The 57,254-nt window shown below is 71.3% G+C and carries 47 protein-coding genes and 2 pseudogenes; 26 read left to right on the top strand and 23 right to left on the bottom strand.

The annotated features are described in order from the left end of the window. The first annotated feature begins 33 nt into the window (after positions 1 to 33). A complete protein-coding gene (locus J7E97_RS23845; RefSeq protein ID WP_215030809.1) occupies positions 34 to 444 on the top strand; it encodes an organic hydroperoxide resistance protein in 411 nt (136 codons plus the stop codon). Between the two features lie 135 nt (positions 445 to 579). Here the strand turns inward: J7E97_RS23845 and J7E97_RS23840 are convergent, their stop codons facing one another. Beyond that, positions 580 to 1,344: a dienelactone hydrolase family protein gene (locus J7E97_RS23840; protein WP_215030807.1), complete on the bottom strand. Its 765-nt coding sequence runs from the start codon at positions 1,342 to 1,344 to the stop codon at positions 580 to 582. 115 nt (positions 1,345 to 1,459) lie between these two features. On the opposite strand from J7E97_RS23840, the gene J7E97_RS23835 reads away from it, so the two are divergent. Both J7E97_RS23835 and J7E97_RS23830 read left to right on the top strand, forming a co-directional pair. Further along, positions 1,460 to 1,666, top strand: a complete 207-nt coding sequence (locus J7E97_RS23835) for a hypothetical protein (RefSeq protein WP_215030805.1) — start codon at positions 1,460 to 1,462, stop codon at positions 1,664 to 1,666. 25 nt (positions 1,667 to 1,691) lie between these two features. Then, positions 1,692 to 2,312: a hypothetical protein gene (locus J7E97_RS23830; protein ID WP_215030803.1), complete on the top strand. Its 621-nt coding sequence runs from the start codon at positions 1,692 to 1,694 to the stop codon at positions 2,310 to 2,312. 19 nt (positions 2,313 to 2,331) lie between these two features. Here J7E97_RS23830 and J7E97_RS23825 read toward each other — a convergent pair whose 3' ends face one another. Beyond that, the gene (locus tag J7E97_RS23825; RefSeq protein WP_215030800.1) at positions 2,332 to 2,907 is read right to left on the bottom strand and encodes a YdeI family protein; all 576 of its coding nucleotides are present in this window, start codon (positions 2,905 to 2,907) and stop codon (positions 2,332 to 2,334) included. Between the two features lie 117 nt (positions 2,908 to 3,024). On the opposite strand from J7E97_RS23825, the gene J7E97_RS23820 reads away from it, so the two are divergent. Beyond that, a complete protein-coding gene (locus J7E97_RS23820; protein WP_251055028.1) occupies positions 3,025 to 3,375 on the top strand; it encodes a hypothetical protein in 351 nt (116 codons plus the stop codon). 148 nt (positions 3,376 to 3,523) lie between these two features. Here the strand turns inward: J7E97_RS23820 and J7E97_RS23815 are convergent, their stop codons facing one another. The 7 genes from J7E97_RS23815 to J7E97_RS23785 all read right to left on the bottom strand — a co-directional run bounded on the left by J7E97_RS23815 (position 3,524) and on the right by J7E97_RS23785 (position 12,713). Beyond that, the gene (locus J7E97_RS23815) at positions 3,524 to 3,709 is read right to left on the bottom strand and encodes a DUF6381 family protein (protein WP_215030795.1); all 186 of its coding nucleotides are present in this window, start codon (positions 3,707 to 3,709) and stop codon (positions 3,524 to 3,526) included. A 96-nt stretch (positions 3,710 to 3,805) separates the two neighbouring features. After that, positions 3,806 to 4,387: an HPP family protein gene (locus J7E97_RS23810; RefSeq protein WP_215030792.1), complete on the bottom strand. Its 582-nt coding sequence runs from the start codon at positions 4,385 to 4,387 to the stop codon at positions 3,806 to 3,808. Positions 4,388 to 4,763: 376 nt separating this feature from the next. Then, positions 4,764 to 5,504: an NPP1 family protein gene (locus tag J7E97_RS23805; RefSeq protein ID WP_215030875.1), complete on the bottom strand. Its 741-nt coding sequence runs from the start codon at positions 5,502 to 5,504 to the stop codon at positions 4,764 to 4,766. Positions 5,505 to 5,679: 175 nt separating this feature from the next. After that, the gene (locus J7E97_RS23800; protein ID WP_308346768.1) at positions 5,680 to 6,978 is read right to left on the bottom strand and encodes a serine hydrolase domain-containing protein; all 1,299 of its coding nucleotides are present in this window, start codon (positions 6,976 to 6,978) and stop codon (positions 5,680 to 5,682) included. Between the two features lie 71 nt (positions 6,979 to 7,049). Then, complete coding sequence (locus tag J7E97_RS23795; RefSeq protein ID WP_215030786.1) at positions 7,050 to 7,904, bottom strand: NlpC/P60 family protein; 855 nt, start codon at positions 7,902 to 7,904, stop codon at positions 7,050 to 7,052. Positions 7,905 to 8,241: 337 nt separating this feature from the next. Further along, the gene (locus J7E97_RS23790) at positions 8,242 to 12,186 is read right to left on the bottom strand and encodes a helix-turn-helix domain-containing protein (protein WP_215030783.1); all 3,945 of its coding nucleotides are present in this window, start codon (positions 12,184 to 12,186) and stop codon (positions 8,242 to 8,244) included. A gap of 164 nt (positions 12,187 to 12,350) precedes the next feature. Beyond that, positions 12,351 to 12,713: a hypothetical protein gene (locus J7E97_RS23785; RefSeq protein ID WP_215030780.1), complete on the bottom strand. Its 363-nt coding sequence runs from the start codon at positions 12,711 to 12,713 to the stop codon at positions 12,351 to 12,353. 281 nt (positions 12,714 to 12,994) lie between these two features. Between J7E97_RS23785 and J7E97_RS23780 the strand changes: the two genes are divergently transcribed. After that, positions 12,995 to 14,146 (top strand): AI-2E family transporter, encoded by a 1,152-nt coding sequence (locus J7E97_RS23780; protein WP_215030777.1) that lies wholly within the window; start codon positions 12,995 to 12,997, stop codon positions 14,144 to 14,146. Positions 14,147 to 14,307: 161 nt separating this feature from the next. On the opposite strand, the gene J7E97_RS23775 is transcribed toward J7E97_RS23780, so the two are convergent. Further along, the gene (locus tag J7E97_RS23775; RefSeq protein ID WP_251055027.1) at positions 14,308 to 15,210 is read right to left on the bottom strand and encodes a RimK family alpha-L-glutamate ligase; all 903 of its coding nucleotides are present in this window, start codon (positions 15,208 to 15,210) and stop codon (positions 14,308 to 14,310) included. 137 nt (positions 15,211 to 15,347) lie between these two features. Here J7E97_RS23775 and J7E97_RS23770 point away from each other — a divergent pair, with 137 nt between their 5' ends. The 3 genes from J7E97_RS23770 to J7E97_RS23760 all read left to right on the top strand — a co-directional run bounded on the left by J7E97_RS23770 (position 15,348) and on the right by J7E97_RS23760 (position 17,058). Next, positions 15,348 to 15,644 carry a hypothetical protein gene (locus tag J7E97_RS23770; protein ID WP_251055026.1) on the top strand — a complete coding sequence of 99 codons (297 nt, stop codon included), beginning with the start codon at positions 15,348 to 15,350 and terminating at the stop codon, positions 15,642 to 15,644. 185 nt (positions 15,645 to 15,829) lie between these two features. Continuing rightward, a complete protein-coding gene (locus J7E97_RS23765; RefSeq protein ID WP_215030774.1) occupies positions 15,830 to 16,726 on the top strand; it encodes a hypothetical protein in 897 nt (298 codons plus the stop codon). Positions 16,727 to 16,806: 80 nt separating this feature from the next. Beyond that, a complete protein-coding gene (locus J7E97_RS23760) occupies positions 16,807 to 17,058 on the top strand; it encodes a hypothetical protein (protein WP_215030771.1) in 252 nt (83 codons plus the stop codon). A gap of 81 nt (positions 17,059 to 17,139) precedes the next feature. On the opposite strand, the gene J7E97_RS23755 is transcribed toward J7E97_RS23760, so the two are convergent. Next, entirely contained in the window at positions 17,140 to 17,760 is a 621-nt protein-coding gene (locus J7E97_RS23755; protein WP_215030768.1) for an L-threonylcarbamoyladenylate synthase, read from the bottom strand. Between the two features lie 440 nt (positions 17,761 to 18,200). Between J7E97_RS23755 and J7E97_RS23750 the strand changes: the two genes are divergently transcribed. Continuing rightward, positions 18,201 to 20,663, top strand: coding sequence for a YfhO family protein (locus J7E97_RS23750; protein WP_215030765.1), 2,463 nt, complete (start codon positions 18,201 to 18,203; stop codon positions 20,661 to 20,663). A gap of 124 nt (positions 20,664 to 20,787) precedes the next feature. Continuing rightward, entirely contained in the window at positions 20,788 to 21,897 is a 1,110-nt protein-coding gene (locus tag J7E97_RS23745; protein WP_308346763.1) for an alpha/beta hydrolase-fold protein, read from the top strand. Here the strand turns inward: J7E97_RS23745 and J7E97_RS23740 are convergent. Both J7E97_RS23740 and J7E97_RS23735 read right to left on the bottom strand, forming a co-directional pair. Beyond that, complete coding sequence (locus J7E97_RS23740; RefSeq protein WP_215030762.1) at positions 21,872 to 23,233, bottom strand: cytochrome P450; 1,362 nt, start codon at positions 23,231 to 23,233, stop codon at positions 21,872 to 21,874. The two genes, J7E97_RS23745 and J7E97_RS23740, sit on opposite strands and share 26 nt — an antisense overlap. A 195-nt stretch (positions 23,234 to 23,428) precedes the next feature. Next, positions 23,429 to 24,112, bottom strand: coding sequence for an N-acetylmuramoyl-L-alanine amidase (locus tag J7E97_RS23735; protein ID WP_215030759.1), 684 nt, complete (start codon positions 24,110 to 24,112; stop codon positions 23,429 to 23,431). Positions 24,113 to 25,122: 1,010 nt separating this feature from the next. Here J7E97_RS23735 and J7E97_RS36180 point away from each other — a divergent pair. Further along, positions 25,123 to 26,358, top strand: coding sequence for a D-alanyl-D-alanine carboxypeptidase (locus tag J7E97_RS36180; RefSeq protein ID WP_308346761.1), 1,236 nt, complete (start codon positions 25,123 to 25,125; stop codon positions 26,356 to 26,358). Between the two features lie 2 nt (positions 26,359 to 26,360). On the opposite strand, the gene J7E97_RS23725 is transcribed toward J7E97_RS36180, so the two are convergent. Genes J7E97_RS23725 through J7E97_RS23715 form a run of 3 tightly spaced genes read right to left on the bottom strand, consistent with a single transcriptional unit; the run spans position 26,361 to position 28,215 of the window. Beyond that, entirely contained in the window at positions 26,361 to 26,702 is a 342-nt protein-coding gene (locus tag J7E97_RS23725; protein WP_215030753.1) for a hypothetical protein, read from the bottom strand. 8 nt (positions 26,703 to 26,710) lie between these two features. Next, positions 26,711 to 27,508, bottom strand: coding sequence for a DUF2993 domain-containing protein (locus tag J7E97_RS23720; protein ID WP_215030750.1), 798 nt, complete (start codon positions 27,506 to 27,508; stop codon positions 26,711 to 26,713). Further along, positions 27,505 to 28,215, bottom strand: coding sequence for a TetR/AcrR family transcriptional regulator (locus tag J7E97_RS23715; protein ID WP_215030747.1), 711 nt, complete (start codon positions 28,213 to 28,215; stop codon positions 27,505 to 27,507). The genes J7E97_RS23720 and J7E97_RS23715 overlap by 4 nt, the downstream gene beginning before the upstream one ends. Before the next feature lie 194 nt (positions 28,216 to 28,409). On the opposite strand from J7E97_RS23715, the gene J7E97_RS23710 reads away from it, so the two are divergent. The 6 genes from J7E97_RS23710 to J7E97_RS23685 all read left to right on the top strand — a co-directional run bounded on the left by J7E97_RS23710 (position 28,410) and on the right by J7E97_RS23685 (position 34,816). Further along, a complete protein-coding gene (locus J7E97_RS23710) occupies positions 28,410 to 29,126 on the top strand; it encodes a ribonuclease H (protein WP_215030744.1) in 717 nt (238 codons plus the stop codon). Between the two features lie 226 nt (positions 29,127 to 29,352). Continuing rightward, positions 29,353 to 30,501, top strand: coding sequence for a substrate-binding domain-containing protein (locus J7E97_RS23705; protein ID WP_215030741.1), 1,149 nt, complete (start codon positions 29,353 to 29,355; stop codon positions 30,499 to 30,501). A gap of 109 nt (positions 30,502 to 30,610) precedes the next feature. Further along, positions 30,611 to 31,930, top strand: a complete 1,320-nt coding sequence (locus J7E97_RS23700) for an extracellular solute-binding protein (RefSeq protein ID WP_215030738.1) — start codon at positions 30,611 to 30,613, stop codon at positions 31,928 to 31,930. A 59-nt stretch (positions 31,931 to 31,989) separates the two neighbouring features. Next, positions 31,990 to 32,913: a sugar ABC transporter permease gene (locus J7E97_RS23695; protein ID WP_308346757.1), complete on the top strand. Its 924-nt coding sequence runs from the start codon at positions 31,990 to 31,992 to the stop codon at positions 32,911 to 32,913. Continuing rightward, positions 32,910 to 33,794, top strand: coding sequence for a carbohydrate ABC transporter permease (locus J7E97_RS23690; protein WP_215030735.1), 885 nt, complete (start codon positions 32,910 to 32,912; stop codon positions 33,792 to 33,794). The genes J7E97_RS23695 and J7E97_RS23690 overlap by 4 nt, the downstream gene beginning before the upstream one ends. A gap of 44 nt (positions 33,795 to 33,838) precedes the next feature. After that, entirely contained in the window at positions 33,839 to 34,816 is a 978-nt protein-coding gene (locus J7E97_RS23685; RefSeq protein WP_215030866.1) for a hydroxyacid dehydrogenase, read from the top strand. 97 nt (positions 34,817 to 34,913) lie between these two features. Here J7E97_RS23685 and J7E97_RS23680 read toward each other — a convergent pair whose 3' ends face one another. From J7E97_RS23680 to J7E97_RS23670, 3 genes are all read right to left on the bottom strand, one after another. Beyond that, positions 34,914 to 37,277 carry a family 20 glycosylhydrolase gene (locus J7E97_RS23680; protein ID WP_215030732.1) on the bottom strand — a complete coding sequence of 788 codons (2,364 nt, stop codon included), beginning with the start codon at positions 37,275 to 37,277 and terminating at the stop codon, positions 34,914 to 34,916. A 107-nt stretch (positions 37,278 to 37,384) separates the two neighbouring features. Further along, complete coding sequence (locus tag J7E97_RS23675) at positions 37,385 to 38,290, bottom strand: helix-turn-helix domain-containing protein (protein WP_215030730.1); 906 nt, start codon at positions 38,288 to 38,290, stop codon at positions 37,385 to 37,387. 192 nt (positions 38,291 to 38,482) lie between these two features. Continuing rightward, on the bottom strand, positions 38,483 to 39,298 hold the full coding sequence (locus tag J7E97_RS23670; RefSeq protein WP_215030728.1) for a class I SAM-dependent methyltransferase: 816 nt from the start codon (positions 39,296 to 39,298) through the stop codon (positions 38,483 to 38,485). Between the two features lie 316 nt (positions 39,299 to 39,614). Between J7E97_RS23670 and J7E97_RS23665 the strand changes: the two genes are divergently transcribed. Together J7E97_RS23665 and J7E97_RS23660 are read left to right on the top strand one after the other, a co-directional pair. Then, positions 39,615 to 39,857 carry a hypothetical protein gene (locus J7E97_RS23665; protein ID WP_215030887.1) on the top strand — a complete coding sequence of 81 codons (243 nt, stop codon included), beginning with the start codon at positions 39,615 to 39,617 and terminating at the stop codon, positions 39,855 to 39,857. 338 nt (positions 39,858 to 40,195) lie between these two features. Next, the gene (locus tag J7E97_RS23660) at positions 40,196 to 40,894 is read left to right on the top strand and encodes a nucleotidyltransferase domain-containing protein (protein WP_215030724.1); all 699 of its coding nucleotides are present in this window, start codon (positions 40,196 to 40,198) and stop codon (positions 40,892 to 40,894) included. Positions 40,895 to 41,012: 118 nt separating this feature from the next. Here the strand turns inward: J7E97_RS23660 and J7E97_RS23655 are convergent, their stop codons facing one another. Beyond that, a complete protein-coding gene (locus J7E97_RS23655) occupies positions 41,013 to 41,840 on the bottom strand; it encodes an IS5 family transposase (protein WP_215030719.1) in 828 nt (275 codons plus the stop codon). 515 nt (positions 41,841 to 42,355) lie between these two features. On the opposite strand from J7E97_RS23655, the gene J7E97_RS23650 reads away from it, so the two are divergent. The 7 genes and pseudogenes from J7E97_RS23650 (at position 42,356) to J7E97_RS23620 (ending at position 55,229) form a co-directional block, all read left to right on the top strand. Then, positions 42,356 to 43,960, top strand: a complete 1,605-nt coding sequence (locus J7E97_RS23650; protein WP_215030716.1) for an FG-GAP-like repeat-containing protein — start codon at positions 42,356 to 42,358, stop codon at positions 43,958 to 43,960. Between the two features lie 342 nt (positions 43,961 to 44,302). Further along, positions 44,303 to 45,497 (top strand): annotated as a pseudogene (locus J7E97_RS23645) (IS256 family transposase). A 23-nt stretch (positions 45,498 to 45,520) separates the two neighbouring features. Further along, entirely contained in the window at positions 45,521 to 45,703 is a 183-nt protein-coding gene (locus J7E97_RS23640) for a hypothetical protein (protein WP_215030713.1), read from the top strand. Positions 45,704 to 46,138: 435 nt separating this feature from the next. Beyond that, positions 46,139 to 52,384 (top strand): DNRLRE domain-containing protein, encoded by a 6,246-nt coding sequence (locus J7E97_RS23635; RefSeq protein ID WP_215030864.1) that lies wholly within the window; start codon positions 46,139 to 46,141, stop codon positions 52,382 to 52,384. Between the two features lie 103 nt (positions 52,385 to 52,487). After that, a complete protein-coding gene (locus J7E97_RS23630) occupies positions 52,488 to 52,934 on the top strand; it encodes a hypothetical protein (protein ID WP_215030710.1) in 447 nt (148 codons plus the stop codon). A gap of 456 nt (positions 52,935 to 53,390) precedes the next feature. Next, positions 53,391 to 54,191: a maleylpyruvate isomerase family mycothiol-dependent enzyme gene (locus J7E97_RS23625; protein WP_215030707.1), complete on the top strand. Its 801-nt coding sequence runs from the start codon at positions 53,391 to 53,393 to the stop codon at positions 54,189 to 54,191. A gap of 180 nt (positions 54,192 to 54,371) precedes the next feature. After that, entirely contained in the window at positions 54,372 to 55,229 is an 858-nt protein-coding gene (locus tag J7E97_RS23620; RefSeq protein WP_215030704.1) for an IS5 family transposase, read from the top strand. Between the two features lie 16 nt (positions 55,230 to 55,245). Here the strand turns inward: J7E97_RS23620 and J7E97_RS23615 are convergent, their stop codons facing one another. The 3 genes and pseudogenes from J7E97_RS23615 to J7E97_RS23605 all read right to left on the bottom strand — a co-directional run bounded on the left by J7E97_RS23615 (position 55,246) and on the right by J7E97_RS23605 (position 57,130). Continuing rightward, on the bottom strand, positions 55,246 to 55,803 hold the full coding sequence (locus J7E97_RS23615; RefSeq protein WP_215030701.1) for a hypothetical protein: 558 nt from the start codon (positions 55,801 to 55,803) through the stop codon (positions 55,246 to 55,248). 114 nt (positions 55,804 to 55,917) lie between these two features. Continuing rightward, a pseudogene (locus J7E97_RS23610) lies at positions 55,918 to 56,441 on the bottom strand (IS5 family transposase); the annotation flags it as partial. 71 nt (positions 56,442 to 56,512) lie between these two features. Then, positions 56,513 to 57,130 (bottom strand): hypothetical protein, encoded by a 618-nt coding sequence (locus tag J7E97_RS23605; RefSeq protein WP_215030694.1) that lies wholly within the window; start codon positions 57,128 to 57,130, stop codon positions 56,513 to 56,515. Positions 57,131 to 57,254 lie beyond the last annotated feature (124 nt).

Genomic DNA, 57,254 nt, shown 5'->3' with positions numbered 1-57,254 from the left:
ACCCCGCCTCCGGCTTTGAGAGGAACCCCCGAGATGGACGCGATCTACACCGCCGTCGCCACCGCCAACGGCCGCGAAGGCCGCGCCGTCAGCTCCGACGGCCAGATCGACCTCGCGCTGGCCATGCCCCCGGCCCTCGGCGGGAACGGTCAGGGCACCAACCCCGAGCAGCTCTTCGCGGCCGGCTACGCCGCCTGCTTCGCCAGCGCCCTCGGACTCGTCGGCCGCCAGGCCAAGGTCGACACCAGCGACGTCTCGGTGACCGCGGAGGTCTCGATCGGCAAGGACGGCGCGGCCTTCGGGCTGGCCGCCGTCCTGCGCGTGGAGCTCCCCGACGCCCTGGCGGGCGAGACCGGCGCCCTGCTGGTCAAGCAGGCGCACGAGGTCTGCCCCTACTCCCGGGCCACCCGCGGCAACATGTCCGTCGAGCTCGTCGTCGAGTAGTCCCGACCGACCCGGCCCGGAGTCGGTCCGACCCGACCCTGAGCGCCGCCGGTCCGTCCGCAGTCCATCGCCCCGGGGGCGGGGAGGTGTCCGAGGGCACCTGCCCGCCCCCGGGCGCGCCCGCGTCCCGCGCCGTCAGAACGTCCGGTCGAGCAGCGCGAACAGCGCCGCCCAGTGCCGTTCGTCCGAGGCGGCGTCGTAACTGGTCGTATCGGCCAGGGTGTATCCGTGCCGCGCGCCCCCGTACACCTCGGTCCGGTGGCGGACTCCGGCCGCGGACAGGGCCTCGTCCAGCCGGTCGATCTGCTCGGCCGGCAGTGCCGGGTCCGCGTCGGCGTGGCCGAAGTACAGCTCCGCCGTCACCCGGTGCGCCAGCCGGTGCGGGCTGTCCGCCGCCTCGGTGGCCAGGAACCCGCCGTGGAAACCGGCCGCGGCCGCCACCCGCTCCGGGTACGTGCCGGCCGTGAGCAGCGCGAGCCGGGCACCCAGGCAGTACCCCGTGAGGGCGACCGGTCCCGCCGCGACCGGCGGGAAGCCCGCGAGCCAGTCCAGGTAGGCCGGTGCGTCGCGCATCACCATCTCGGGCGTCAGGGAATCGAGGACCGGGTCCACCCGCTCGAAGATCTCCGGCTGCCGGGCGAAGTCCACGAACTCCGGCAGCTCGAACACCGGCGTGCGCCCGTGGCGGTAGAAGAGATTGGGCAACAGGACGACGTAGCCGGCCGCGGCGATCCGGTCGGCCATCGACTTGATGTGCGGCCGCACCCCGAGGGCGTTCATGTACAGCAGGACCCCGGGATACGGGCCTCCGCCCTCGGGTCGGACCAGATAGGCGTCGGACGTGCCGTCGTGGGTGGCGATGTCCACGGTTGTCCGGCGTACCTCGTGTGCGGTGGTCATGGCCGTCCCCCTCTTTCGTATGGCAAGGGCGGCAGAATACCGTGATCGGCGAGTCACCCCAGAGTGTCCGGAAATCCTCCCGTGCGCCCGCCAACTACCGCCTTGCTGTGGTCGAATGCCAGTAGTGGACATCAGTGCCAGTGCCGAGGACTTCGACGCCGACCCGTATCCGTTCTCCGCGAGGCTCCGCGAAACCGGACCGGTCCACGAGGTCATCGTGTCCGCCGACACGTACGAGTCCGACGACCCCGGCGGCCGGACCCGCCATTGGCACGCGGGCAGCCTGATGCGCGGTGTGACCCGCCTCCCGGTCCGCTGGTAGCGCGGCAGGGCGCTAGGTTGACGGTATGGACGATGGGGACGGCGGGGGCGGTATCGACGACAGGGGCGGGACGGACACCTCCGCGGAAGGCGGCGACCCGGCCTGCTTCGCCCACCTCTTGTGTCCCACCTGCGGAGGCCTGGTCTCGGAGCGGCTCGCTCCCTGCTGCGCCCGGCTCGTCGGGCCGGTCCGCCACCCGTGGCTCGGGGTCCTGCGCCCGGACGCGGAAGGCCGGCTGACCGGCGGGATCGAGATCGGCGCGGCGCACCGACGGGCCGCCGCCGACGGAGACACGCACTGCGTGGTGACGATCGGTCCCGACGCGGTCGGTGACGGTGCCGGAACCGGGCCGGTCGGCCTCGACGACGCGGCGGCGCGCGTCCGCCGGGTCCTCGAGGACCTGGATGCCATCGAGGAGTTCGCCCTCGCGCAGGCGCCCGCGCACTGGCCGAGCGGTGCGGGGGCGGCGGACGCCGGACCGCCCCCGCGGGAGCGGCTGTTCCTCCGCTCCATCGACGTGATCGCACCGGACGCGACGGACGTCGCCTTCGCCTGTGAAGGACCCGGCGGCCCGGGCACGCGCGGGAGCCTGCTGGTGCGGGTGGACGCCTCCGGCCGGGCCCGTGAGGTCCGCCGGGCCCCTTGAGAGGGGCGGAGCCTCCCCGTCAGTCCGTGCCGCCCCGCGCGAGGAGGCGTACGACCCTGTCCAGGCGGGCCCTGCGGCTCTCCGGGGTCAGCGCCTGGAGGAGTGGGAGGAGCACGAGGTAGCGCCCGGTCCGGTCGAGGGCCTCGAAGGCCGCTCGGGCCACCGGATCGCCCGCCAGCGCCGCCGTGACATCGGGCGGGACCTCCGCCGTCCGCTGCGAGGCGTAGGCCGCCGCCCAGCGGCCGTCCTCCTGCGCCCGGCGCACCTCGGCGAGGCCCGGCTCGCGCATCCGCCCCAGGGCGGTGAGCTCGGCGACCTTGTCCACATTGACCTGCGACCACAGGCTCCGGGGCCTGCGCGGCACGTACTTCTGCAGGTAGTACCGCTCGTCGAGGGACCGCCGCTGCCCGGAGATCCAGCCGTAGCAGAGCCCGCTGTCGACCAGCTCGCCGGCGGACACCGACGCGATCCCCGACGTCTTCTTCGCCAGCTTGACCCATACGCCCGCGTTACGGGTGTGGTGCGCGGCCAGCCAGCTCTCGAAGGCCTCCGCGTTCGCGAAGGCGATGACCTCTACGCCGTCCAACTCGTCCATGGCGTCAGGGTAGGCGGCCGCCCCGGGGCCGAAGGGGAAATCGGCTGCGGGATAATGATCGGCGGTGTGAGCCCGGCTCGCGCCGGAAACCGAGAGCGACCCGAGATGGAGCCACCGATGGACGTACGTCACTTCGAGCGGATCACCGCGTTCATCGAGGCGCGGCTGACCCCGCTCTTCGCCGAGGAGACGGGCAGCGACAGCGGCTTCGCGATGGACGACACCTCCCGCGCCCTGCGCGCGCTGCGCAACGCGGCGCTGGAGGCATCGGTGGCCACGGGGCTCATCGAGCAGCGGGTGACGGCCGAGCCGGCCGTCCGCCGGGTCATCGACCAGGCCGTGGAGCACCACTGGGACGTGCTGCGCGGCATCGCCCGCCAGTGGGAGGACCACGCGGACTTCGCCCGCGAGTTCAAGCGCCACGCGTGGGAGCTCGACGAGGCCCCGGCGGCGGCCGCAGCCCAGTAGCCGCCGCTGAGAGCTCTTCGCTGGGCAGCCGGCCCGCCTCTTGGCCGCCCGCGAAAACGGCATGGACCGCGAGGAGCCGGTGGCCGGCCCCGCGCGGGGCCGGCCACCGGCTCGCCGTCGCCGCCCCGTCGCGGTCCGGGCGGTGCGGCTACCGCAGGTCCATGCCGGGGTCGTCGATGACGCGTTCCTGCTCGCTCTGCTCCTGGAGGCGGCGGGCCTTGTCCCGCAGCCGACGGCTCTCGTCGGGATCGGCCGACCGGGCGGCCGCCTCGTTCAGTTGTCGGGCCTTGTCGCGCAGCTGCTGCGACCGGCCGTGGGACTCGCCTGCACTCATGATCGCTCCTGGGCGCTGTGGGGGACGGCGGGCGGATTTCAGCGAACCAGCCACGCGCCGGGAGCGCATCTCGAACCCTCACCGGCAGTCATCCGGCTACCACCAGTACGCGGGGTACCTGGGGGCCTTGCGGCGCACGCGCGAGGCGGCGTACCCGGTCAGGACGATCAGCACGGTCGAGCCGAACAGCAGGGGGACGAACCGCGCGGGCGCCGGGCTCTGGAGGACCACCACGACGGCCGTGGCGCAGGCGGGCGAGTGCGGGGTGCGCGCGGCCATGACCAGCGCCAGCGTGACTCCGGCGGCCACGGCGGCGGCCCAGGCGCTGCTGCCGGCCAGCGCCAGGACCCCGTAGCCGACGGCGGCACCCAGCAGGTGCCCGATGACGACCCCGCGGGGCTGCGCCAGCGGCAGCGTGGGGGCGCTGTGGACCAGCGCGGCGCTGGCGGCCAAGGGAGGTATCAAGATCGGCTCGTGGAGCGCCGCCCCGATGGCCACGAGCGAGAGCAGGACGGTGGTCGCGGCGCTGATGCTGTGGACCGTGGCGGCGGCCGTGGGCCGGGCGGGGGCCCGCCCGGCGAACGCCCGGCGGCGGGGCGGTTCCGGGGCGCGGGCGGGGGCGGGGCCGGGGGCTGCGGGAGTGCGGGGGGCGGACGGCGGGCGGAGCGCGGTACTCATTGCGGCAGTGGTGTTTCCGGGCAGGGCGGCTGTCGGCCGGGCAGGGGCAGGGACGGGACGCATGCGGGGTGAGCGGCCGAGCCGGAGACACGGGCGAGCCGTGAAACGGTGGCGGGGCGCCGCTGCGGGGGAGTGCGCCGTGGTCGACGGCGCCTTCCGACCCCGCGCCTTCTCGGGGTACCGGGTCGGCGCGTTCGTGCGATGAGCCTATCCGGAGTCCCGGCTGCGGGCCGCCGGGGGATCCGACGGCCCGCGCCTACGGCACTCAGCGCCTACGGCACGCAACACCCACGTCACGGACGGTACGACCGTCACGGACGGTACGACCGTCACGGACGGTACGACCGTCACGGACGGTACGACGGTCTCGCCGTCGTCACGCGTTCGGGTCGAAGGGGATGCCCGCCGGCTTGGCCTTGGCGAGGTGGCCGTTGAACTGGCCGTCCTTGATCCCGAGGAGGGCGCTGCCGAAATCGGCCTGGCTCAGCTTGTCGCGCAGGCCCGCCGGGTACCCGTTCCAGCCGACGAGCGGCGGGTACTGCCAGGTCCCCTTGTGGTTCTCGGGCGGCTCGTCGTTGGAGTTCGCGGCGCGGAAGCAGTGCGTGCCGATTCCGTCCTTGTGGTAGACGATCTTCGGGTGGGTCCCGTCGAACCGTATCTGCGCGCTGGTGTGGACCTTGAAGTTGCCGTGCTCGGAGGTGGAGACGTAGGCGACCTGGTTGTTCTGGATCCACACCACGACGTGCTCCCAGTCGTGCCGGTGCCCGGCACTGCCCGGGCCGAGCGACACCTGGTCCTTCTCGAAGTAGAGCGCGTACATGACGGCGCACCAGCCGTTGTTGCACTTCGAGCGGGAGTAGCCGTTGGTGTTGTTCAGGTCGGAGAGGTCCCGGCAGCTGCCGTTGACGTCGCCGCCCAGCTTCAGGCCCGGCGCGATGGTGCCGTCCGGACCGATGGCGGGGCTGGAATAGCAGCCGTCCCGGTCGTAGTCGTAGGCGGGCTGGAAGGTCTGTTCCAGCCCGTCCGCGTTGGCGGGCAGGGCCGCGGGCGGAGCCGCGTACGCGACCGCGGGGACGGCGAGGACCAGCGCCGCGGCCCCCGCCGTGGCCGCGAGCATCCTGCGGGCCCGCCGGCCCGGCCCCCTCCGGGAACGTTTCACCGGCAGTGCGTCGGCCATCGTGTCCTCCTCATCGGTCACACGGGTCAACGCCCGTGTGGGAATGCGGAGTTCAGCTTTCCGGGCTCCCGCCCCCAAGCCAAGGGGCGGGAGCTGCCGTGTCCGGGAATCGCCGTCAGCCGTGCTCCGGGAGGTCCGCCTCCGCCGCGGCCGGGGCGAACGCGAAGCCGCGCGCGGTGGCCGGTCCGGCCGCGGGCGCCTTGCCGCAGAAGGCGGCCTCCAGGGTGCCGCCCAGGGCGGTGTTGGCCTGGCCCCGGTTGGAGGTGTTCGCCATCGAGGAGAGGGAGCGCTTGCCGTCGCGGGTGGTGAAGGCGTAGGTGTAGAAGCCCTGCACGGTGCCCGTGTGCCCGTACACCTGGGTGCCGCAGGAGAGGTCGTAGCGGCGCAGGCCCAGCCCGTAGAACCGGGTGTTCGTGGTGTCGGTCGGCGTCACCGTGAGCATGGCGTCCAGGGTGGCCGGGCGCAGCAGCCTGCCGCGGACCAGGGCGGACATGAAGGTGCTGAGATCGGCCGCGTTGGAGATCATCGCGCCGGCCGACTGTGCCCAGGAGACGGTCTGCTCGGTGGAGTCGACGAGCGGCGCGCCCTCCTCGTCCGGGTGCAGGTAACCGTTGGCGTGCAGGCCCTTGATGGCGGTACCGGGGTGGACGTACGAGGTGTTCCGCAGCCCGAGCGGCTTGATGATGCGCCGCTCGTACTCCTTGGCGACCCCCTTGCCGGTCGCCTCCTCGATCAGCATGCCCACGACGACGAAGTTCGTGTTCGAGTACTTGTACGCCGCGCCGGGCTCGGTGGTCCTCGGCTCGGCGAGCGAGAGGCCGACGAGCTCGCGGTAGGTGAACACCTTGTTCCGGACGGACTCGAAGCCGGGAACGGTCTGCTCGAACATCGTGTTCGTGTAGTCCGCCAGGCCGCTGCGGTGGGTCAGCAGGTGGCGCACCGTGATCCGGTCGTCGGGCAGCAGTCCCGGCAGGTAGCTGTTGACCGGCTTGTCCAGCTGGATCCGCCCCTCGTCGACCAGCTGGAGCAGGACGACGGTCGAGAACGTCTTGGTGACGCTGCCGATCCGGAAGCGGGCCTTGGGGTCCATGGCCGCGCCGGTGCTCCGGTCGCGGACGCCCTCCACCCGGGTCGAGACGCCGTCCGGACCGGTGAAGCGGGCCATCGCTCCGGGTGCACCGGCCGCCGTGGTGTTGCGCAGCGCCTGGGTCAGCGCCTCCAGATCGGGCGCGACCTGTCCGGGTGTGCCCGGTCCGGGGACGGGCAGGGGGCCGGACGCGGTGGCGGGCGCGGCGCCGGGGGTCGCGGTGGGAGCGGCGGCGTGTGCGGCGGTGGCCGGCAGCAGGCCGCCGCCGATCACGGCGAGCAGGGCGGCACCGGCGGCAAGGCGTCGCTGAGGGGACGGAAGGCGCACGTGGGTCCTCGATTTGTTCGGCTTGGGGATGAGTTGGGCCCGGCTGGGGCCATTTGAGAGCCTACAAACGATCAGTGACAGGTAGGCACGTCTTCCAGCCATTCCGGTCCCTGGATGTAGATGTTCGTCATCCAGGCCCCGTAGTCCGGGAGATAGGACCAGGCGTCGTTGGTGTAGCCGTCGGAGGTCACCACCTCCGCGTGCTTCTGGCACCCGACGCGGATCGTCGTCGGCCCGGGGAAGGCGTACACGCGTGCGGCCGCCGTCGACGGCTGGGCCTTGGTCCAGACTCCCGTGCCCCAGGTGCGGAAGGCGCGGCCGTCGACCGGGCCCGTGTCGACGCGGACCGCCCCGAAGTAGTCGCCGGCCAGCCGCACGTCACTGACCATCAGCTTGGTGCCCGACTGCTTGGCCTCCGCCATCTTGCCCGCGCCGAGGTAGAGGGCGATGTGGTGCAGCCGTTGCGAGCTGCCCCACACCAGCAGGTCGCCCGGCAGCAGCGGCGCGAGTCCCTGGGCGGCGGTGAAGCGTCCGGCGGCCCGGTGCGTGTAGTACTGCTGACTGGCCACGCCGTTCAGGACATCGGATCCGGCCGCCCGGGCGTAGGCGTAGCGGACGAGGCCCGAGCAGTCGAGGCCGAGCCGTTCGGGATCGTGTTCGCTGGCCGGATCCGAGGGGTCCACCTGCCCGTACGTGGCACCGGGCTGGGGGCCGTGACCGCCGCCCCACGTGTACCAGACGTCCTTTCCCACCTGCTCGCAGGCGGCGCCCACGGCCCGCTCGGCCGCGGCCGAGGCCCCCGGGGCCAGGACCCGGCAGGCACCTTCGGCGGCCGCCGGGGCGGCGGACGGCCAGAGGAGGACGGCCAGGAGGGCGAGGAGCGTGGTGAGGAGAGCGGTTCGGCGGGGACCTGATCGGCTGGGCATGACGGAAGACCTCGTTCCTGATGCGTGGTGCGTGGTACTTGGCGCTTGGTGCTCGGCGTTGAGCGCTTCGTGCTGCGCGCTCGGGCTTCGTGCTCGGGCTTCGTGCTCCGCACGTCCGCGGAGCGCGGCGGGCAGCGCGGCGGCCGAGCGCGCCGAAGCGCGCCGGTCGTACGCCACTTGGCGGGCTCCGTGTCCGGGACCAGCCTGTCGGCGGCCCCGCCGTCCCGTCCACGGCCGGACGTGTCACCACCCGAACGGGCAACGGGAAACCCCGGGGAAACCCCCCTCCGGCCGGCCGGAACCGAAGGTGCGGGAGGTGGGGGAGGCGGTCATGGCACTACGCGCACGCGCGGTCGGCGTGCTCCGGCTGGAGTGCCATGCGGCAGATGTCCGTCAGCCGCGCCGCCGGGTCCGGATTCCACAGCCGTACGGTGCCGTCGTTGCTGCTGCTCGCGAGGGTCCGGCCGTCGGGGGAGAAGACGACGCCCCACACGGCGTTCATATGACCGGACAGGGTGGCCCGGAGCCGTCGGCGGGCGACGTCCCACAGTCGCACCGTACGGTCGTTGCCGCTGGTGGCCAGAGTCCGGCCGTCGGGGGAGAAGGCGATGCCCCGCGCGGAGCCGGTGTGTCCCGTCAGCACGGTGGTGACGCGGCGCTGCCCCGCGTCCCACAGCCGGACCGTGCCGTCGTTGCCGCTGCTGGCCAGCGTCCGCCCGTCCGGGCTGAACGCGACGGCCCGTACCGCGCCCGCGTGCCCGGTGAGCACGGCCGGCGGAAGGTGCCCGGCCAGGTCCCACAGCCGTACGGTCAGATCGTCCCCGGCGCTGGCCAGCGTCCGCCCGTCGGGGGCGAAGGCGACGTCGTTGACGAAGTCCGTGTGCCCGGTGAGGGTCGTGAGGGGAGTGCGGGTGGCGGTGTCCCACAGGCGTACGGTCCCGTCGGCGCCGGCCGAGGCGAAGCTCCGCCCGTCCGGGGCGAACGCCACCGAGAACACGGTGCCGTCGTGCCCGGTGAGGGTGGCGAGGGGGGTGCGGGTGGCGGTGTCCCACAGGCGTACGGTGCCGTCGGCGCCGGCCGAGGCGAAGCTCCGCCCGTCCGGGGCGAACGCCACCGAGTACACGGTCTCGGTGTGTCCCGGGAGCGCGGCCAGGATCCGGCGGCCGGCCACGTCCCACAGGGCCACCGCGTGATCGGCGCCGGCGGCGGCCAGCAGTTTTCCGTCGGGGCTGTAGGCCGCGTGCCAGACCTCGGTGAACGGACGGGCCGTCAGCACCGGGCCCCGCAGGTCCCACAGCACGACGGACTGGTCGAAGGCGGCGGTCGCCAGCACGGCGCCCGCCGGGTCCACGGCGACGGCCAGCACGTAGTCGGTGTGCCCGGCGAGCGTCGCGGTGAGGCGGCCGCTGCGCACGTCCCACAGCCGGGTGGTGCCGTCGCCACCGCCGCTGACGACGGTGGTGCCGTCCGGGGTGTAGGCGACCGCGTTGACGTCGTCGCTGTGCCCGGTCAGCGTGGCCACCGCCTGGTGTCCGGCGACGTCCCACACCCGCACGGTCCGGTCGACGCCCCCGGTGGCCACCGTCCGCCCGTCCGGGGCGAAGGCCGCGCCCAGCACCTCTCCGGTGTGACCTTCCATCACGGCGACCGGACGCGCCCGCGCCGTGTCCCACAGGCGTACGGTCTGGTCGGCGCCGGCCGAGACGAGGGAGCGGCCGTCCGGCGCGTACGCCAGGGCGTTGACCCTTCCGACGTGCCCGGTCAGAACGGCGAACTCGCTGTGGTCGCCAGCCGGATCCCACAGCTGTACGGTCCCGTCGGCGGCCGCGACGGCGAGGGTCCGCCCGTCCGGGGCGAAGGCGATCGCCCTGGCGGCCGCCGTGCTCGGGGGCAGCAGGACCACCGGGCCGGACCCGGCGGCGGGCCAGAGCCGGACCGGGCCGTCGGCCGAACCGGCCGCCAAGGTCCGCCCGTCGGGGCTGAAGGCGACCGTACGGACCCGGCCGGGCGCGGTGAAGGCCGCGACCGTCCGGCGGTCGGCCACCCGGCGCAGCAGGACCTTCCCGTCGGACCCGGCCGTCGCGAGCAGGGCCCCGCCCGGGGCGAAGGCCACCGCGTTGACCGGCCCGCCGTGTCCGCCGAGCCGGGCCAGGAACGGCTGGGACTGGGTGCTGAGCAGGGCGCCGCGCGCCTCGCTCGTCGCCTCGGTGCGGTACGCCTCCTCCGCGAGCAGCATCGAGGCCTCCGGCTGGCCGGAGGCCAGCGAGAGCGACCGCACGGCGAGCGCCTGCGAGCGGGCGGTCCGCTCCTGGCCGAGCGCCCCGGCGCGCTGCTGGTACGCCACACCGCCCGCGCCCAGGGCCAGTACGAGCAGGACCAGGAGGGTGGCCAGCATCCGCTGTTGCAGCCGGACCTGGCGACCGGCCTGCCGCCGGCGGGCGTCCTCCGCGGCCAGGCAGGCCCGGAGGAAGGCCGTCTCCCGCGCGCCGAGCGCGCTGCCGCCGCCGTCGAGCTCCTCGGCCCAGGCACGGGCGGTGGCCAGCCGGGTGCCGCGGTAGAGGACGGACGGATCGTGGCCCTCACGCGTCCATTCGTCGGCGGCCTGGGACAGCTGCTGGTGGACCAGCAGCCCGGCCCGGTCCGCGTGGATCCAGCCGCGCAGCCGTGGCCAGGCGTGCAGCAGGGCCTCGTGGGTGATCTCGACGGTGTCGCTGTCGGTGGTGATCAGCCGGGCCCGGACGAACGCGTCGAGGGCGGCCGCGGCCCGGTCTCCGTCGGGCTGCCCTTCCAGCAGGGCGCTGCGGCGGACCCGGCGCCGGGTCGGCCCCGCCCCGTCGGCGAGGTGGACCAGCTGTACGAGGAGCCGCCGGATCGTCCGCTGCTCGGCCGGGTACAGGCGGGCGAAGACCTGTTCGGCGCTCTGCGCGACGGCGCCCTGGATGCCGCCGGCGTACTCGTACCCGGCGACGCGGAGGGTGGAGCCCTCGCGCCGCTGCCAGGTGGCCAGCAGCGCGTGGGACATCAGGGGCAGCGCGCCGCAGGGCACGTCCCCCGGACCGCTCTCCGGTCCGGCGTCCCGCCCGTCCGGCTGCCCGCCGTCCGGCGGGCCGGGCGGGGCCGGTCGGTCGGTCCGGTCCGGGTCCGCGCGTACGCCCGCATCCCGCAGGAGCAGCGGGACCAGGCCCGGTTCGAGGGTGAGCCCGGCGAGTTCGGCCGGACGCGTGATCGACTCCCGCAGCTCCGCCACGGACATCGGCGGCAGGACGAACAGGCCGTCGGTGAAGACGGCGGCCAGCTCGGGCAGCTCCAGGCAGTTCCCGGAGAAGTCGGCCCGCACCCCGAGCACGACGACGGCGGGGTCGTACCCGGTCAGGGCGGGCCGGGAGCGGGCCACGGCGCAGAGGACCCGGACGAAGGCGCGGCGCTCGTCCTCGTCGGCGCAGAGCGTGAACAGCTCTTCGAACTGGTCGACGAGCAACACGGGCCGCACCGTCGGGACATGACGACCGCCGCCCCCCTCCGGCGCCAGGGCGCCGGGCCGGACCGACAGCCCGTGGACGGCTTCGAGCAGCAGCTCCGGCCGGGCGCTCAACTCCTCGGGGGTACGGCCGATGTCGCCGCCCAGGGCCTTGGCGGTGGCGTCGGCCAGCTCGCGCAGCGGGTGCGCGGTGGGCGTGAACCTGATCACCGGCCAGCCGTCGGCGCCCGCGACCGGGAAGCCTCCGCGTGCGAGGGCCGGCACCAGACCCGCGCTGAGCAGGGAGGACTTGCCGGCCCCCGACCGGGCGGCGAGCAGCAGGGGCCCGTGGCCGAGGCGTTCGTGGACCCGCTCGACGAGGGCGGCCGTGGCCCGCTCCCGGCCGAAGAACCACCCCGCCTCCTGCGGGGTGAACGAGGCCAGGCCGCGGTAGGGGCACTCGCCGTCCGACCGGGAACCGTGCGACGGGTCGCCGGGCCGGGCCGCGGAGCGGGGCCCGGGCGGTGGTTCGGGCTCCGCGTTCTCCGGCACCAGCCGCAGGAGTTCGCCCTCGGCGCCGAGGGCCCGGTCGCAGCTGCGCGCCACGTCGGCGGTGACCGGCTTCGAGCCGGTCTCGATCTTGCTCAGGTAGCCCTTGCTGTAGTGCGTGCGGCGGGCCAGGTCGGAGAGCGACAGCCCGCGCTGCACCCGAAGCCGCCTCAACTGGGCGGGAAAGCGCGGCAAGGCGCCGTCGGCAGTGTCGTCTGACGTGTGCGGCCGGCCGGTGGCGCGTCCGCGGTCCGGATCCCCCAAGACGTCCCCCATGGCAAAGCGCGCCCAGGCAGTGAGAGGCAGATGCCCAGGTTAGCGCGGGGGTGGGGCGGCCGACCGGCCATTCGTGCGGTGTTGCGGCCAAACGAGGACGTTCCGGAGCGGGCCGGGCGGCCCACGCCGGAACGTCCTTGCGAACGGGCGAACGCGCGCGCCCGCTAGCGGTTGAGGGTGATCGAGTTGATGGGTCCGAGGTCGGCGTAGACGCCGGTGCCCTGGGCGATGGGGTTGCCGCAGCCGACCCCGTTGGAGCCGGTGCACAGGCGGGCCGTGGCGCCGCCGTACTGGTTGTTGAGCACCCAGTGGTTGCCGTACTGGTTGCTCAGGTTGTGGGCCCCGTAGTTGTAGAAGACGTGGGTCGGCTTCACCGCGGGGTTCTGGTTCTGCGGGTAGATGCAGACCGCTCCGTCCGGGCAGCCCGCCCACGGCTCGGCCGGCTGTGCGCCTGCGGCGCCGCTGAGTGCCACGACGGCGGCCGTGGCGGTGGCGAACGCGGCGGCGCCGCGGATCATCTTGCGCATGATGTCCCCTTGTGGGTCGTGCTCCGTGCTGACGTGCTGACGACTTGAGCCTGTCCCGGGCGGACCCGGAGGTCGACGGGTTTCCCGTTGCCGGTCGCCCGCCCGCCCCGGGAAACCCGCCGTGACCAGCGGGGCGGTCGCGGCGCGGGCAACGGCCCGCCCGGCTCCTTCGGCCCAGCGCCGATGAGGCCTTCGGACGAACGCGCTGCGCGGCGCGCGGAGCGGCCGCCGCCGGGGTGATAGCCCGTGGTGACCCACACACCTCGAAGGGGCGGCCGCAGATGACCAGGCGACTCGTGACGCGGCCGGCCCGGCGCCCGCCCGGCGCGCCCGGCCCACCCGGCCCGCGCCGCGGCCGCTGGCCCGGCGTGGACCCGCCGGTGTCCCCGCTCCTGCGGACGGCCGCCGCGTACGCCTGGCGGCTCCTGGTCGTGGGCGCGGTGGCGTACGCGGTCTTCGCGGCCCTGGGAAGGTTCCACGAGATCGCGCTGGCCCTCTTCCTCGGCCTGGTGACGGCCGCGATGCTGCGCCCGGCCGCCGACCGGCTGGCCCGGATCGTGCCCAGGCCGCTCGCGGTGGCCCTCGCGCTGGTCGTCAGTGCGGTCCTGGTGCTCGGCGCCCTCGCGCTGGTGGGCGAGTCGGTGGCGAACGAGTGGCCCTCGCTGGTGCGGGAGTTCAGGGTGGGGCTGGACCGGATCCAGGCCTGGCTCAGCGGACCGCCGCTGCGGCTGGACTCCCACGTGCTGAGCGATGCCCAGTCCAAGATCGGCACGTACCTCTCCAGCCACCGCTCGACCCTGCTGAGCACGGCGGTCAGCGGGGCGGGGCGCATCGTGGCGGTGCTCACCGTCACGGCCCTCGGGCTGTTCTGCTCGGTCTTCTTCATCCACTCGGGCGACCGGCAGTGGGACTGGTTCTGCGAGCAGCTGCCGCAGGGCGTACGGGAGCGGGTGGGCCGCGCCGGGAAGGCGGCCTGGCGGACCTTCACGGGGTACACGCACGGCATCGTGCTCGTGGCCGCGACCAACGCGATCCTGGTGGGCATCGCGCTGTTCGCCCTCGGTGTCCCGCTGGCCGTCCCGCTCGCGCTGCTGGAGTTCTTCGCCGCGTTCGTCCCGCTCATCGGCTCCCCGGTCGCCCTCGGCGTGGCCGCCGTGGTCGCCCTCGCCGCTCAGGGGCCGCTCGTGGCCGCTCTGGTGGTCGCGCTCATCGTGGTCATCGGCCAGATCGAAGGGCACCTGCTGCATCCCCTGGTGATGAGCTGGGCCGTACGCCTGCACCCCATGGTGGTGGCCCTGTCGGTGGTCGCGGGAGCCATCGCCGCCGGGATCGTGGGGGCGGTGGTGGCGGTGCCCCTGGTCTCGGTGGCCTGGTCGGTCCGCCAATCCCTGCGTCCGCCCGCCCGCGGCGAGGTACGAGGGCGGCCGCGCTGACGTACCGCCGGCAGGGGTCGGACACCGCCGACGGGGGCGGACACCGTCGACCGGGGCCGGACCCCGTCGGCACGGACCTGACAGTGCCGCCACGGACCGGACACCGTCGGCCCGCGCCGGACACCGCCCGCCCGAGCCGACGTGCCGCCGCGGACGCTCCCTCAGAGGCGGCCGACGGCGTCGGCGAAGCGGCGCGGTCCGCCCTCGGTCCGCGTGAGGAAGAGGTTCGGCTCGATGAGCTCCAGTTCCATCACCACCGGCGAGCCGTCCGTGTCCAGCGCGAGATCGACCCGCGCGTACAGCAGGGGAGCGTCCGGGGCGCCGCAGGCCCCGGACACGGCGGACAGTGCCGCCCGGGCCACGGCGAGCTCGGCCGCGCCGGGGACGTGTTCCACCAGGTCCGGGTGCGGTGTACGGCTGTTGTCGACCCGGCCGGTGTCGGTGAGCACGGGCCCCTTGCGCACGGAATGGCTGAACTCGCCGCCCAGGAACACCAGCGCCCGCTCGCCCTCGACGATGCGCTCCATGTACGGCTGGACCATCGCCGTCTGTCCGCCGTCCTGGAGGCCCCGTACGTGGGCCTCGGCCGCGGGCCGCTGCTCCTGCGTGTACCGGGCGCTGTCGCGGGCCCCGGCGGACACCGTCGGCTTGACGACGAAGCCGCCGCTCGAAGGCAGGACGACCGGGTCGCCGGGGGCGACGAACCGCGTCGGCACCGTGGGCACACCGTGCGCCACGAGCTCCGCCAAGTACCTCTTGTCGTGGTTCCAGCGCACCACCTCGGCCGGGTTGTGCAGCGCCGTCACCGAGGCGATCCGGTCGGCCCAGGCGAGGAACTCGGCCGGTCGGCGGGTGTAGCCCCAGGTCGACCGTATGACCACGGCGTCCGCGGTGGACCACGGATGCTCCGGATCGTCCCAGTCGGCCGCCACCGCGTCCGTCCCGCGCTCCCGCAGCGCCGCGACCAGCGCCGGCAGCTCCGCGTCCCTCGACCGGCCCTGCCGATCGGTGGCCAGCACCACCCGACGCCGCCGCGCTGCCGGCCCGCTTCCGGTTCCCGCCATGTGCCCGTCCTCCCGTAGCCCTCCGATCCGCAGAGCCTACGGTGCCCCGGCCGGCAGCCGGGGTCGGGCAGACGGGGCCGGGCAGACGGGGCCGGGCGTCAGCCCCGGGGGTCGACGACCGCCTCGACGTGGTCCGCGTGGGGGAGTACCACGACCCGGCCCGCGAGTCCTTCTTCGCCCCCTTCATGGGCAGCGCCCAGCGTCTCGCCGGCGGCAACACCCTCGTCACCGACTCGCCTTCGGGCCGGCTCTTCGAGGTGACCCCCGACGGCTACCTGTGCTGGGAGTACGTCGTCCCCTACTTCGGCGCCTACCAGGAGTCCGAAGTGCGCGGCCTGTTCCCGTCCGAGCCCAACGCCGTCTTCCGTGCCTACCGTTACACCGCCGAGGAGCTGCCCTGGCTGACCGCGGGGGCCTCGGGGGCCGCGCGCTGACCACCACCGGCAGGAAGCCCCCGCCGGCGGGTCGCGTCGACGAGCGGCTGCCGGTGCGCCGGCCGGCCCCGCTGTCCGCACAGCCCGGCCCGGCCGTGATGACCGTGCCGGTCTAGCGCCGGTGGTCCGCGGCTACCGCTGCGGCCCGAAGGCGGGTACAACTGCTGTGCGAAGAGGGGGCTGGGATGCGGCGGGGAATACTCGAGTGGTTCCTGGGCGCGGCCGACGGGGAGATACGGGCACTGGAAGAAGTGCCCGGCATCGACGCGGAGCGGCTGCGCGAGCTGTGGTGCGCGGAACCGGAGCTGATGCTCCGCCTCGACCGCCTCTACGCGGCTTCGCAGCGCGCCTTCGAACGCCGTACGCGGGCCGCTGTCGCCGAGGACCTGCTGCGCGCCCTGCGGGCCGTGGCCCAGGGTGCGGACGTGGGCCGGCTGGACACGGCGGTGGCCCTCGCCGAGGCCAGGCTCGAGGAGGACACGGCCACCGCCGGTGCGCGCGGCCTGAACGTCGGACTGACCTGCGGGATCGTGGTCAGCCCCGTGGTGCTGCTGGTCGTCCTCGCGCTGGGGGCGTGGGTGCCGGGACTCTTCGGCATCGACTTCGGCTGCCAGGAGCGACAGGCCCTCCTCCACGCGATGGTGTGCTTCGCGGGCGGCGCGATGGGCGCGGTGTTCAGCGTCATCATGCGCCTGCGCGATCCGGCGAACCTGATCCGCGCCCGCTCCGGGCGCGGCAATCCGGGCTCCGACCCGGCCTCCGACCCGGTCCAGTTGGCGCAGAGCCTGCGGCAAGAGGGCTGGTACCGCGTGGTGGTGGGATGGTTCCTGGCCACCGCCCTGTTCCTGCTCATCAGCGGCGGCATCCTCACGGTCATCACTCCACCGCTCTCCGCGGCCGAACTGTGCGGCCCCGGCCCGCTCTCCGCCGCCGGACACGAGGCCGTGGTCAAGGCCTGGTTCTTCTGGGGCGCCATCGGTTTCCTGGCCGGCCTCAACGAACGCTGGGCCCGCGGCCTGCTGCGCCACCCCTCGGCCGCACGCGACGAGCCGGGACCGCAGGACGGAGCGCGGCGCCCGTAGTCCTCTCGTCCCGGCCTCCAGGGGCTCACCGACGGCGGCGCCGGACGGCGTGATCCCGAGGGGCCGGTTAGCGTCGGGGGATGAGCAGCGAACCACAGAACTTCGAGATCCTGCTGGTGCCCGAGCACGTGGTGGAGGGGTCCCGGCAGGACGCCGTCCGGTCCGCCGTCGTCGCGCCGACCGGCGGGAACGGCGCCTCCGGTTACCCCCGCTACTCGGGGGAGGGGATGGTGGCCGACATCGATCCGGCCACCCGGACGGTCGAAGCGCTCCTGGTGGACGGAGCCGAGCTCGACTACGGCCTCAAGCCCATCGTGTACGGGCCTTCCTGACGGCCGGACCGACCGAGCGCCTGCGTACGTACATGCATACGTGCGTGCCTGCCTCCGCGTGCGTGCCTGCCCGTCCGCCCGTTACTCGAAGCGGGCGGTGTCCCCGGCGCCCCGGCGGACGATTTCCGCCTCGCCGCTGGAGAAGTCGATGACGGTGGTCGGCATCGTCCCGCATTCACCGGAGTCGACCACCATGTCCACGACGTGGTCGAGCCGGTCCTTGATCTCCCAGCCCTGGGTCATCGGCTCGGTCTCGTCCGGCAGGAGCAGCGTGCTGGACAGCAGCGGCTCGCCGAGTTCGGCCAGCAGGGCCTGCGCCACGACGTGGTCGGGGATGCGGACCCCGACCGTCTTCTTCTTGGGGTGCTGCAGCTGGCGCGGAACCTCCTTCGTCGCCGGGAGGATGAAGGTGTAGCTGCCGGGGGTGGACGCCTTGATCGCGCGGAAGACGTCGTTGTCGATGATCACGAACTGGCCCAGCTGTGCGAAGTTCTCGCACACCAGCGTGAAGTGGTGGCGGTCGTCGAGCCGCCGGATCGACCGGATGCGGTCGACGCCCTCACGGTTGCCCATCTTGCAGCCCAGCGCGTAGCAGGAGTCCGTCGGGTACGCGACGAGTCCGCCGGAACGGATGCTGTCGGCGATGCTGCCGATGGTGCGGGGCTGGGGGTTGTCGGGGTGTACGTCGAAGTACTTAGCCATCCGCCGAGCCTACGGGATCCGGGGGTTCCGGCCCTCTTTCCGGCCCTGCTTCCACCCCTCCTTCCGCCCCTCTTCCGGCACGCGGATGTGCCGGGGCGCACACCGGCGGGAGGCTGGGGACCGACCGTGCGATAAGCGGCGGCGTCGGTGTGCGATTATCTCCTTTATGTGCGCATTTGTTCTGTATGTGCTCGTGATGGCGATCATATTCTTTGGGGTCGGTGCGTAATTCTTTTGGCTCGGTACATAGGGTGCGATCAATAGGCGGCCTGCCCGTGGCCGATAAATCGCGCACAAGGGTTTGCCAGATGACCGCCACGTCGATTCCTCCTGTCGAAAGTCCCGTCCTCGCACGGCGGCGCAGAGGGGCTGAAGGCCAGGTCGGCGGGGTAAAGCGGAATATACAATTCCTTTCCGCTCTCGTCGCCGCATTCATATCGATGGCCGCCTACGCCACCGGTCTCGCCGTTCGCGGAACGTATCCCTTCGGATCGATCCCGCGCGCCGACAACGACCTGCGCCACCAATACGTACCGTTCCACACCCACCTCTGGGACCTCCAGCACGGAAAGGCCCAGGGCGACCTGCTCTTCAACTGGCAGAGCGGCTACGGCGTCGGTTTCCTCGGCGACTTCTTCACTTATCTGACCAACCCGTTCTCCTGGCTGACCGGCGCCCTGCCCCGCCACCACGCCGAGTTCTCCGTCTACCTCGTCAGCCTTCTCAGCATCGGCCTCGCCGCCGCCCTGATGACCGTCTACCTGGGCCGGCTGCGCCCCGGCTCGCCGTGGCTGCGCGCCCTGCTCTCCGTCGGCTACGCGGTGTGCGGCTGGGGAGTCACCGAGGGCGCCGTCGTCCCGATGTGGACCTGGGGCCTGGTCGCGATACCGATGCTGGGCCTCGCCGCCGACTGGTGCCTGACCGGCCGCCGCTGGGTCCTCGGCAGCCTCCTCGTGGCCCTGTGCTGGTTCGCCAACTTCTACACCGCCGCCATGGCCACCCTCGCCACCGCGCTCGTCCTCCTCGTACGGCTCCTGCTCGCCGACACCGACCAGCGCACCCGGGGCCGCGCCCTGTGGCGGGCCGCCACCATGACCGCCACCGGGCTGCTGCTCGCCGCGCCCGCCGTCCTGGTGTGCGCGCTGGCCAACCAGCGGGCCCAGCCCACCGAGCTCTACGTCCTCAGCGTGCGCACCGACCCACTGGCGTACCTCTCGATGCTCATACCGGGCACGCACCCCCGTCCGCCCGCCCCCAACATCTACGCCGGGGTGCTCGTCCTCCTCCTCGTGCTGACCCTGCCCTTCCAGTCGAAGGTCCGCGTCCGCGAACGCGCCGCCTGGTTCGGGCTCCTGCTGCTCACCGCGATCTCCTTCGTCGTCACCCCCACCGCCAGGCTCTGGCAGGGCGGGGCCCTCCCGCACGGCGCGCCCTTCCGCGAGTCCTTCGTCCTCAGCGGCATGCTCGCGATGGCCGCATGGATCTGCCTCGCCCACATGCCCCGACCCCGGGCCCTGCTCGGCGGAGCCGCCCTGCTGGTCCTGCTCGTCGCGGCCACCTACGACCAGCCGCCCGTCAACCGGTACGCCCTCATCGGAGTCCTGGCCGCCGGCGCCACCACCCTCGTCCTGCTGCTGTTCTACGCGCGCGGGCTGCGCCGCCCCGCCCGCATCGGCGTCATGGTGCTGCTGGCCGTCTCGGTCTTCGCGAGCACCGCCCACGCCGTCTACGGCAACGCCGTCGTCGACGACCCCCGTCGGCGCGGCCCCGCCCGCCCCCAGACCATGACCGCGCTGGGCACCGACGCCCACCAAGCCCTGCGGGAACGCGAGAACTGGCCCGCCACCCGCGCCGACGCGGGCCCCGACGTGTTCGTCACCGACAACGACGCGATGCTCGTCGGCGGCCAGGGCGGCGCCTACTACAGCAGCTACGTGAGCGTGGAGACCGCGCGCGGACTGCGCGGCCTGGGTCTCGGCCAGGCCATGGGCGGCCGCCACCTGTGGCCCGCACCCGACCCCGTCCTGCGCGCCCTCCTCGGCATCGGCACCGTCCTGGAGCCGGTCGGCGAGGACGCGGTCACCGCCCGTTCCCAGCCCGCCCCGCCACTGGTCACCGTCCGCGCGCCCGGCAGCGACCACGCCTACGGCGCCCCCGAGGGCTCGGTCTGGGCCCGCCGTCAGGCCGCCCTCGGCGCCCGGGTCTACACCGTGCCCGCGCTCTCCCACGCCGGCGGGCCCCCCGCGCCCGCGTCCGGGCGCGGATTCGCACTGCCCCGGGCCGCGGGCGAGGGCGCCGAGCACTGGACCGCGTTCACAGCCCGCTGCGCCCCCGGCGAGCGGGCGTTCCTGTACGCGCCGGACCTGAACGCGACCGCGCAGGCCGAGGGCACGGCCCGCCGCGAGAGCTTCTACGGAAAGCCGCCCGCCGTCAGCGCACCGCTCAAGGAGCTGGGCGCCGCCGGGACCGACGGCCGGTTCACCTTCTCCGTCCACACCCCGCAGGACGGCCAGATCCTCCCGCCCGACGTACTCGGATGCCTGGACCAGGCCGCCTTCGACGCGGCCGTGGCCCGCCTGAAGGCCACCGGAGCCACCGGGGTCACGGCCGGCGGCCACACCCTGGAGGCCCGGCTCCCCGAGGGCTCGACCGGCACGGCCGTCATCGCCACCACCGCGTCCCCCGGCTGGACCTGCTCGGTGGACGGCGGCCCGGCCCGCGCCCCGGTCTCGTACCAGGGCCTGCTCGGCGTCCCGCTGGGCAGTGGCGGCGCCGACCGGCTGTCCTGCTCGTACCTCCCCGAGGGGCTGAGCGCCGGCCTCGCCGGCACCGCAGCGGGCGCCCTGCTCATCGGAGGCGTCCTCGTGCGCCCCCGGTGGCGCGGCCGGACCGCGGGGCCGTGATCATCAGATGCTCCTGTGAGGCAACGGATCGGTTCGCGCGGCGGTCTAGCTTGATGTGCACCTGGAAGCGGTGCGCCGCCGAAGCCCGTTCCCAGCGGAACCGTCCCAGAAGGCCTCCCGTCTCGTGAGTCTGACCAGCAACACGCTCTTCGTGGTCGTCCTGTTCGCCACGGCACTGATGTTCGCGGCCGCCGTACGGTGGTGGCCGCGCTTCGCGAGAGCGGGGTGGCGCCGGGTCCTCGGGCGGATGGGCCTGGTCCTCGCCGTGCAGGTGCTCGTGCTGTCCGCCGTCGGTCTCGCGGCGAACCGCAGCTTCCTGATCTACGGTTCCTGGACGGAACTGGTCGGGCGGGAGAAGGCGGCCACCGTCAGCGCGCAGGACGGGCCCGGCACTTCGTCCGTGCGGGTGACCGGCCGGCAGAAGCCGGACGTGCCCGGCAGCGGGACGAAGCAGGTGGTCGGCGAGATCGAGAAGGTCCTGATCGAGGGCGAGCGGTCCAAGATCGCGACCCCGGCCTACGTGTACCTGCCGCCGGAGTACTTCCAGAAGGGCAACGAGCACCGGGTCTTCCCCGCCGCCGTCGTCCTCACCGGCTACCCCGGTACGGCGGAGAACCTGCTGAAGCCGCTGCCCTACCCGAGGACCGCGTGGACGCTGGCCAGGGAGAAGAAGGCGAATCCGATGATCCTGGTGCTGATGCGGCCCACGGTCTCCCCGCCGCGCAACACCCAGTGCATCGACATACCGGGCGGACCGCAGACCGAGACGTTCTTCGGGACCGACCTCCCCAAGGCCCTTTCGGGCGCCTACCGGATCGGCGCCTCGCCCCGGTACCTCGCAATGATGGGCGATTCCACCGGTGGCTACTGCGCCCTGAAGATCGCACTGGAGCACCCGGAGACCTACTCGGCCGGCGTGGGTCTGTCCGCGGACTACGAGCCCGAAAGCTACGGCGCGGGCGACCTCTTCCACGGCAACACGGACGAGCAGAAGCGTTCCGACCTGCTGTGGAGCCTGGACCACCTGCCCCAGGGGAACACTTCGTTCCTCGTCACCACCTCGCTCCAGGGCGAGGACAATTACCAGGCGACGCAGAAGTTCATCCAGAAGGTGAAGGCCCCCGCCCAGGTCTCGTCGATCACCCTCGACCACGGCGGGCACAGCTTCAACACGTGGAAGCGCGAGATCCCGCCGTCGCTGGAATGGCTCAGCCGCCGCCTCGCCGACCGCTGAGCGTGGCCGGAGTCGGTCCGTCGGGGCGGACCGTGATGCTGTACGCGGCCTTGTCCGGGACCGAGTGGAAGTCCGGCGCGTAGGCGGGCAGCAGGTGCTCGAGCAGTACGGTCGACTCGCGCAGGGCGAACTGCAGCCCGAGGCAGGCGCGCGGCCCGAGGCCGAAGGGCACGTACCCGCCCGACACGGCCGGACGCCCGCCCGGAGCGGTGAAGCGCCGGGGATCGAACCGCTCCGGTTCCGGCCACAGTTCGGGAGCGCGGTGCGCCAGGTACGGGCAGACGACCACATCGGTGCCCGCCGCGATGGCGTAGCCGCCCAGGACGTCGTCCTCGACGGCGTGGCGGGGCAGGATCCACGCGGACGGGTACAGCCGCAACGTCTCGTTGACCAGGGCCTGGATGGCCTCCCGGCGCTCCGGTGAGCCGTCGCCGCCCGCCGCCAGGGCCTCCTCGCGGGCCTCCGGATGGCGGTCCAGGAGCAGGTACAGCCAGGTCAGCGTGGTGGCGGTGGTCTCGTGCCCCGCGACCAGCAGCGTGACGAGCTCGTCGCGGATCAGCCGGTCGGTGTACTCGGGCCGCTCCGCCGAAGCCTCCACCAGCAGGTGCAAGAGCCCCGGCCCGTCCGGACCGACCGCGCCGCGGCGCGCGGTGGCGATGGCGTGCCCGGCGACGGCGTCGATGCGGGCCAGCTCGGCGCCCACGGCTTCGCCGGCGTCGGCCGAATCGGCCGGCAGCGTCGGCATCGCGGCCACCACGGCCGCTACGGCGGCCAGTTCGCGCTCGGTGTCCTCGTCGAGGGGATACCCGGTCAGGGAGCGCCAGATGGTGTCCAGGGCGAAGCGCCGCATCTCCTCGCCGACGTCCAGGACCTGCCCGCTGCGGGCGTACGCGGCCCAGCGCCCGGCGGTGGTCCGCGCCGCCTCGGTGATGCGCTGCTCGTAGCGGCGCATCCCGGTCCCCGTGAACTGGGACTGCAGGACGCGCCGTTGCCGCTTCCAGGCCTCGCCGGTGGCCGCGAGCACCCCGTCGCCGATCAGCAGGCGGGCGCGGTGCGAGCGCTTGACGTACCGCTGCGGATGCTGGGCCAGCACGTGCTGGATCGCCTGCGGCCCGGTGACCAGCACCGTCGGCCGCGCCCCCGCCTCCGACCCGCCCGCCGACCGGTCCCCGAGCCGGAACGCTCCGACGCCGCCGAGCCGTCCGCACACCTGGGCCAGCAGCTCGATCAGCTCGCCGCCCCCCGCGTGCCACCGCTCCACGACGGCGGGATCCAGTTCGGGCACCGGTGGTGCCGGCGAGCGGTGCCGGGTGCCGGTGCCGGATTCGACGGTCATGGGTGTTCCCTCGTTCGTCCGCTGGGGGTTCTGCTCTCTCACCGGATCGGCGGCAGCACGGACTGTACGGGAAGGGGCGTGGCCTTCGGCCCACTTTCGGCCGCCCGGCAGGCGAGGTAGAAGACGCCGCCGACGGCGGCTCCGGCGGCTCTGGAGGCTCCGGCGGCTCCGGCGGCGATTCGTTGCGATCGGGCGTTATCCGGCGAGCGGGAGCCCCTCCTTCACCCGGCGGATGATCTCGGTGCGCTGGCCGGCCCGGAGGGTGCCGGGGCACGCGTGGGCGCCCCACGAGGCGCCGCCCATGGAGTGGGTGCCCAGGCCCGGTTGGTCGGGGGCGTCGCTGATCGAGGCCGGCCAGCCGTGGGCGGCGGCGCCCCACGCGTAGATGCGGGAGACGGCGTCGACCTGCGCTTCGGTGAGCTTCCGGGTGCCGAAGCCCGAGGTTTCGACCGAGGCCCACGACCCGTTGCCGTCCACTTGCGCCCAGGCGCGGTCGAGGACGGAGACGTACTGCTCCGTCTCTCCGCTCTGCGAGACCCAGAAGTGGGAGGAGGCCTTGATCCCGGGCTCGTTGAACCGCTCGTACAGTGAACCCTCGCCCTCCTGGACGTGGAGGACGAGCCCGCGTTGGGCGTCGCGGTCACCGACGACGAAATTGCGCTCCAGCGGTCTTCTGATCACGCCGGGCATCCAGCCGGAGGCCGGGGAGGGGGAGGTACGGGTCGCTCCGGACGGGTTGCGGTCCTCGTCCGGCGGATCGGGCTCGCCGGACCTGGCGACCAGCAGTGGGCCGGCGCTCATGGCGAGGAGCAGCGCTCCGCCGCCGGCCAGCAGGCGTCGCCTGCCGGGTGCCGTGGGGTCGGGGCTCCTGTGTTTCATGAACGGTGTCCGACTTCCTGGAGGCGCCTCGCGTGGGGGAGAAGTGAGTCTTCGGGTTCCTCATGACGGAGCCGTGATGGCCGGATGATCGTTTGATGACGGTGGGCGACCGGAAGGCTGTGACGAATTGGTCATCTTGTGCGCATGATCCGCGCATATGGGGCGCGGAAACTGGCGCCCGAGTGATCGAGAACGGCATGAGCAAGGCGGTGTACGGGATGACGGCGGTACCGGTGAAGGGCGACGGACCCCACGGAGCGGCGGCTGAGGACGAGGACGCACCGGGGACGGCGCATGCCGTCGAGGTGGCGGACGCGCCCGAGGGCGCGGAGGCTCCGGAGCCCGCGCCGGACCCGGTGGAGGTCGTGCGCGTCCCCGAGCAGGCACCGGATCCGGAGCTTGAGCCGGGACGGGCGCCGGGGTCGGCGTCGGGGCCGGGGTCGGAGTCGGGCTCGGAGCGGCAGTCTGAGTCGGCGTCAGAGTCGGTACTGGAGCCTGTGCCTGATCCGGAGCCTGATCCGGAGCCTGTGCCGGAGTCGGAGCCTGGTCTGGGGCCGGAGTCCGTGTCTGATCCGGTACCGGAGTCGGAGCTTGATCCGGAACCAGAACCAGAACCGGAACCGGAACCGGAGTCGGAGTCGGAGTCGGAGCCTGAGCCTGAGCCGGAACCGGAGCCTTCGTCTGAGCCGGGACTCGAGCCGGCTTCGGAGTCGGCGCCGGAGCCGGACGGGGAGAGGACGAGTACGTTCATCCCGCTCAAAGCCCTGGACGGCGTCCCGCAGGAGTCCGCTCTGGTCTCCTGGTTCGGAACCGCTCCCGCTCCCGCTGCTGCGCCCGCGCCCGTCACGGGTCCCGTCACGGCTCCCGCACCCGCTCCCGTCGCCTCGGCCGATCCGGCCGCGCTGCCGGCGCCCGCTCCGGAGGGGACCGCCGAGCAGCCGCTGCCTCCGCTCGATCTGCTCGCCCGGCTCACCAACTCCCCTCCTCCGCCCGAGACGCCGGCCCGGAGCGTGGCCCGCCGGTTCAAGATCTGGGTGCCGCTCTTCCTCGTACTGGCCGGCGTACTCGTCGTCGTACAGGCGCTGCGGCCGCTGCCCGCCGTCGTCCTGGCCGGCGGGGGCGCCCCGACCTCCGTCACCCTCGACGGTCATTTCGAGGTGCCCTGGCCGGAGAAGGGGCAGGCCGCCGTATGGGTGGCGGGCGCGGGCGACGTCGGGACGTTCGGAGAGCAGAAGCCCGTGCCGACGGCCAGCGTGGCGAAGGTGATGACCGCGTACGTGGTCCTCAAGGGCCACCCGCTGAAGAAGGACGAGGCGGGTCCGCCGATCGCGGTCGACGCCAAGGCCGTTGCCGACGGCACCTCGGACAACGAGTCGCGCGTCGAGGGGCTGACGGCCGGCACGCGGTTCACGCAGCAGGACATGCTGAAGATGCTGATGATCCCCTCGGCCAACAACATCGCCCGCCTCCTGGCGCGTTGGGACACGGGAAGCGATTCCGAGACCGAGTTCGTGGAGAAGATGAACGTGGAGGCCAAGGCGCTCGGCATGACCTCCACCACCTACACCGACCCAAGCGGGCTCGACGCCAAGACCGTGAGCACGGCTGTCGACCAGCTGAAGCTGGCGGAAGCGGTCATGCGGTTCGACGCTTTCCGGGCGATCGTCCAGCTACCCAGCGCCACGATCCCGGGCCTCCCGACGGGGATCATCAACAACAACGACCTGCTCCTGTCCCCCCTCAGCATCAAGGGCATCAAGACCGGCTCCAGTACGCCGGCCGGCGGCGCGCTGATGTGGGCGGCCTACAAAACGGTGGGCGACAAGACCCCGTTGATCCTCGGCACCATGCTCGACCAGCACGTGACCGGGGCCGATCCGAACGGCGGCAACAGCCTGATCCTCGTCAAGGACAACAGCAAGAAGGTCATCGAGGCGGTCCGCGCGGCGCTGACCAAGGCCGGAGCCGTCAAGAAGGGCCAGGTCCTCGGCTACGTCGACGACGGGCTCGGGACCCGCACCCCGGTGGTGGCCGCCCAGGACGCGACCGTCGTCGCCGTGCCGGGACAGAAGCTCGAACTCACCGTGGAAACCGGCGAGAAGGGCCTCCCGCGCGAGGCGCGGGCCGGCACCGAGATCGGTGTGCTGACGGTCGGCACGGGACCCGGTGCGACGAAGGTCCCCGTGGCGCTCCAAACGGACCTGTCCGAACCCTCCTTCGCCGCGAAGCTGCTGCGCCTTCCCTGAGGCTAGGCTCTGTCGGGTTGATCACATGACCGCCTCGCCCCGGCGGTGGCCATCCGCGCACCGTGGGCGAACGGTCGTATACCTCGTCGATGAGCGCGGCTCCAGGTCGCGGGGTCGAGCTCGGGATCGTACGGGGTCAGCAGCAGCTCGACGCGGGGCGCGGAATGGACCCAGGCGGCTCGGTGCTGTGGCCCGGAGCAGCCGCCAGCCGCCAGCCGCCAGCCGCCAGCCCGCTCGCTGTCCGCCGTGGCTGCTTCGCCCGCGGCTTCCTTGATGACCTTGACCTGGTAGATGGCCTTGCGGGTGAGGGCGGTGGCCGTGCCGCCTCCGTCGTGGAAGGACACCGAGTCGGCTACACCGTGGCGCAGCTCTTTCCGTCCGTGTCCGCCGCGGACGAAGAGGCGGAGGAGGAGACGGACGAGGACGGGGACGAGGACGAGGACGGGGCGACGGAAGCATCCAGGCTGAGGCCGGCAGTGGTCGGGCGGGAGCCGGTGAGCCGGACCCCGGCGGGCAGGTCGCCGACTTCCACGGTCCGCGGTGCGAGCCGCTCGGCCAGGTCGGCGGCGCCCGGCAGCCCGCTCAGGGAGGTGATGGGCAGCTCGCGGCCCAGTACGGTCACCGTCGTCGGTGTGATCGTGAGGCTGTTCGCCGTGGTGCTGGTGCTCGCGCGGACGGTGACGGGGAGACCGAGGCGGCCCACGGTTCCGGTGAAGGTGAGTCCCTTCGCGTCGCCGCCCACCTTCAGGTCGGCGGTGGTGGAGTCCTCGCCGCCGGTCTGCGCGGAGTCGGCCAGGCGTTTCTGCAGCGAGCTGTAGGGGATGGTCGCCGTCGCCCGGCCGCCGCCCACCGCTCCGTCGCGGGTGACGTCGTGGAGGTCGGCCTCGACGCTCATCTCGGTGTCGGCCCGGTGCACGCCCTGCGCCGCGAGGTGGAGGGAGCCCACTTCACCCGTCAGCGCGCGAAGTCCGGCGAAGGTGCCGGTGAGCTCGGCGCTGACGGGTCCGCTGGCATCGAGGCGGCAGCCGGCCGCCCGTGCGATGCGGTCCTGGGCGGAGCGTGCGACCACGACGTCGGTTATGCAGACCGCCGCGGCGAGCGCAGTGGCGATGCCGGCGGTGACGAGAACGGGGGTGCGGCGGAGCTTCATTGCGGGGTGGATCCGATCTGCTTCAGCATCCCGAAGGCCTCGCGCAGGAGGTGGGACGGAGGGGCATCGGTGACGGTGCCGTTCTCGTGGCGCCGGCGCTGGGTGCGCAGGACGGCGCGTACGGCGGACAGGGCGGCGCCCGCGATCACCCCTGCGCGCAGGTCGGCGTCGGGAGTGCCGGCGGGGAGCCGGTCCAGGACGATGAGGGTGAGCCGGTCCTCGAAATCGGCGAAGAGCTGTACGAGTTGGGCGGCCACCGCGTTCTCGCCGCCCGTCACGGAAATGGAGTGGGTCAGGGCGGTGAGGCTGGAGGAGGCGAACGGGGCCGCGGCGGAGATCAGGGCGATGCAGACCGCATCGAGCGGATCCTCCTCCATGGCGCGCCGGGCCAGTTCGGCTTCCACGTACCCGAAGACGTCGAGGCTGTCGGGCAGCAGGAGGGCCTCCTTGCTCTCGAAGTAGCGGAAGAAGGTCCGCTCCGACACGTTCGCGCAGGCGGCGATGTCCGCGACCGTGGTGCCCGCGAAGCCGTGCTCGGCGAAGAGGGCGGCGGCCCCCTCGCGCAGCAGCTTGCGGGTCCGCTCCTTCTTGCGTTCGCGCAGGCCGGGCTCCGAGCCGGAGTCGACGCGGGAGTCGACACCGGGGCGGGATGTGACGCCGTCGCGGACGTCGACGTCGGCGCCGACGTCGGCCGGATCTTGACTCATGGGCGGAGCCTAGCAATGGCGTCACCCCTGTCAATTGTCGGGCCTGCCATTTTCTGCCCTGCCCTGCCCGCCTGCCCGCCTGCCCGCCTGCCCGCCCGCTCGCCTGGATCCACATCCGGTCCCGGACTCGCGCTCGCACCGGTAGGCGGACGGCTCGTGCGCGGGTAGGCGCGGCGGTGAGGCATGATCGGGGAATGTCTGATCGCATCATCGCCGCCTGTGACGGCGCGGCCAAGGGAAACCCGGGGCCGGCCGCATGGGCCTGGGTCATCGCCGACACGCACGGGCACCCCGAGCGCTGGGAGGCCGGGCCGCTCGGCCGCGCCACCAACAACGTGGGTGAACTCACCGCCCTGCAACGGCTGCTGGAAGCGGTGGCGCCGGGGACGGCCGTACAGGTACGGATGGACTCGCAGTACGCCATGAAGGCCGTGACCCAGTGGCTGCCCGCCTGGAAGCGCAACGGCTGGAAGACCGCGGCAGGCAAGCCGGTGGCGAACCGGGAGCTGGTCGAGAGCATCGACGCGCTGCTGACCGACCGGGACGTGGAGTTCCGTTACGTCCCCGCGCACCGAGAGGACGGCGACCACCTGAACGCGATCGCCGACCAGGCGGCCAGCGACGCGGCCGTCAGCCAGGAACCGGCCGGCACCGCGCTGGGCCACGAGGCCATGCCCGTACCGGCGCCCGCGCGCAGCACGTCGACGCGCTGGACCTCGCCGGGTACCGGGACCGCCGCCGCGAGCGCCGCGACCGCCGGGAAGGCGAGGGCCGCACGCGGCGGCGTGGTCATCAAGGCGAAGTTCCCCGGCACCTGCCCGTGCGGCAAGCCGTACGCCGCCGGAGAGAAGATCACCAAGCTCGGTTCCCGCTGGGGACATCCGGACTGCGGCGCCGCCGACGCCGGATGACCGGAACCTACCTCTGGCCGTGACCTTCAGCCCTTTCCAGGGCTGAAGGAGCGGCGCGTGCATTGAGGGGCACCGCCTGCACGGAGGCGTGGACGCATGAAGGCGAACAGCCCGATGCGTGGCAGTCATAACCTGTGCAATGCTTTCGTTCGAAAGGAAACGCAAGTTTTGGCTTTCGCGCGCTACGCTGACCTCGACCAGGGACGCAGTCGAGGGGAGCTCCACCGTGCACGCTGAGGAACGACAGCAGGCGATCCTGCGCCGGGTCCGAGAAGCGGGGTCGATGCGCGTCACGGAGTTCGCGGCGGAGCTCGGAGTTTCCGTGGTGACGGTCCGCAAGGACGTCGAAGTCCTCGCGGAGCGAGGGCTTCTGGCCCGGGTGCACGGCGGTGCGATGCTGCCCGAGGACTGGGCCGAGACCGCGCCCGTCACCCCGTCGGCCGCCGACAGCGGCAGCACCGGCACCGGCTCGGCCGCCGTCGTACCCGCGCGCGCGTCCGCCGCCAGGGCGGCCGGCGGACGGCCGCTGACGCTCGGACTGATCGTGCCCTCCTCCGCCTACTACTACCCCGAGGTGATCAAGGGGGCCCGGGAAGCGGCCGACGTCCTGGGCGTACGGCTCACCCTCGCCGTGTCGACGTACGACGTGGACACGGAGAAGGCGCAGGCGGCGCGCATGGTCGCGGACGGCGTCGACGGCCTGCTGCTCGCCCCCTCCGGCGTCGGCGCCGAGGGGAGCCCCGGCGGCCCGTGGTACGAGGAGCTGGGTGTGCCCGTCGTCCTGGTCGAGCGGCGTCCCGAGCAGCAGGCGTCCGCCTGTGAGCACGTCGGTACGGACCACGGCTACGGAGCCCGGCTGGCCGTCCGGCACCTGCTGGACGCCGGGCGGCGCCGGATCGCCCTGGTGATGCGCGGTGGCACCCCCACCGCGCCCTGGATCAAGAAGGGTTACGACGCGGCCATGGCCGAGGCCGGTCCCACGGGGTCCGGCGCCGCGCTCTTCCTCGACCTCGCCGAGTACGACGCCGGCGAGGCCGCGTACGAGCAGGCGATGGCCGAGTTCATCGAGGGGGTACGGGCCGGTCGCGTCGACGCCGCGCTGGTCCATCCCGACCACGAGGCCGTGGTGTTGTTGCAGCGGCTGCGGAGCGCCTCGCTGTCCGTGCCGGGCGATGTCGCCCTGGTCTCGTACGACGACGAGGTGGCTTCCCTCGCGGATCTGCCGCTGAGCGCGGTGGCACCCTCGAAGCACGAAGTCGGGGTCACTGGCGTGGAGTTGCTCGTGCGCCGACTGCGGGAACCGGGCCGGCCCCGGCGTCGGATCGACATCCTGCCCGAGCTGCGGGTGCGTGCGTCCAGCGCAACCCGACCGTGACTTCGCTTTCCTTTCTTAAATCTTGTTTTCCTATTGACTCGCTTCTGCTCTGGCCGAATCATGTGCATCACCTCGCCGCATCGACGGCTCGCATCTGAGGAGCAGAGTAGTGAAGCTCACTTCCCGTACCTCCCGCGTCGCCCTCGCCACCGTCTCGCTGGCCCTCCTCGCCACCGCCACAGGCTGCGGCGGCGGTGAGGACGCGGGCGCCGCCGCCAAGTCCGAAACCCCCAAGGAGCCGGTCAACCTGACCTATTGGGGCTGGACCGGTGGTGCCCAGCAGGTGGTGGACGCGTTCAACGCGTCCCACCCGAACATCAAGGTCACCTTCTCGGCCATCACCGGCGGACCGGACGGGTACGCCAAGATCAGCAATGCGATCAAGGCCGGCAACGCACCCGACGTCGCGGGCATCGAGTACCCGACCCTCCCGGAGTTCGTCAGCCAGGGATTCTTGGCCGACATCAGCTCCCAGGCCGGCGCCACGGTGAAGGCGAAGTTCCCCCAGGGAGTCCAGGAGCGGGTGACCCTCGGCGGCAAGACCTGGGCCGTGCCGTACGACGCGACGCCGAACCTCCTCTACTACCGCAAGGACCTCTTCAAGAACGCGGGCGTCGAAGTCCCCAAGACCTGGGACGAGTACAAGGCGGCCGCCGAGAAGATCAAGGCCGCGGACAAGAACGTGCGCATCGGCGGCTGGGGGAACGACGACGCGCCGCTGCTGGCCGCCCTCTCCTGGCAGGCCGGCGCCAAGTGGTACGGCACCGAGGGCGACGCCTGGAAGGTCAGCATCAACGACGCCCCCTCGCAGAAGGTCGCCTCGTACTGGCAGGACCTGGTCAAGGACGACATGGTGCTGAACCTGAAGATCAACGGTCCGGAGTTCGCCAAGGCCAAGGCGGACGGGGCCATGGCCAGCTTCATCGGCGCCTCGTGGAGCGCGGGCGGCACGATGACCTCCCTCGCCAAGGACTCGGGAAAGTGGGGCGTGGCCCCACTGCCGAACTGGGGCACCCCGGCCACCGGAATGTTCGGCGGCACCAGCTACGCCGTCACCAAGGGCAGCAAGCACGTCAAGGAGGCGGCCGAGTTCGCCGCGTGGGCGGCCACCAGCCCCGAAGGCGTCAAGGCCCGGATCGGCAGCCTGAAGGCGCCCAGCAGCAGTCTGCCCGCCAACCCCGAGCTGCGCACGATCGCCGCCGCGGCCTTCGACGACAAGGGCTTCTTCGGCGGCGACGACGTCTACAAGATCGCCGGTGAGCAGGTCGACACCATCGTCCCGGGCTGGGTCTGGGGCCCGGTGCAGACCGCGACCAACACCGCGATCCAGGACGCCGGGGGCAAGGGAACCCTCGCGGACGCGCTCGCGGCCGGCCAGAAGGCGGCCGAGGAAGCCATCAAGGGACGCGGCCTCAACGTCGCGAAGTAGACGCTCCTCCCCATCCCTCCTCCTTCCGCCCTTCCGGACCACACCAAGAAGGAGCACCGGTGGCAGCACCACTCGCTCGTACCGCGCGCGTCTGCGCGCACAGGCCAGGCCAGGGCAGGGCGGTGGCCACCTTCCTCCTTCCGTTCTTCCTGCTCTTCATCGCCGTCCTCGTCCTGCCCATCGGCTACGCGGTCTGGATGAGCTTCTTCTCGGAGCGCTCCTCGGGCCTGGGCTTCGGCGGCACCGAACGGTTCTTCAGCGGGCTCGGGAACTACGCGAAGGCGCTGACCGATCCCGGTTTCACGTCCTCCTTCCTGCACGTGGCCGCGTACTGCGCCCTCTACATCCCCGTGATGACCGGCACCGCACTCGCCCTGGCGCTGCTCGTCGACTCGGCGGCGGCCAGGGCCAAGCGCCTCGTACAGTTCGCCGTCTTCATGCCGCACGCCGTGCCCGGACTGATCGCGGCGGTCATCTGGATCTACCTGTACACCCCCGGCCTGAGCCCGGTCCTGGAGTGGATCGAGGCGGCGGGCGGCAGCTGGGACTTCTTCTCCGCGGGAAGCGTCCTGCCCTCCCTGGTGAACGTCGCGGCCTGGCAGTGGATCGGCTACAACATGATCATTTTCTACGCCGCGCTCCAGGCCGTGCCCCGCGAGGTCATCGAGGCCGGCGTCATGGACGGCGCGGGAGGCCTGCGCATCGCCCTGCGGATCAAGCTTCCGATGATCCGCTCCGCGGTTTCCCTCACCCTCCTGTTCACGTGCGTCGGCGTCGTCCAGATCTTCAGCGAACCGATGCTCCTCGCCCAGCGGGCGGGCTCGATGGGCTCCGACTGGTCTCCGATGATGTTCATCTACAAGGCGGCCTTCGAGCGCCACGACTACGGTCTCGCCTCCTCCGCCTCGCTCCTCATGGCCCTCGTCGCGGGCACCCTCTCCTACGTCGTCACCCGGATCGGAAAGCGAGGTGGCTCGGCATGAGCGCACGGACGACCCCCGCCACGCCGGCCCGGCGGCGCCGGAGCAGTGGGGCCGTGGCCTCGAAGGCCGTGGTCAATGCCGTGCTGTTGGTCGCGGTCCTCTACACCCTCATGCCGCTGACCTGGCTGCTGATCGCGGCCACCAAGAACCAGGCCGACCTCTTCGGGACCGCCGGCTTCAGCTTCGGGGAGTTCCACCTCCTCGACAACCTCGAAGCGGTGTTCACCTACGACGACGGCATCTTCGGACGCTGGCTGCTCAACAGCCTGCTCTACTCGGTCCTCGGATCGCTCGCCTCCTCGCTCATCAGCGTCGCGGCCGGCTACTGCTTCGACAAGTACGAGTTCCGCGGCAAGGGCCCGCTCTTCGGCCTCATCCTGATCGGCACCCTCGTACCGAGCGTCGTCATCACCCTCCCGCAGTACCTCCTCGCCTCCGAGATCGGACTCGTCAACACCTACTGGTCCGTTCTCGTCCCGTGCCTCGTGAACCCCTTCGGCGTCTACCTGGCCCGGGTCTTTTCAGAGGGCTACGTCCCGGGCGAGGTCCTGGAAGCCGCGCGCATCGACGGAGCGGGCGAACTGCGGATCTTCCGCTCGATCTCGCTGCCCATGCTGATGCCCGGATTCATCACCCTCTTCCTCTTCTCCTTCACCGCCAGTTGGAACAACTTCTTCGGCCCGCTGGTCATGCTCAACGACCACCACCTGTACCCGGCGGTCCTCGGCATCTACAACTGGAACCAACTGGTCGTCCAGAACCCGGAGTTGTACGCACTCGCGATCACCGGATCCCTGGTGACCGTGATCCCCCTCGCCATCGCGTTCATCGGCCTGCAGCGCTTCTGGCGCGCCGGACTCACCGCGGGAGCCGTCAAGTGAACCGCAAGCCCCACAAGCCCCACAAGCCCCACACCGTCCTCGCCATGGACCGGAACACGAAGGACGCCCTCCTCGACGGGCCCGCCCTGGCCCGGCTGGGTGCCGTGGCCCGGCTCGATCCCGCCCTCCTGGTCACCGACTTCGCCGCCGCCGACCCCGCCCCGCTGCGCGACGCGGAGGTCCTGCTCACCGGCTGGGGCTGCCCGCCGCTCACCGAGGAGGCGCTCGCCCTCCTGCCCGCGCTGCGCGCGGTCGTCCACACCGCCGGTAGCGTGAAGGGGCTGATGACCGAGGCCGCCTGGCGGCGCGGGCTCCACGTCACCAGCGCGGCCGAGGCCAACGCCCGGCCCGTCGCCGAGTACACGGTGGCCGCGATCGTCTTCGCCAACAAACGGGTGCTCGCCACCTCCCGGGCCTACCGCGAGGCCCGCAGCCAGCTCGACCCGCTCGTGCTGTACCCCGGCATCGGCAACTACCGCCGGACCATCGGCGTCATCGGCGCCTCGCGCATCGGCCGCCGCGTCATCGCGCTCCTGCGCTCCTACGAGGCTCACGTGCTGGTCCACGACCCGTACCTGGCCCCGGAGGAAGCGAGGGCCCTGGGGGTGGAACCGGTCCCCCTGGACGAGCTGATGGGCCGCAGCGACGTGGTCACCGTCCACGCGCCGCAAACCCCCGAGACCCGTCACCTCCTCGACGGGGCGCGCCTCGCGCTCATGCGCGACGGCGCCACCCTCGTCAACACCGCCCGGGGGTCCCTCGTCGACACGCGGGCACTCACCGCGGAACTGGTCTCCGGCCGACTGCACGCCGTACTCGACGTCACCGAGCCCGACGTGCTGCCTCCGGACTCGCCGCTCTACGAGCTGCCGAACGTCCTGCTCACCCCGCACATCGCCGGGTCCCTCGGCAACGAGCTGGGACGGCTCTCGGCCAGCGCCGCCGAGGAGCTGGAACGTTACGCCCGCGGACTCCCCTTCGCCCACGCCGTCCACCGCGGGACCCTGGCCCGCTCGGCCTGAGCACACCGCCACCGGCCGGCCTCACCCCACCGGACGAGGAGGAAGCGGCCGGCCCCGGAGGTCCGGGGCCGACCGCTCCTGTGCGTGGTGCCCGCCGTCAGCCGATCTGCCAGCGCTGGTAGACCGAAGCGCTGCCCGGCTGTTGGCTGGCCAGGGCGCCGTCCGCGCCGGAGGCGGTGGTCAGCCGCAGCGAGCTCTTCTTGTTGGTCACCGCGTACTCGCCCGCGCCGAGCGCCGTGATCAGCCAGCGCTGGCTGTCGGCGGCGCCGCAGGTGGCCTGGACCACGGCCGCGCCGGCGGCGGTGGAGCCGCCCGCGACGTCCGCGCAGAGGCCGGAGGAGCCGTTGACCATGGTGTAGCCGCCGTCGCCGTTGAGGTTCAGCTTCCATTGCTGGTTGGGTCCGCCGTGCGGGGTCCACGTGATCAGCTGGGTCCCGGAGGAGGTGGAGCTCGCCGGGTCGTCGAGCGCCTTCCCGGCTGCCGTGAGCGTACGGGTCCCGCTCAACTGGCCTCCGTACACCTCGAATTCGTACAGTGAGTAGCCGTAGGTGGTGCCCCGCTGGGTGGCGTTCACGCGGATGTAGCGGCCGGACCCGGACAGCCCGGTCAGGTCCTGGACCCCGCCCGCGCCGGTCGTCGTGGAGTAGGCGGTGCGCCAGGTGGTCCTGTCGTCCGAGAGCTGGATCTGGAAGGCCTTGCCGTACGCGGCCTCCCAGCGCAGGACCACCCGGTTGACGGCTTGGCCGGACCCGAGGTCGACCTCCAGCCACTGCGGGTCGGCGTAGGCGCTCGACCAGCGGGTGCCGGGGTCCCCGTCGGTCGCCAGCGGGGCGGGGAAGGCGGCGGTCTCGGTACTGGAGGCGGTGGTGGGGCGGTTGAGGGCGAGATTGCCCGGCTGCGAGGTGCCGGGCCAGGCGGGGTGGTGGCCGATCGCGGCCACGATCGGGGTGAACGCGGCGTAGGTGGCCACCGGCTTCGGCGAACCCCAGGTCTGCTGGGCGAGCGCGCGCAGCGGGTACATGATGCCGGCGGCGACCTGGGTCTCCGTCTCCGCGTTCGGGCTGTCACACCACACGTGGATCAGCGACCCGGGGTTCTTCGCCCCGTCCGCGAGGACGTTGCCGCCCTCGAAGGTGTCCGGTGTCCAGCTCTCGTACATCCACTTGGTGTCGGGCTTCGCGCCCCCGAGCACGTAATAGGTCGGCGTCCAGGACGCGTTGGCGACCTTGTGACCGGCCGCGACCAGCTGTTGCGGGGTGAGACCGTAGCGGTACCAGTACTCGACGAGGATGGCCGCGTTCGGAGTGACGGTGCCGTCGCCGGCCTTGATGCCGTCGTTCCACATCCGGGTGGTCTTGCCGGCGGCCCGGACCAGCGCGTCCGCCCAGTTCACGTACCCGTAGTAGGTGTCCTTGGCGGTGGCGTTCGCGCCGTAGTGGGCGCGGGCGTAACTGAGCAGCTGCGGATACCTGTTGTAGTCCGTGACGTACTCGTCCGCGCCGATGTGCCAGTACGCCGCCGGGAACAGCGGCAGGTACTCGGTGATCAGGTCCTTGATCAGTGTGTACGAGGCGGGCAGCGAGAGGTCGATGAACTCGGCGCTCGCCGTGCCCGAACCGTCCTTGAGCCTGAGCTCGGGGTGGGCGGCCAGGATCTGGTTCATGTGCCCCGGGGTGTCGATCTCCGGCACGATCGTGACGTGGTACTTCTGCCCCAGCGCGACCAGGTCGGCGATGTCCTGCTTGGAATAGTGGTCGGCGGAGACGATCTCGGGGTGGGTCGCGCTCTCCAGGCGGAAGCCGAAGGTGTCCGAGACGTGGAAGTGGAAGTAGTTGAGCTTGAGGTACGCCAGTTCCTTGATGTGCTGTTTGACCCAGTCGACGGTGAAGAACTTCCGGCCCTGGTCGATCATGAGCCCGCGCTCTGGCTTCGTCGGCCAGTCCACCGCCGTACCGGCCGCCACCGAGGCGGACTGGTGCAGCAGTTGCAGCACGGTACGGGTGCCGTAGAACGCTCCGGTGTCGGTTGCCGCCTGGATGGCGACGCTCTGTCCCACGGTCATCCGGTAGCCCTCGGCGGGCAGCGAACCGTCGCCGAGGCTCAGGCCGATGTCGCCGGGGGAGGCGGTCCCCGTGACGACGGCCACGGAACGCCCGGCCAGCGTGCCCAGGTCTTCCGCCAGCGTGGCCGCCTCGTCTGAGAGCTGGGCCGTGTAGGCGGGATCCACGACGATCCGGCTGGTGCTCGTGAAGCCGTACGTGCCGCTGCCGGCCGTCCACTGGCGCAGCGCGGGCACGGTCTGCGGCGCCCCGGCGGCAGCGACCGGGTCGAAGGCCGGGACGGAGGCAGGGACGGAGGCAAGGGCGGCGGCGGGGGCCGAAGCCGAAGCGGTGGTGGCACCGGGTAGGGAGAGCGCGGCAACCGCTAAGGCGGAGGCGGTCAGGAATCTGAGCAGGCGCATGGCCAGTCCCCAGGTGTGGTGGGTGTCGGGGAGTGCATGGGTGTGTCTCCCCCCGGCCGTGACTGCCGGAGGGAGTGGCCAAAGTGCAGCGCAGGAGCCTGTCTATGTCAAGAGATGCTTGAAACTCCGTCCGAGCGAGCATCATTGAGCAGTTGCTGGTCGGAATCGGCCACCAGACCCGACAGCAGCCGCAACGCCGCATCGGACGGCGAATCCTCGGGAGCGCTGAAGAGCAGCATCCGGTGGCCGGTTCCGTCGGCCACGTGAAGGTTCTCGAACTCCAGGGTCAGTGGACCCACGGCCGGATGGTGCAGAGACTTCGTCCCCACGGTGCAGTCCCGTACCGGGTGCTGGGACCAGAGCGCCGCAAAATCGGGGCTCTGCAGCATCAGCGAGCCGATCAGCTCGGCGAGCGCGCGGTCCTCGGGATTGCGGCCGGCGACCAGCCGCAGGGCGGCCAGGGCGACGCGCGCCTCGCCCTTCCAGTCGGTGTACAGCTCCCGGGTGTGCGGGTCGAGGAACAGCATGCGCGTCAGATTGGGGCGGGCGGCCGGATCGTCCGGGCTCGCCGGGTCGAGGTGCCCGGCGAGCAGTGCGTGGCCCAGCGGATTCCACACGAGCACGTCGTTGCGCCCGTCCAGTGCGACGGCAGGGATCTGTGGCATCGCCGCGATCAACCGGCGCGTCGTGGGGCGCGCGTGCTCCGGACGCGGGGACCGGGCCCGCTTGGCCTTGGGCGGCCGGGCGAGATCGCGTAGGTGCGCGTGCTCGTCCGGACTCAGGCGCAGGGCGCGGGCGAGTGCGTCGAGGACGCTGTCCGAGGCGTTCGTACTCTGCCCCTGCTCCAGGTGCGTGTAGTACGTGATGCTCACGCCGGCGAGCAGCGCGAGCTCCTCGCGGCGCAGCCCGGGCACGCGCCTACGGGAGCCGGGCGCCGCCAGTCCGACGTCCTCCGGCTGGAGCCGGGCGCGGCGGTTGCGAAGGAATTCGCCCAGGCCAGTGGGTGTGTCCATGGGTTCCAGTGTGCCGGGCGGGCCCGGGAAACGGGCCGGACGAGGGTGGCCCTGGCAGTGCTAGTCTCCCCGGCACCACCACAGCCAGGGCTGGGGTAACTCCCGTCGTCCGGGCCGGAGTCGCCATCCGGAAGCCGGCGGACCGCAGGGTGGACCACAGCGCGGACCGCAGCGGGTGGGGTCGGGGTCCGCTCAGAGCGCGAGCGCCGTGGTGATCACCAGCGGTGGCCTCGCCCGCTCCGCCGCCCAGCTGCGGGCGGCGGCGAACTCCGCGTCGACGAGGCCGAGCGCCTCGTCCACGGTCGGCCGGATCTGTACGACGTCGCGGAATCCGGCGCGCGCCAGCAGCGGCGGGTAGACGTACACGGGCCAGGCGTGGTTGGGCATCTCCTGCCAGGTGCCGTCCGTGCGCCGCAGCCGTACGACCAACTCCTCGCCCGGACCGTACCGTTCGCCCGGATCACCGATGCGCAGCGAGGCGTACTCGATACCGCCGCAGGCGGGGTCGGTGGCCAGCAGGACGAACGGGGCCCCCGGACGCAGCAGTCGGCGGATCTCCCGGAACACCGCGAGGACCGCCTCCTGCGTCGGGAGCGACGCCAGTACGTGATTGCACATCACCGCGTCGGCGCTGCCGTCCGCCAGACAGGGGGTGCGGCCGTCCGCGACCAGGTGGTACTCGGCCACCGCGGTCCCGGAGCGGCGGGCCAGCTCCAGCATCTCGGGGGAGGCGTCCACGCCCAGGACCCGCGATCCGAGCAGCCGGGCCGCGTGGTCGGCGACCTTGCCCGGCCCGCATCCGTAGTCCACCAGGACGTGACGGCTGTCGATCCGCCCGGCCAGGATCCGGAAGACGAAGGGGTACCCGAGGAGCCAGTCGGTGGCCGCCTCCACGGCGGCGAAGGCCTGCGCGCCCTCCGGCCCGGACCACGCGACGCGCTCCTCCTCGCCGTCACGGCCCTCGCCGCTCGCTCCGCCGTGTCCGGTTCCCGCTGACGAGTCGCTCACCGCTCCACTATCGGGCCCCGCCGGTCCGGGCGGCTCAGTACGACACGGCGGCAATGTAGGGATACGGTGCCCGGCCAACGGCGCGGCGTGGCCCCGTCCGAGGGCGGCCGCGAACGCGGACGCGACGCGAGAGGCGTGGGGAACGACGGACCTCGCCGAGGTGGTCGAGGTGGTCGACGCGCTGCGGGAGCCGGCGCGGGAGCGGCCCGGCGTGCCCTGGTCGAGTACGGTTCCGGCGGGTGGACGGCGGACGGCTCCGAGTGCTGGAAGAGCTACCACAAAGGCGACCCCTGAAGCGGCCCGCTGCTACCCGGCCATGGCCGACGGCTCCGGCTTCAGCATGAGCGGGGCGCCGCTGGTGAAAGCCGGCTGCGCGGGTTGGAAGCGGCTCTGGTCCACTTTCTGTGGAGGCTCACGGAAAGTGATGTTGTCGGGTGATCAGCGGCAGGAACTGATCGACTTGCTAGGGGTGATGGCCGAAGCGGATTCTGACCCGGCCCGACGGGAGTTCCTGGAGGGGTTCCCGGAAGGGTTCGGGCTCGTCGAGGACGGGTCCTGAGTGGGCTTTCAGGAGGGTCCGGCAGCGAGGTGATCAGCCGCAGGAGAGTGTTGCGGCTGACCGGCGCTCCGAAGACACGGGCCATCCGGGCACCGGCACGGCTGGCCAAGGCGAGGCCGATGGACGCGAGGGCTGGGCGCAGCCGCTCGGTCCGCCATCCATACCGGCGGGTGAGGCCTGGTACCTGCTCGGCAAAGTCCGCCGAGGGCAGGAATTCTCGGTGCAGGGAAACCGGCGGACCTTCAGAGACAACACCACACGTTGGCCGGTAGTCGGAAGATCACGAGGAAACCGCAGGTACGAACCGCGGGACCGACGCCGGCGCATACGCTGCGATCATGGATGACCCCGTGCTCACCGCCCGCGAACTGGTTCGGGACCGATTTCCCGCCGCCCGGGCGGCCTTCCTCGCCGGCAGCGTGCTGACCGATCGCCGGACGCCCACATCTGATCTGGACGTCGTGGTCCTCTTGGACGGGCCGCCCGCCCCCAGCCGGGAGAACCTGGTGTACCGCGGCTGGCCGGTGGAGCTGTTCGTGCAAACGGAGGCCGTCTGGCACGGCTTCGCCGACCAGGAGACCGCAAAGCGGAGTTCCCCGCTGCTCGCCATGTGTGCTGACGGCCTGCTCCTGGTAGACGCGGATGGGCTGGGTGCTTCGCTTCAGGACGAGGCGCGAAGGCGTTGGGCCGTGGGCCCCCCGCCGCTGTCGGTCCGTGAGCGTGACTACCAGCGGTACGTCCTGACCGACTTGCTTGATGACCTGCGTGGCTGCGCGGACCTTGCAGAGCGGGTGTACTTGGTCTCGCACATGCTGCAGCGCGCCTCGGAGCTGGTCCTGCTGGTCGGCGGGCACTGGCTCGGTGGAGGCAAGTGGTTGTCGCGGCGGCTGGCTGCGGCCGACCCCCGGGTGCACCGCGCGTTGTCCGAAGCCGCCGCGCAGGCGATCGCCGGGGACGTGAAGGTCTTCGCCGCGGTCGTGGCAGAGGTGCTAGACCTGGCTGGCGGCCCGCTGTGGGACGGGTATGCCATCCGATGAGTCGATCGGGCGGGGATCACACCACCCAGGAGTACGGACTGCGATCAGCCTTTGTTGCGAGCACTTAGAGGGCGTTTCATCCCGTTGTTTGATCCCGGATTGCCGGGTTGAGTGCGATTCACAGACTGCGCCATGTGGGGGTGGATTCGGCGGTGATTCTGCGGGTCATGAGGTTGATCATCGCGAGGTGGATCATGGCTTCGGAGCGGTGGGAGTGGGCTTCGTAGTCGCGGGCCAGGCGGCGGTGGTTCATGAGCCAGCCGACGGTCCAGCGACGGGGCAGGACGGTGAATCCCCTGGTGGTGGGGTCGCGGCGGACGATGTGCATGTCGATGCCGAGGGTCGCGGCATGCTCGACGAGGTGCTGGCGGTAGCCGCCGTCGACCCAGGTCTTGCGGACGGTGGGATGCTCGGCGGCAATCCGGTCGATGAGGGTCTGGCCGGCGATCGAGTCCTGCACACTCGCCGCGGTGACCACGACCGCCAGGAGGAGTCCGACGGTGTCGATGACGATGCTTCTTTTACGTCCGACGATCTTTTTGCCCGCGTCGATGCCCTGTTCGCAGGCGGGGACGTTGGTGGAGGTCTTGATGCTCTGGGAGTCGATGACGCAGGCGGTCGGTTCCTCCTCCCGGCCCTCCTGCCTGCGGACTTGGCGGCGCAGGAGGGTGTTGAGCTGGTCGAAGACGCCTTCTTCCTGCCAGCGGGCGAAGTACGCGTAGACGGTGTTCCAGTGCGGGTAGTCGTGTGGCAGGTAGCGCCAGGGAATGCCGGTCCGGTTCACGTACAGGACGGCGTCGAGCAGGCTCCGCAGGTCGTGGTCCGGTGGCCGTCCGATGTCCAGGCCACGGCCGCGGCGCTCGGACCGCCAGGCGGTCAGGACCGGCTCGACCAGCTCCCAACGCGCATCGGACAGATCGCTCGGGTATCGGCGGCGTTCAGGCATGGTTCCGGGCTACCCAACCGGCACAGGCGCGCGGACCGGCGCCCGAAGCACACAGGGGGAAACCCGGCGCCCTGGGATGAAACAGGAGGAGGAGGCCCAAGACACCCGCCGGGACACCACTCCCACACCTTGCATCACATCTGCCTCAACAGCCCCGGTCCACCGCAGGAGCAGACCATCACAGAAACCACTAAATCTGTTGTAAACGCCCTCTTATGGTGGAGGTCCCGCGTCGCCGGGCCACCGAGGTCGGGCCAGCCGAGGCGCCGGGCGCGGGTGCCGCCACGCGGGCGCGCCCACCAGCGCGCCGGTGATGACGAGGGCCAGGAAGTGTCCGCCTCGCTCCGCTCAGCGGCGCGTGTCGTATGGTGGCCCGGTTTTGTGATCTCCATTCCAAAGGCTGGTCGATGAGAAGAATGCGCCTGGCGCGTATGATGTCCGGACTGACATTGGTGGCAGGACTGTTTGTGGGGGCAGTATCCCCGGCGGCTGCCGCCGGCGGTGCGGAAAACCCCGTGAGTGTGGTCTCGTACAACGTCTGCGGTGGATGGCAGGACTGCCAGAGTCCGCTGGCTTCTACTCCCGGGAAGACCCCGCAGGAGCGGGCCGGCGACTGGGCGGATGACGCGATCACCCGGGCCCGGCTCGCCGGTACCGACTTGATCATGCTTCAGGAGATGTGCAAGGGCCAGTACGACGCCCTGCTGCCGAAGCTCGCGGGCTACGCGGGGTACTTCTCGAGTAAGAAGACGTACGGCGGCTGCGGCGCGTGGGGGTCTGACGAGTCCCTGGGTCAGGTCGTCCTCTTCCGAGGGGCCACCTCCGGTCAGATCAATGGCAGTTCGGTCGAGGTGACGGCCGAGGACACCCGGCTTGCGGTATGCGCCAAGGGCCCGCTCGCCGGTCGGCACGCGTTCGCCTGCAGTGTGCACCTCTCTCAGAGCACAGCCTCCGGCGACATGCACGAGCTGATGGACCACATCCAGGCTCAGGCCGGCGGGGCGTCGGTGATCGTGGCGGGGGACTTCAACCACAGGCCCGCGGACATCAATCCGGCACTCGCGGCCGGTGTGCGCGTCAGCGGCACGCTCGCCGAGGCGGACGCGACGCTCAACCAGCCGACCACCGGGTGGGATTCCCAGAGCCAACCGCCGCGGTACACGAAGAAGTTCGACCACGCCTTCTTCAGCACCGAAGACTTCCACTCCCCGTCCGCGGCCGTCGAGGACCCGCAGCTGACCAAGGTGAAGGATCACGCGTTGCTGCGCGCCTTCGCCGTCCCGCGCAAGCCCGTTCCCGGCGACCTCACCGGCGACGGGCGGCCTGACCTGCTCGCGGTGCGCAAGGACGGTGCACTGCGCCTGTACCCGGGTGCCGAAGGCGGCAGGTTCGGCTCCGCCCAGGTGCTCGCCACCGGCGGCTTCCTCGGGGCGGTGGTGAGCCACCGGGGCGACTGGACCGGAGACGGCCGCGAGGATGTCCTGGCCCGCATCGGCACCGAGCTGTACGTGTACCCGAATGCCGGAGGCGGCACCCTCGGCTCACCGGTGACCATCCCCAACCGCGAGAACCAGTGGGGCACCGTCAAGCCCCGCGCCGTCGGTGACTACGACGGCGACGGCCGCCCGGACATCGTCGTCCAGGGCGCCTCGGGCCTGTGGCTGCACCGTGGCGGAGATCCGGCGACCGGCCCGTCGCTTCCCTACAGCGCGGTACGGATCGGCGGCGCGGAGTGGGCGTACGACGGCAACCTCGACATCCTCGCCCCCGGCGACACCGGCAAGGCCGTCGGCGAGCCCGATGGCGTGAAGCGGGCGGACCTGTGGGTCCGTGACCGGATCTCCGGCGAGGTACGGGAGTACCGCAGCAACGGCACCGCGGAGCTGACGACTCCACGCACCCTCGCCGGCGACACATGGACCGCGGCGCAGCGCCCGGTGGCCGTCTCGCTCGGCGACGGCGACGGCGACGGCCTGGCCGATCTGTGGATCACCACGCGATACGACGCGCAGACCGCTACGGGCGGGGACCTGTACTTCCGCCCCGCCACCATCGACAACTGGGGCACGCCCCTGGAGGTCGGCACCGGAGGCTGGTCCTACATCGAGTCCCTCTCCTGACAGCCCGGCTGCGCGAAGGCCTCCAGTCTGCCCGGTGCGACATTCGAGCGCCCCTGACGCGGACAACCAACCAGAGCACGGTCGACCGGAACCGCGCTCTGGCCTGCCTCGGGGCGAGCCGCGGCCGTCTGGGAAGACGTGTGACAAGTACCCTCTGGCTACCTCAAACCAAGGGCCTGGGATGGTGTCCCGTGGAGTGGTGTAGCTGATCTTGGCTGGGATGTGCGCCGTCCTGGTGCTCCCGCGTGCATCGGCTGTGGGTGAATGCTCCCTGAGAATGGGGCAGGCCACCGTGCAAATGTCCTTGGTGAACGGGCAGTTCAACCCAAGGAGCGCACGGCCTTGTCCCAGCATGACCTACTTCGCCTGCTTGAGTCACTACGTTCAACGGATGGTCTTGAACTTGTCCGCGAAGTCGCCGAACGGCTGCTCCAGGAACTGATCGAGGCCGAGGCCACCGACCGGATCGGTGCAGAGTGGGGCGAGCGGACCGACACCCGCACCACCTGGCGCAACGGTCACCGGGAGAAGACCGTGACCACGCAGGCCGGCGATCTGGAACTCGCCATCCCCAAGCTGAGGGCCGGGAGCTCCAGTCTGCTGGAACGCCGGCGCCGCATCGGCCAGGCCCTTTACGCGGTCGTCATGGAGGCCTACGTCCACGGGGTCTCGACCCGCTCGGTCGACGACCTGGTCAAAGCCCTCGGCTCGGACACAGAGCGAGGTCTCCCGGATCTGCGCCGGCCTCGACGAACAGCTCGACGCGTTCAGGGCCCGGCCCCTTGATCACACGCGGTTTCCGTACGTCTTCCTCGATGGCACCTACGTCAAGACCCGCGTCGACCATCAGATCGTCTCCCAGGCCGTCGTCATCGCCACCGGCGTCACCGAAGACGGCGGCCGTGAAGTCCTCGGTGTCATGGTCGGCGACAGCGAGACCGAGGTCTTCTGGACCGAGTTCCTTCGCTCGCTGCGCGAACGCGGCCTGTCAGGTGTCCGCCTGGTGATCTCCGACAGCCACAGCGGCCTGGTCAAAGCGATCCGCAAGGTCGTGATCGGGGCCGGCTGGCAGCGGTGCCGCGTTCACTTCGTGCGCAACGTCTTCTCCGTCATACCGAAGGGGTCCGCGGAGATGGTCGCCGCGACGATCCGCACGGTCTTCGCCCAGCCCACCGCCGATGCGGTCAGAACCCAGCTCGACATCGTCGCGCACATGCTCGGCCGCCAGTTCCCCAAGGTCAAAGAGATGCTGCTGGGGGCGAAGGAGGACCTGACCGCGTTCGCTGACTTCCCCAGCCAGCACTGGAAGAAGATCCAGTCGACCAACCCGCTCGAACGTCTGAACCGGGAGATCAAGCGACGCTCCGACGTCGTCCAGGTCTTCCCGAACACCGCCGCCGTCACCCGCCTGACCACAGCCGTCCTCGTCGAACTCCACGACGAGTGGATCGCCTTCCCCCGCCGCTACCTCTCCATCGACAGCATGGACAGCCTCTATCCAGACGACACCACCTGCCTGCCCGGCACAACCGAATGATCAGTTACGCCACGCCAAGGGACATGACCGCACTCGCCGACCCGCACAACACCATCACCGTCCGCGCCCGGCCGGTACTCCTCGATCCCGAGATCCCATACCTCGGCATCAGTGATCGGCTCAGTCGCCGCGCCTGGTCCACCTCCCATGCGCAGTGCGAGTTCCTGCGCAGGAAGAGCCAGGCCAACAGGGCGCCAGAACCGTGACTCCTACACCGTCATGTGCACGAGCCTCAGTGATCCCTGACCAACCCCGGACCGGACCAGCAGATGGCGTACCAAAAAGGACTAAAAGCCATCTTAGGGGTGAGGTCTCCTACTAGAACCTGCAACCCCGGTTATTTTTATGAGACTTGCTTTCCTCCCGGTTTAATTACGGAATCTCGGCACCTAACGCCCCATCAAGATCGAGTAACGGTCCGGAGTCTCAGGGTCCGTTTCGTCCATCCTGGTCCCCATCTCGTCCTTTCGAGCCGGGATAGCTTCCCCATGGCCCGCGAAGAAGCGGGTGGAATCAACGGCAAGAGAAATTCCCATGGGGGGAATATGAAGAACACAGGCACTGGTGTGCCGCGAGACCCGCGCCTGGGCGCGCCGAGAAGGTCACGGCACCGAACGACGGCCACCGGTTTGGCCCTGGTCATGTCGGTGACGGCCCTGTACGGCGCCGAGAGTGCGCTCGCGGTCCCGGCAGTGAAGACCGCGGGCTCCGCACAGGGCGCAGCTCCCGACTCCGCGGCCGACATCGCCTCGGCCCGTGTCGCCGCGCGTCTTTCGGGCAAGCGCGTCGAGGCGCTGTCGGAGCGCTCGGAGACCTCGACGACCTGGGCGAACAAGGACGGCTCGCTGACCACCGAGGTGGCGGCCGGTCCGATCCGGTTCAAGGACCCGGCCACGGGCCAGTGGCGTGACGTGGACGTCGACCTGGCCTTGGCCGCCGACGGTTCGGTGGCCTCGAAGGCGCACCCGCACGGGCTCAAGCTGGCCGGGAAGACCGGAGCGAAGGCCTCCTCCCTGAAGGCTGCCCAGGCCATCCCAGGCACCGACCTGGTGACCCTGGGATCCGGTGACGAGGCGATCACCCTCCAGTGGCGCGGCGGCCTCCCCGCCCCCAAACTCGACGGCACCCGTGCCACCTACACCGACGCCGTCCCGGGCGCGGACGTGGTCGTCGAGGCGACCCGTACCGGCTTCGAGCAGTTCGTCGAGGTCAAGGCCAAGCCCGAGGCCGGCTTCGGTTACACGCTTCCGCTGAAGGCCAAGGGTCTGAAGGTGGAGCAGCAGGCTGACGGCAGTGTGCTGTTCACCGACAAAAAGTCGAAGAAGACCGCGTCGATGCCCGCCCCGGTCATGTGGGACTCGAACACCGACCCCGTCTCCGGCGAGCACACCCGCCGTGCGAAGGTCGCCCTGAAGGTCGTCAAGACCAAGGACGGCGTCGACCTCGTCATCACTCCGGACGCAGGCTTCCTCGCCGATCCGGCGACGAAGTACCCCGTCACCGTGGACCCGTCCACGTCCTCACTGGGCAGCATCTTCGACACCTACGTGCAGCAGGGCGAGACGGTCGACTGGTCCAACGACACGGAGCTCGACTTCGGCAATCCGGGTACGAAGAACGGCGACGGCACATTCCGTACCGCCCGGTCCTTCATCACCTGGAACACCGCCGCCGTCGCGGACGCCCTGATCTCGGACGCCAAGCTCAGCCTGTGGAACTTCCACGCGGGGAACACCGACTGCACGGCCCAGCCCTGGGAGGTGTGGACCGCCAACGGGCCGACCACCGCGTCCCGCTGGACCAACCAGCCGGCGATGGTCACCAAGATGGCCACCTCCACCGAGACCAAGGGCAACCCGTCCTGCACCTCGGCTCCCGACGGCTGGGTCAACGCCGACGTCACCAGCCTGGTCCAGCACTGGGCCAACAACAAGTGGACGTTCTCCAGCATGGGCCTGCGGGCCACCGACGAAACCAACACCAAGCAGTGGAAGCGGGTCAACTCCGCCAACGCCGCGAGCAACGTGCCCAAGCTGACGGTCACCTACAACTACCGTCCCAAGACGGGCACCCAGCAGGAGGCCGGCCCGCCGTTCTTCTCCTACGGCGGCGCCTACACGGTCAACACGCTGACGCCGACCCTGCGCGACACCTTCGTCGACTCCAACGGTGACAAGGTCAACGGCACCTTCCAGATCTTCGACGCCGCCACCGACACCCAGGTCGGCAACGTCCTCGTCTCCCCGTACGTCCCCTCCGGCCAGCCCGCCTCCGTCGCCGTCCCGGCAGGCGTGCTGGCGAACGGCAAGACGTACAAGTTCCGTACGAACCCCTACGACGGCGCCCACTACAACCTGGCGTGGTCGGCGTGGAAGACTTTCACCGTCGACACCACCGCCCCCGCCCCCGCCTCCGTGGCCTCCACGGACTTCCCCCGGGACGCCTGGTCGGGCACCCCCGGCGCGGACGGCAGCCTCACCGGCGGGTTCACCTTGACGCCGCCGGCCTCCGACGTCCGTGACGTCCAGTACTCACTGGACGGAGCGGCCTGGACCACCGTCGCCGCCACCAGCGCCGTCACCCAGCAGCTGACCTTCGGCGCCGGCCAGCACACCCTGAAGGTCCGGACCCGGGACAAGGCGGGCAACCTGTCCGCCGAGACCGCGTACCCCTTCGCCGCGGGTACCGGTGCCGCTCTGCTCTCTCCCGCCGGCGGAGACCGGGCCGCGCGCCGTACCGTTCTCTCCTCCGAGGGCAAAGACACCTACACGGGCGTCACCTACCAGTTCCGGCGCGGTGAGACCGAAGCGTGGCAGAACGTGCCCATCGCCGACGTCCGTAAGGCCTCCGACGGCTCTGCCGTGGCCTCCTGGCCGCTGGCCGCCCCGCAGGGCCGCCCCGCGGACCTGACCTGGAACGTCACCGACAGCCTGAGCACGGACGGTCCCATCGAGGTCCGCTCGGTCTTCAACGTCGGCGCCCAGACCGCGAACTCCCCGGTGGGCACCCTGACCGTGGACCGCGCCGCCGGCACCGCCCCGACCCAGACCCTGGGCCCGGGCGTGCTGAACATGCTGACCGGCGACTACGTCATCTCGGGTACCGATGCCAGTGCCTTCGGCATGTCGGTGTCCCGTACGGTCGCGTCCCGCGGCCGTGACCAGGCCGTCCAGCAGACCGTGCCGATCTTCGGCAAGGAGTGGCTGTCCGGTACGAGCCTGGGTGAGAGCAGCGCCTGGCTGCACGTCCGCAAGACGTCCGACACCTCGCTCTCGATGGTGTCGGTCGGCGGACTGGAGGTCGGCTTCACCGCTGTGGCGGGGGGTGGCTGGAAGCCCGAGCCGGGCTCCGAGAACCTGGCGCTGACCGGTTCCTTCACCGGGTCCTTCACCCTGAAGGACAATGCCGGACACACCACCGAGTTCACCAAGCAGGACCCCGCGCAGCCGGTCTGGGTGGCCACGTCCACCGAGCAGGAGGGCCTGTCGGGCACCGAGTCCACGGTGGTGGCCGAAATGGTCACCGTGGACGGCAAGAAGCTGCCGCGCCCGAAGCTGCTCGTCGCTTCCACCTCCGCCGTCCCGCTGGCTACCTGTGCGACGACCCCGTCCACCAAGGGCTGCCGGGTGGTCGAGTTCGTCTACGCCGCCGCCACCACGGCCACGACCCTCGCGTTCGGCGAGTTCGCCGGCCAGGTCAAGGAGATCCGTCTGTGGTCCACCGAGCCCGGTGCGGCCTCGGGGACCTCCAAGCCCGTTTCGACGTACCGCTACGACAGCTCCGGCCGGCTCCGCCAGCAGTGGAATCCGAACCTGGCGCAGTCCACCCAGGCCGAGTACGCCTACGACTCCGTGGGCCGGGTGACGACACTGCGCGCCCAGTCGGAGCTCCCGTACACCTTCACCTACGGCAAGGCGGGCAACACCGCTGCCGCCGGTGAGGGCATGCTGCTGAAGATGTCCCGGTCGGGACTGAAGCAGGGCACCCTGGACGTACAGGAGGGCACGTCGGCCACGAGCATCGTCTACGACGTGCCGCTGACCGGCGCGAAGGCCCCGTACCAGCTGGGTTCCGCCGACGTGGCGGCCTGGGGCCAGCAGCAGCAGGCCACCGACGCCACCGCCATCTTCCCGGCCGACAGCGTTCCGGCGAAAAACGAGGGTTCCCTGCTCGCCGCGGCGGACTACGCGCGGGCCGCGGTGATGTACACCGATGCCTCGGGCCGTGAGATCAACGCGGCCGCGCCCGGCGGCCGCATCACCACCAAGGAGTACGACCGGCACGGCAACGCGGTGCGCAGCCTGTCGGCCGCCAACCGCGAGCTGGCCCTCGGGGTAAGCGCGTCCGACCAGGCCGGCCTCGCCGACCTGGGCATACAGAACCTGCCGTCCGGCGAGCGGGCCGAGCTGCTGTCGGCACGCACCGTCTACAACGACAGCGGCACCCGCGGCATGGAGGCACTCGCCCCGCTCCGCCGGGTCACGCTCACGCGGCAGCTGTCCTCCGGCAGCACCGTCCTCGCAGCGGCCGGCGATTCGATCGTGGCGCGGAACTGGACGAGGAACACCTACGACACGGGCCGTCCCACGGACGGCACGGCTACCGTCGAGGACCAGATCACCCGGGTCGAGGTCGGTGCGCAGCCGCTCACCCTGCCGTCCGTGATGGCCGAGCCGCGCGTCACCGAGCACACCTACGACTGGGTCAAGGGCCTGAAGACCAAGACGGTCCAGGACCCAGGCGGTGTCGCACTCGTCGAGACCACCGAGTACGACGGCCAGGGACGGGCGGTCAGCGAGACGCTTCCGGGCGGTGGCGGTCAGGCCGCGACCACTCAGACGACGACGTACTGGTCGGCGACCGGTACGGGCGAGTGCAACGGGCGGCCCGAGTGGGCCGACAAGCCGTGCGTCACGCGTCCCGCCGGTCAGATCATCGGCGGCGGCAGCAACCCGAACGAGCGTCCGGCGGTCTCCGCCGAGTACGACTTCTGGGGCAACACCACCAAGGCCACCGAGACCATCGGCGGACAGACCCGGGTGACCCAGAAGACGTACGACGCCGCGAGCCGGCAGACCAGTGTGAAGGTGACCGGTGGCCTCGGCGCGGCGGTGCCGGAAACGCTGACGGAGTTCGACCCGGTGACCGGGCGCGAGGTGAAGAGCGTGTCCCCCACCGCGGGCACGATCACCACCGCCTTCGACCAGCTGGGCCGGGTCGTGTCGTACACGGACGCGGACGGCGGTGTCACCAAGAGCGAGTACGACCTGCTTGACCGGCCGGTCAAGCACAGCGACTCGGTTCCGTCCACCGTGACCTACACCTACGACCACGCGGTCGAACCGCGCGGTGTGGCCACCGGCAGCACCGACTCGGTGGCCGGCACGTTCAAGGTCGTGTACGACGCGGACGGCGCCATCGTGTCCGAGACGCTGCCGGGCGGCTACACGCTCAAGCAGCGACGTGACCCGGCCGGCGCCGTGGTCCTGCGCGAGTACACCCGTACCAGCGACGGCGTGGCCGTCCTGTCCGACAGCGTGACCCGCTCGATCCACGGGCAGGTGCTGGAACACTCGGGCCAGTCCACGCAGGACTACGGCTACGACGGCATCGGCCGCCTGACCTCGGTCCAGGACGACACGGCGAAGGGCTGCACCACCCGTAACTACACGTTCGACACCCGCAGCAACCGGACCGGGGACACCACCGCGGCGGGCGCCGCCGGTGCACCCTGCCCGACGTCGGGGGGCACCACCGTCACCCACACCTACGACAGCGCCGACCGTCTGACCGACAGCGGCTACACCTACGACACCTACGGCCGGACCACGGCCAAGCCGGGCACCACCATCGGCTACTACGCCAACGACCTCGTACAGCAGCAGACCACCGGTGGCCAGCGCCAGACCTGGTCACTCGACGCAGGCATGCGCTTCCGCTCCTGGACGGTGGACCGCGACAACGCGGGAACCTGGACGCGGACCGCGTCCAAGACCAACCACTACTCGGCGAGCGGCGACAGCCCGAGCTGGATCGTGGAGGACTCCGCCACCGGCGCGCTCACCCGCATGGTGAGCTCCGCCGCAGGGGACTTCGCCGCGACCACCACCGCCTCGGGTGAGACGGTGCTCCAGCTGACCAACATCCACGGTGACATCGCCCTCCAGCTCCCGCTGGACACCTCGAAGGCACCGCTGGCGCTCGACAGCGACGAATACGGCAATCCCCGCGCGGAGCAGCCGGACACCCGCTACGACTGGCTGGGCAGCTCGCAACGCTCCACCGAGAACGTCGGCGGACTGACCCTGATGGGCGTACGCCTGTACGACCCGACCACCGGCCGCTTCCTGTCCAGGGACGCGGACCCCGAGGGCGGCGCCAACGCATACGCCTACTGCTCCGGCGACCCGGTCAACTGCCGGGACACCACCGGACTGCTCAACTACAGCTTCACCTTCTACCTGGGACAGGGGAAGGCAACGCCGCAGGGCGTCTTCAGCTACTGGATGAACTACTTCGGCAAGATCTTCCCGATCTCCGGCCGGGCCAGCCGGGTCTCGTACTACTGGCAGTTCATGCCGCTGCGGGACAGCATCATGGGCGTCGGCAGCATCAACTTCAACGTCCGCGTGGGCTACATAGGCTCCACCTACCTGCTCCTCTGGGCCGCGCCTGGCAGCGTCGCCTACGGACGCAACTCGTACATCGAGTTCTGGATCAGCCGTAAGCCGTACTGGCGCCAGTACGGCTACCTCTACCTGAACGTCCACGGCCACACGGAAGGCAACACCTGGGCCGACAGGTGGATCCCCGGCTTCATGTACAAGAACGGCGCCTACAACACCTGGGGCCGCCTGGCCCAGAACCTGCGCCGCATCCTCTGGTAACCGCGGCATCTGATTGACCGGGCGGGGGTGGTACGCACTCACTGCGTGCCGCCCTCGCCCACCAACATCTCCTCACCCCCGACAGCGCAAGGCTGGGTACCTCATGAAGCTCGTAGGCAAAGCCACACCGGACCGGATCAAGAAAGCCGCCGTGCTCGCCTGGCGCGAACCACTGTCCCGCGTGTATGTGGTGCTGCTGGCGGTGTGCGCGTTGTGGGCCATGGTCGGCGGTGCCGGACTCGGTGAACACGGGTGGCTGGTCCGAGCCGTCGCGGTGGTGCTGACCATGCCCTGGTTCCTCCTCGTGCACCTGTTCCTCCTGATCACCCAGGTCAATTCCTGGCTGCTCGGGTACGACTTCTACTCCGCCTCACCCGGCTGGCTCTTCGAGCCGCTCTGGGTGCTGTACTGCGCCACCACCGGACTGCTCACCGCCCGTCTCCTGGCCCGCTGGTCGCGCGCGGCGCGGCGGGCCGGCACCGCGCCCTGGGTGGTTCCGGCGGTCGTTTTCACCTTCTTCGCCGCGGTGTTCGCCGTCTGGCACGCCTGAGCCGTGATGAGGATGGATACCTCCGAGGCAGTGCCCCACCGGGCCTGTCGCCCAGTGGCGCCAGCGACGCGGCCCGGCGGCGCTGGTCACCGGCCCACGTCCCGAGCTTGAGTGGCTGTTGTCGTTCCGAACTTGAGGAGTGCTGGTCGAACGGGAGTCACCTGAACTCCCGACCCGACCGGTCTTCCCCCGCTGTCGTGACCTCCGCGTCCATCACATCGAGCGGCAGCATGACCGCGCACACCGGGTGGACGTCACGTCGCGGAGGTGCCTGGCCACACGGCGAGGCCAGAGCACCCACAGGCACGACGCCTGGCGTACCGCCACCACCGGCCCTCGCAGCAGTGCGCAGCTTGTCACCCGAGCGGTGGGAGGCGAGGACGTCCGCAATGGCCAACCGGCGGCGACTGTGAAAATCGCTGTCCGGTCACCGGAGCACGGTGATAGACATCGGGCGTGGAAAAGAATCTTGAGTTCCCTGACCTGTTGCGACTGATCGATGAACGGTCGACCGCCTTCCGCGCCGTGGTCGCCGCCGCGCCCGGTCTCGACGCACAGGTGCCGACCTGCCCTGGGTGGACGCTGTTCGATCTGGTGAAGCACCTGGGTGGGGGAGACCGTTTCTGGGCCGCCATCGTCGGCGCGGGGCCCGCCGACGCGCCCCCGGCAGAGGCCGTCGCCGCGCGCGCCGCGCTGGAAGTGCCGCAGGAGCGTGAGGCCCTGCTGGCCTGGCTGGACGCGTCGACGCAGCTTCTGCTGGGCGCCCTGCGCGCGGCGGGACCGGAGAGCGGTTGCTGGACGTGGTGGCCCGCGTCGCAGTCACCGCAGACCGCCGGCGGCACCGCCCGGCACCGGGTCCAGGAGACCGCGGTGCATACCTACGACGCCCAGCTCGCCGGGGGCGCCCCGCAGCCGCTGCCGGTCGAGCTGGCACTCGACGGTGTGGAGGAGTTCCTGTTCACCGTCTGCGCAACGCCGAGTGCCTGGCCGCACAAGCCCACGGCCTTCGACTTCCACGCCGCCGAGGGCCGCTCCTGGCGCCTCACCGTCGACGGCGACGGCGCACGCACCACCCGCATCCCCGCGCCCACCGCCGCGACCGGCGAGGACTCGGACGCAGCCGGCGCCTGCGTCCACGGCACGGCCAGTGAGCTGGTCCTCTACCTGTACGACCGGATCCAGGCCGACTCCTTGCACGTTGACGGAGACGCAGGGCTGCTCGACCTGCTCCGCGCCTGGGAGCCGGAGGAGAAGTAGGACGTAGCGGGGGCGGTTGTGCCGCGCCTCGAGCCGGTAAGCAGCTGTTGTCGTTCCAATCTTGAGGGGTGGGTGTCGAACGGGAGTCTCGATCGGGTGATCGCGGCTGGTCGCGGGTATGAAGGCAGGGCCTCTTGGTAGCTCGGGGTTGCGAAGCCGACCGAGATCCAGGAGACCCTGTTGCCGCAGTTGTACGTGATCGTGCCGGTGGAGTTCAGCTCGGCTTCTCCGTCGTGTGATTGTGTCGCTCACCGGTTCGGGAATGCGGCCGATCACCCGGAGCGTGTTCGGCGGTATCCGTCGGACACGACGGACGCGGAGTGGTCGGCGGTCCGGCCGCTGCTGCCGGTGCCGGGCTGGATGCGGGGCCGGGGCGGGCAGCCGGAGGCGTACTGCCACCGGGCCATGCTGGACGCGATCCGCTATCTCGTGGACAACGGGATGAAGTGGCGGGCGATGCCCGGCGGCTTCCCGCCGTGGGACCGGGTCTACGCGTTCTTCCGCCGCTGGCGCGACCACGCGCTGGTCAAGGAGTTCCACGACCGGCTGCGCGACCGGGTCCGCGAGAGAGCAGGGCGGGATGCGGAGCCGAGCGCGGGTGTGATCGACTCGCAGTCGGTCAAGGCGGACGCGGTCGTCGGCGCTGACAGCCGCGGCTTCGACGGCGGGAAGCTGATCAACGGGCGCAAACGGCACGTCGTGGTCGACACCCTGGGTCTGCTGCTGGGCGTGATGGTCACGAGCGCGGGCATCGGTGACCGAGCCGCCGCGAAGGCGCTACTCGAGCGGGTGGCCGACGCGCACCACCGGCTGGAACTCGTCTGGGCCGACGGCGGCTACACCGGCAGCCTCGCCGAGCATTGCCTGGCCGCGTTCGCGCTGGTCCTGGCGATCGTCAAGCGCAGCGACGACACGCGTGGGTTCGTGGTGCTGCCCAAACGGTGGATCGTCGAGCGGCTTTTCGCCCACTTGATGCGAAGTCGCCGCCTGGTGCGCGACTTCGAACGCCGCACCACCACCGCCGAGGCGATGATCTAGTGGTCGATGACCATGGTCATGACCCGCCGTCTGACCCGCTCACGCCCCGCGCGAGCGTGAACCGGCCCGGTGCCGGCTCGGCCAGCCAGCCCCTCGCGACCAGGCGTTTCGCCTTCGACCGCAGAGCCTCCACCTTGGCCGGCACCACGTCCATGCCGAACAGGACGGTCATCTCCTGGCAGGTCAGCGGGCCCTGGCCGAGACGGACCCGGTCCGCGAGCGCGGCCAGGATGCGCTGATAGTCCGCCGACAGTGCCGTCCGAACCAGCCCTTCTCGCCATACCGGAACCTGCGACTTCGCCTTCGCCGCCACGGGCGGTGACGCCTGCACCCCGGCTTCCGCCCCGGCACTGCCCGGTCGTCCGGCGGCCGCCGCGTCGGCTGAATCGCCGCCCGGCGCGGACAGCACCGCACCCACACGCTCGCGGGCAATCGTCCACTCCAGCCACTCCAGCCACTCCTGCTCGGCCGCCGTGAGCTCGGCCTGGATGTGGTCGGCTTCCTCGCGCAGCCCGTCCACACGACGACGGGCGGCAAGCTCGTGCTGTTCCAGCAGTCCGACAACCGACGGCATCCGCGACCTCCACGAGAGCGACGAAACGACGATCCATCACTCCCACACAAGCGCCACCCCTACCCCTGACCAGCGGAAACGCAGTCACCAGACTCGGAAAGACAACAGCCTCAAAGAGAGCGGGCGGCAGCGGCCGTCCGCGCTCAGGTGAAGCTTGGTGGTGAACCCGCCGCGCGAGCGGCCCAGGCCCTCACCTCCCGCACCACCTCCACCAGGCGGGCGTGCAGGCTCTGCCACGCGGTTTCGTCCTGGTGTTCTGGGACTTCGTCCCCCTTTGAGGCTAGTGCCGACGGCGGGTCGGTGCGGGCGCCGGCGGCGTGCTGATGTGCCCGCACGATGGTGGAGTCCACCGAGACGTTCCAGTCGATCTCACCTGCCGCGTCGGCCTCGGCCTGGACCTGCTGAAGCAGCCGTCCCCATGTTCCGCCGGCCGACCACAGCCGGTGGCGTTCATAGACCGTCTTCCACGGCCCAAACCGTTCGGGCAGGTCACGCCACTGCACCCCGGTCCGCACCCGGTGAAGAATCCCGTTGATCACCTGCCGGTGATCACGCCACCGGCCGCAACGCCCGTTACTGACTGGCAGGAACGGCCGCAACCGTTCCCACTCCGCATCACTCAGTTCAACCCGCCCCATGTCCACCTGAAACGATGCGTGGCCGGAGCAGTCACGTGATCGACCTGGAGTGGCTGGGGCCGATCAGGGGATCACTCCTGCGGCGGGCCGATGACCGACTGACCGATCTGCTCTGCCAGCCAGGAAGCGTGCCGTTCCTCGGACCCGTCGCGATTCCCACGGCGTACGTGGACGAGCACAGTGTGGTCATCGGAGGGCTCGTCGAGTCCTATGGTTCGGCAGTTGAACAGCAAAGAGACCCGAGCGTTGTTGGCTTCGCCGTGGATGTCACGGTCAGGTACATCGGGCCAGATCAAGCTGGACCACCAGATCTCGCCGATGTTCGGTCCCACCAAGGCAGCGAAGTCCTCCTCGACGCTGCCCACGGGCCGGTATTCCATCGACGCCCAGAGCGGCAGGTGCGAGGAGAGGAAGTCCCGATCGGTGGAAAGCTCGGGCGCGTGGACTCCGCCGTGCAAACCCGTCGGGTCGGAAGGATCCCGCGCCCAGTCCTCGACATCCTCTTTCCGGAACCAGGCATCCGGCAGCGCCTCGCGTATCCGCAACACTTCCGGGACGGTGCACAGCTCGACGTCCACTGACACCTCCGCGTACTGCCGGTCGCCCACTGCCACAAGCTGACGCGCCACGTGCAGCGCCAGGGCCGGGTCGGTTGTGCGGAAGATCGGGTACGCGATGGGGTTGGACATGCGAGCACCTTGCCACAGCCGACAGTGGACGAAGATCTATTTCCTGTGGGGCCCAAATCAGGATTGCTCTCGCCGAACGGTCACGTGATCGCCCGGACAGGTCCTAGGGAGCGTATTTGGTTGT

The sequence above is a fragment of the Streptomyces sp. ISL-66 genome, assembly GCF_018614135.1.
In the GTDB taxonomy this organism is placed as follows: domain Bacteria; phylum Actinomycetota; class Actinomycetes; order Streptomycetales; family Streptomycetaceae; genus Streptomyces.
Note: the sequence above shows the minus strand (reverse complement) of the source record. Positions and strands in the feature narration are given on the sequence as shown.

Excerpts from the sequence above, each read along its gene's own strand:
- J7E97_RS23845 (WP_215030809.1), top strand. The coding sequence starts at position 34 with ATGGACGCGATCTACACCGCCGTCGCCACCGCCAACGGCCGCGAAGGC.
- J7E97_RS23840 (WP_215030807.1), bottom strand. The coding sequence starts at position 1,344 with ATGACCACCGCACACGAGGTACGCCGGACAACCGTGGACATCGCCACC.
- J7E97_RS23835 (WP_215030805.1), top strand. The coding sequence starts at position 1,460 with ATGCCAGTAGTGGACATCAGTGCCAGTGCCGAGGACTTCGACGCCGAC.
- J7E97_RS23830 (WP_215030803.1), top strand. The coding sequence starts at position 1,692 with ATGGACGATGGGGACGGCGGGGGCGGTATCGACGACAGGGGCGGGACG.
- J7E97_RS23825 (WP_215030800.1), bottom strand. The coding sequence starts at position 2,907 with ATGGACGAGTTGGACGGCGTAGAGGTCATCGCCTTCGCGAACGCGGAG.
- J7E97_RS23820 (WP_251055028.1), top strand. The coding sequence starts at position 3,025 with ATGGACGTACGTCACTTCGAGCGGATCACCGCGTTCATCGAGGCGCGG.
- J7E97_RS23815 (WP_215030795.1), bottom strand. The coding sequence starts at position 3,709 with ATGAGTGCAGGCGAGTCCCACGGCCGGTCGCAGCAGCTGCGCGACAAG.
- J7E97_RS23810 (WP_215030792.1), bottom strand. The coding sequence starts at position 4,387 with ATGAGTACCGCGCTCCGCCCGCCGTCCGCCCCCCGCACTCCCGCAGCC.
- J7E97_RS23805 (WP_215030875.1), bottom strand. The coding sequence starts at position 5,504 with ATGCTCGCGGCCACGGCGGGGGCCGCGGCGCTGGTCCTCGCCGTCCCC.
- J7E97_RS23795 (WP_215030786.1), bottom strand. The coding sequence starts at position 7,904 with ATGCCCAGCCGATCAGGTCCCCGCCGAACCGCTCTCCTCACCACGCTC.
- J7E97_RS23790 (WP_215030783.1), bottom strand. The coding sequence starts at position 12,186 with ATGGGGGACGTCTTGGGGGATCCGGACCGCGGACGCGCCACCGGCCGG.
- J7E97_RS23785 (WP_215030780.1), bottom strand. The coding sequence starts at position 12,713 with ATGCGCAAGATGATCCGCGGCGCCGCCGCGTTCGCCACCGCCACGGCC.
- J7E97_RS23780 (WP_215030777.1), top strand. The coding sequence starts at position 12,995 with ATGACCAGGCGACTCGTGACGCGGCCGGCCCGGCGCCCGCCCGGCGCG.
- J7E97_RS23775 (WP_251055027.1), bottom strand. The coding sequence starts at position 15,210 with ATGGCGGGAACCGGAAGCGGGCCGGCAGCGCGGCGGCGTCGGGTGGTG.
- J7E97_RS23765 (WP_215030774.1), top strand. The coding sequence starts at position 15,830 with ATGCGGCGGGGAATACTCGAGTGGTTCCTGGGCGCGGCCGACGGGGAG.
- J7E97_RS23760 (WP_215030771.1), top strand. The coding sequence starts at position 16,807 with ATGAGCAGCGAACCACAGAACTTCGAGATCCTGCTGGTGCCCGAGCAC.
- J7E97_RS23755 (WP_215030768.1), bottom strand. The coding sequence starts at position 17,760 with ATGGCTAAGTACTTCGACGTACACCCCGACAACCCCCAGCCCCGCACC.
- J7E97_RS23750 (WP_215030765.1), top strand. The coding sequence starts at position 18,201 with ATGGCCGCCTACGCCACCGGTCTCGCCGTTCGCGGAACGTATCCCTTC.
- J7E97_RS23740 (WP_215030762.1), bottom strand. The coding sequence starts at position 23,233 with ATGACCGTCGAATCCGGCACCGGCACCCGGCACCGCTCGCCGGCACCA.
- J7E97_RS23735 (WP_215030759.1), bottom strand. The coding sequence starts at position 24,112 with ATGAAACACAGGAGCCCCGACCCCACGGCACCCGGCAGGCGACGCCTG.
- J7E97_RS23720 (WP_215030750.1), bottom strand. The coding sequence starts at position 27,508 with ATGAAGCTCCGCCGCACCCCCGTTCTCGTCACCGCCGGCATCGCCACT.
- J7E97_RS23715 (WP_215030747.1), bottom strand. The coding sequence starts at position 28,215 with ATGAGTCAAGATCCGGCCGACGTCGGCGCCGACGTCGACGTCCGCGAC.
- J7E97_RS23710 (WP_215030744.1), top strand. The coding sequence starts at position 28,410 with ATGTCTGATCGCATCATCGCCGCCTGTGACGGCGCGGCCAAGGGAAAC.
- J7E97_RS23690 (WP_215030735.1), top strand. The coding sequence starts at position 32,910 with ATGAGCGCACGGACGACCCCCGCCACGCCGGCCCGGCGGCGCCGGAGC.
- J7E97_RS23685 (WP_215030866.1), top strand. The coding sequence starts at position 33,839 with ATGGACCGGAACACGAAGGACGCCCTCCTCGACGGGCCCGCCCTGGCC.
- J7E97_RS23680 (WP_215030732.1), bottom strand. The coding sequence starts at position 37,277 with ATGCGCCTGCTCAGATTCCTGACCGCCTCCGCCTTAGCGGTTGCCGCG.
- J7E97_RS23675 (WP_215030730.1), bottom strand. The coding sequence starts at position 38,290 with ATGGACACACCCACTGGCCTGGGCGAATTCCTTCGCAACCGCCGCGCC.
- J7E97_RS23665 (WP_215030887.1), top strand. The coding sequence starts at position 39,615 with ATGGCCGACGGCTCCGGCTTCAGCATGAGCGGGGCGCCGCTGGTGAAA.
- J7E97_RS23660 (WP_215030724.1), top strand. The coding sequence starts at position 40,196 with ATGGATGACCCCGTGCTCACCGCCCGCGAACTGGTTCGGGACCGATTT.
- J7E97_RS23655 (WP_215030719.1), bottom strand. The coding sequence starts at position 41,840 with ATGCCTGAACGCCGCCGATACCCGAGCGATCTGTCCGATGCGCGTTGG.
- J7E97_RS23640 (WP_215030713.1), top strand. The coding sequence starts at position 45,521 with ATGACCGCACTCGCCGACCCGCACAACACCATCACCGTCCGCGCCCGG.
- J7E97_RS23635 (WP_215030864.1), top strand. The coding sequence starts at position 46,139 with ATGTCGGTGACGGCCCTGTACGGCGCCGAGAGTGCGCTCGCGGTCCCG.
- J7E97_RS23630 (WP_215030710.1), top strand. The coding sequence starts at position 52,488 with ATGAAGCTCGTAGGCAAAGCCACACCGGACCGGATCAAGAAAGCCGCC.
- J7E97_RS23615 (WP_215030701.1), bottom strand. The coding sequence starts at position 55,803 with ATGCCGTCGGTTGTCGGACTGCTGGAACAGCACGAGCTTGCCGCCCGT.
- J7E97_RS23605 (WP_215030694.1), bottom strand. The coding sequence starts at position 57,130 with ATGTCCAACCCCATCGCGTACCCGATCTTCCGCACAACCGACCCGGCC.